We start from the raw sequence: 56,817 nt of genomic DNA, 5'->3' as shown, positions 1-56,817 counted from the left end.
GGCAGAAGGTGTCGTAGCCCTTGGCCCGGGTCCACTGGCCGTCCTGGGCCTGCTGGTCGCGGGCGGTCACATCGTTGGCGACGGTATAGCCGAGGATGACGTCCTTTGCCCGGGCCGCGGGAACGTCCTTGCAGGGCCGCCCGATGACCACGGCGAGTTCACCCTCGTAGTCGACGCGGGACGAACTGGGCGGCACGATGATCGGGATATCGGGGCCGATGATGGATGTATTCGGTTTCATGAAGATCACCGGTTCGGCCGGCGCCTCACCGCCCATCTCGGCGGCATGGGACGCGTAGTTCTTGCCGACGCAGATCACCTTGCTGGCCAGGATCGGAGCGAGCAGACGGATATCGGCCAGCGGCCAGCTGCGGCCGGTGAACGTCGGGGTACCGAACGGATGTTCGGCGATTTCCTTGGCGGTTTCGCCTTCGATGGCGACGAACGCGACCCCGTCGGGGCTGGCAACTCGACCTAGACGCATGACCGAAGTCTATCCAGCCGGGTTCACCAGCCCGAATGCGCCCGACCGACCGGTCTGCCCGGCGGCGGGAACCGGGCCACTACTTGCGGGATCCCGGGGCCGGAGGTGTACCGTGGCCGCGTAAGTTCAAAGATTGAGACTATATTCTCATATATTGAGATTCTCTCGTTCCGAGATGGGGAACCATGGCGCACAGTCCTTCGGCGGCCCTCCCGATCGCCGCGTCCGGCAGGCAGATATCCCCCGCGCACCGCTGGCTCATGCTCGCCTTCGGGGTCTTCGCCCAGGTGTCCAGCGCGATCTTCGTCCACGGGGTGCCGTTCCTGCTCCCCGCGCTGACCGCCGGGGGTATGCCACTGCCCACCGCCGGCCTGCTGGTGGCCATGCCCACCGTCGGCCTGTGCTGCACCCTCATCGCCTGGGGTTATCTGGTCGACCGGGTCGGCGAACGCATCGCACTGGTCGCCGGGCCGGTGATCATGTGCGCGGCCGGTGCGGCCGCCGCCTTCACCACCGGCTACCCCGCCCTGGGGGCCCTGCTGTTCCTCGGTGGGATCGGCGCCGCCAGCACCAACGGTGCCAGCGGCCGGGTGATCGTCGGCTGGTTCCCGCCCGACCGGCGCGGCCTGGCCATGGGAATCCGGCAGACCGGCCAGCCGCTCGGCGTCGGAATCGCGGCGATGTCGGTCCCCCTGGTCGCCGACCGGTTCGGCGTCGCACCCGCGCTCACCGTGCCCGCGCTATTGGCCGGACTGGCCGCGGTGTGCTGCCTGCTGGGCATCGTCGACCCGCCCCGGCCGCCCCGAGCCCAGGCGACCGGGGCGAACCCCTACCGGGGCAGCAGCACACTGTGGCGTATCCACGGCGTATCGATTCTGCTGGTGGTCCCCCAGGCCACCGTCTGGACCTTCGCGCTGCTGTGGCTGCACCGCGACCTCGGCTGGTCACTGGCGGCGGCCGGCGCGCTGGTCACCTTCACCCAGATCCTGGGCGCGCTGGGCCGGATCGGCGCCGGTGCCTGGTCGGACCGGGTCGGCAGCCGGATGGGCCCGCTGCGCCAGGTCGCGATCGCCGCGGTCGCCACCATGGCTCTGCTGGCACTGACTTCCTGGACCCACTGGTGGTGGGCCGCGGTGCCACTGCTCGTCGTCGCCTCGGTGGTCACGGTCTCCGACAACGGCCTGGCCTTCACCGCCATAGCCGAACGCGCCGGGCCGTTCTGGAGCGGTCGCGGACTGGGCATCCAGAACACCGGTCAGAACCTGACCGTCGCCGCGGTACCCCCGGTATTCGGTGCGCTCATCACCGCGACCGGTTTCCCGGCAGTCTACCTGGCGGCAGCGGTCCTGGCGGCCGTGGCGATCCCGCTGGTCCCGGTGGCGTCGGAAAAGCCCCTCGAGTAATCGGGGGCCGAATCCGTTACCGCCGACAACTCCCCGGCCGTACCGGATGCCCAAACGGATAATCGGTCAGGTCTCGACGAGCACAGGGAGTCGACCATCACATGGATAGTCGTGTCGGTGGTGCATATAGTGGCCCGGCCGGGTCGGACGAGCGGATCGCACTCGTCAGATCTCGATGAGCACCGCCGGATCGAGCGCCACGCGAATTCTCGCGTCGGCCTCGATCTCGGCGATGAACTCGGTGCCTTCCGCCACCGGCGGGTCCCAACGATAGGAGGCACCGTCAAGGGTGCCTCGATGAATCCGTATATGCGGCTGATGTTCGACGATCCAGTACTCCGCAATTCCCAGCGCCGCATACTCGCGGACCTTGCGCACTCGGTCGGTGCGTTCGCTACCGCTGCCCGGTGACACCACCTCGACGGCCAGCAGGATGTCGGTACCCGGGATCAGTTTCGGCGATTCGTCGACAATCGCGGCTCGCGCCACTGCTTTCGGGACGACGAACACATCGGGCTTACGGACACCCGACGGCGTGCTGACCTCCCACTCGCCGCCGTCACAGACGAATACGTCGGCGCTTTCCGCAGCTGTCCGGATTCGGCCGGCCAGCGACCACCCGATGAAGTTGTGCCGCGCCCCCGCTGCCACCTCGACCAACCACCCGTCTTCGAGTTCGAAACCCTTGCCGTCCTCCGGCAGATCGTAGAGATCCAGCACTGTGTACGGGCCGAAGCCGACATCACTGGTGGCGTGCCACGCGGTCATGCTGCCTCCAAGTGCTCGGGCCGTCCATCGGGGATACGCCCAGGTATCCCCGATGGTATCGGACACGCAACCCGATTTCGCGCACGGAAATCCGGGGCCCTCGAGGTCAGAGAGCGGTGGCGATCCGATCGCCGATCTCGGTGGTCGACGCGGTGCCGGTGCGGCCGGACAGATCCTTGGCGACCGCGTCCTGGATACGGGCGGCAGCGGCGGTCTCGCCTTTGTGCTCGAGCAGCAGCGAGACCGAGAGGATGGCCGCGGTCGGGTCGGCCTTGGACTGGCCGGCGATATCGGGCGCGCTGCCGTGCACCGGTTCGAACATGCTCGGATTGGTGCCGGTGGCGTCGATATTGCCGCTGGCCGCCAGGCCGATACCGCCGCTGACGGCGGCGGCGAGGTCGGTGATGATATCGCCGAACAGGTTGTCGGTGACGATCACGTCGAAGCGGCCCGGATCGTTGACCATATGGATGGTGGCGGCGTCGATGTGCTGGTAGGCCACCTCGACATCACCGAATTCCGCGCCGACCTCGTCCACCGTGCGCTGCCACAGCGAGCCGGCGAAGGCGAGCACGTTGGTCTTGTGCACCAGGGTGAGATGCTTGCGCCGCGCCTGCGCCTTGGCGAAGGCGTAGCGGACCACGCGTTCGACACCGAACCGGGTGTTGGTGCTGACCTCGGTGGCGACCTCGTGCGGCGTATCCACCCGGATCGCGCCGCCGGTGCCGGTGTACGGGCCCTCGGTACCTTCCCGGACCACCACGAAGTCGATATCCGGGGTGCCCGCCAGCGGGCTGCCGACGCCCGGATACAGCTTGGAGGGGCGCAGGTTCACGTGGTGATCGAGGGCGAAACGGGTGCGCAGCAGCAGACCGCGTTCCAGGATGCCGCTGGGCACCGAGGGGTCGCCGATCGCGCCGAGCAGGATCGCGTCGTGCTGTTTCAGTTCCGGCAGCACCGATTCGGGCAGGATCTCCCCGGTGGCGTGGTAACGCTTGGCGCCCAGGTCGTAGTGGGTGCGTTCGACCCCGGGCAGTACCACATCGAGCACTTTGAGCGCCTCGGTGACGACTTCCGGTCCGATACCGTCACCGGGAATCACGGCGAGTTTCATGACAACCACGCTTTCTACGAACGAGGCCGCGAACGCCAGCGGGACGCGGCTGCCGGGCCGGGTAGGTCTGTCACCGGGAACGGTGGCCGGGTACCGGTCCGCCCCGGACCGTAGGGCCCGGGGCGGGTGCGTACCCGGCGGCGCACGCCGCCCACCGGCCCGGGGCGGCAGCGTGCACGGAACAGCTCAGAACAGGTCGACCAGGGCGACCTTGGCGGCACCGACCGCGGCGGCGATCTCGGAACGCACCGCTTCGGGCACCTCCTTGTTGACCCGCAGCACGACGGTGGCGCCTTCCTTGTTGGCGTCCTGGGTGAGCTGCGCGGCGAGGATATCGATCTCGGCGACGCCCAGCGCGGTGCCGACCTTGCCCAGCGCGCCCGGCTTGTCCTCGTAATTGAGGACGGCAAGGTTGATGCCCTCGGCGCGCATATCGTAGTTGCGCCCGTTGATGTTGACGATCTTCTCGACCTGCTGCGGCTCGGTCAGCGTGCCCGCGACATTGAGGGTGCGGCCGTCGCCGAACACCGCACGCAGATCCACCAGGCTGCGGTGGCTGGGGCTCTCGGTCGCGGTGGTCACCTCGGCGCTGATCCCGCGGGCCTCGGCCAGCGCCGGGGCGTTGACGAAGGTGACCTGATCGTCGACATGGGCGGAGAACACTCCGCGCAGCGCCGCGAGCTGCAGTACCTCTACCTCCGAGGCGGCCAGTTCGCCACGCACCTGTACCTCGAGGCTCACCGGCAGTTCGTCGGCGAGCGCACCGAGCAGGGCGCCCTGCTTGCGGACCAGATCCAGCCACGGCGCGACCTCGTCACCGACCACGCCGCCGGTGACGTTGACCGCGCCCGGCACGAACTCACCGGCCAGGGCCAGCAGCACGGACTTGGCGACATCGGTACCGGCCCGGTCCTGGGCCTCGCTGGTGGAGGCGCCCAGATGCGGGGTGACCACGACCTGGGGCAGGTCGAACAGCGGGCTGTCGGTGCAGGGCTCGGTCTCATAGACGTCGATACCCGCGGCCCGGACATGTCCGGAGGTGATCGCCTCGGCGAGCGCGGCCTCGTCCACCAGGCCGCCGCGCGCGGCGTTGACGATGATGACGCCCTTCTTGGTCTTGGCGAGCGCGTCCTTGCCGAGCAGGCCCTTGGTCTCCGGGGTCTTCGGCAGGTGGATGGAGATGAGGTCGGCCCGTTCGAGCACCTCGTCGAGGCTCAGCAGTTCGATGCCGAGCTGAGCGGCGCGGGCCGGGGAGACGTAGGGGTCGTAGGCGACGATCTTGGTCTCGAACGCGGCGAGGCGCGCGGCGAAAAGCTGCCCGATCCGGCCCAGGCCGATCACACCGACGGTTTTGCCGAAGATCTCCACGCCGTTGAAGCTGCTGCGCTTCCAGGTGCGCTCGCGCAAGGTGGCGTCGGCGGCCGGAATCTGGCGGGCCGCGCTCAACAGCAGGGTGACAGCGTGCTCGGCAGCGGTGTGGATATTGGAGGTGGGCGCGTTGACGACCATCACGCCGCGTTCGGTGGCGGCGGGGACATCGACATTGTCCAGGCCGACTCCGGCCCGGGCGACGATCTGCAGATTCTTGCCGGCTTCGAGGACTTCGGCGTCGACGGTGGTCGCGGAACGGACGAGCAGCGCATCGGCCTCGGGCACCGCGGCCAGCAGCGCGGGCCGATCCGGGCCGTCGACCCAGCGGACCTCGACACCGTCACCGAGCGCATCGACGGTCGACTGGGCGAGCTTGTCGGCGATCAGAACTACAGGACGGCCTGCTTGGCTCACAGTGGGGTACTCCTGGATGTGGGGACGGCCAGTTGACGGGGCCAAGCTTAGTTCGGATCGATCCGGCCATGTCCCGCCCCCTGCTATCGGTACGAGTCGAGCTGCGCGGACCCCGTCGACGGGTGGGCCGGATCACGCGCCGATGCGTCCCGTATGCGGTTCGGTGCCGTGCCGGTAGCGCCGCCCGGGCCACACCGATCCGGAATGCCGCGGCCCCGGGCACAGCCGTCCGCGTCGCCGGAAACCGTCGGCTCGGGCCGAGTTCGGCGCGTTGCGCAAATCGGCTCGGACGCCCGGCGCCGAAGTGGCACAGAAGCGGTTCACAGCAGCGCGGAACCGAAATGCGCACCGCCGGCTTTTCGGTCCCCGGAACGCCGCGATTTGAATTATCGGATTTTTACACCGGATGCTTCCGGCGCACACTCGACAATTCTCCGATCGGCACGTGTCGACCTCCCGGCAAAACAGCAGCCATCGATCCGAGCGCGGCTTTGCGCACCTCGCGGATTTCCCTGCCGGGACGGCTGCGCGACCCCGGATACGCAGCAGGGCCCCGCACCGGAAGGTGCGGGGCCCTGCTGGTTTCGTCACATCACTCAGATGGCGCGGACGTCCTGAGCCTGCGGACCCTTCTGGCCCTGCCCGATCTCGAACTCCACGCGCTGACCCTCTTCGAGGGTACGGAAACCGCTGCCGGCGACTGCCGAGTAATGCACGAAGACGTCAGGTCCGCCCCCGTCTTGCGCGATAAAGCCGAAGCCCTTCTCGCTGTTGAACCACTTCACGCTGCCTTGAGCCATGTTACTTACTTCATACTTTCTGTTGCGAGCCAGACAGACCACGGTCGATCCGCCTGATCTCTCTGACAACGATGCCATGTCCGGGAAAGTTCCTCCACTTCGAAAACCCCCACCAGTGAGGGATAACTCCGCCCCGGGGAGACCGGCATCACGCCACGGTGGGTGCGATCCACCTGGCGGATGACCCGCTCATGGCCCGGTCGGCGCACGGACCGGGGAATCCCCGTAGTACCCCGGGATGATTTCTCGATCGAATCCGCGGAAGGTCTGTGACTTTCGTGACCATTGCGGAAGGGTGAAGGTTCAACGTCTTCCGGCCCGGCCACTTCCGCTGTGCCGGAGGTCACAGCACGAAAGGATTCGAAGTGTTCCGCACGAACCGAGTATCCGCGACCCGCCGGGCCACCGCCCGGATCGCCGTCGCGGGTGCCATCATCCTGGTCCCGCTGGCCGGCCTCGCGGCTCCCGCGGTGGCCGACCCGGCGGCCCCGGCTCCGGGTTACACCCAGGTGGATCGCGACCGCCACGGTGATCGCGACCGCCACTGGGACCGCGACCGCGACCGCCACTGGAACCACGATCGCGACGACCACTGGAACCACGATCGCCACTGGGACCGCGGTCGGCAGGATCCGGCCGGCTGGGCCCGCCATCTGCTGCGTGGTCTCTTCGGCAGCAGCTGACCGATATGCGGGCCCGTGCACGCGGGCCCGCATCTCCGGCCGAACCCGGCAGGATTACCGCATACGCTGCCGGCACGGCGACCGCGAACCGGAGACACCGGCGTCCGCGCGGGATCCGCTTCTCCGGAAGCATGATCGCCGCTGTCGACCACCTCGGAGCCGGTCCGGATGTACGCCCATAGCGTAATCCGCCCGTACCGGCGGATCCGGGTTCTAGGCTCTGTCCATGACCGAGCCCCGCAGACTCCAGGCGATTCCCGGTGGACGCGCCGAGCGGTCGCCCCGGCAACCGGTGGACCATCCCGAGCCACTGTGGCGCGAGGTCCTCGGCGGGCGACTCCGTATGCTGCGCAACGAGAAACGCGAAACGCTCGCGGAGACCGCTGAGCGCGCGGGTATTTCACCGCAGTACCTGTCCGAGGTGGAACGCGGCCGCAAAGAACCCTCCAGCGAGATGATCGCCGCACTGGCCGGTGCTCTCGGCACCTCTCTCGGCACGCTCACCGAACAGGTGGCCGATGAACTCCGGTCCCGGCGTCATCCCGTGGCGACCCGTCGCCCGGGCACCGCACCGACAGCGTTGCTCCGGGCGGCCTGACCCGGCCGGTGTCCGCGCCCGCCGCGGTCCCGATCATCGGGCGGCGGCCGGGCTCCGCGGCGTCAGCACCGAATCGACCAGCCCGTATTCCACCGCGGCCGCCGCGGTGAACACCCGGTCGCGGTCGGTGTCGTGCCGCAGCTGCTCCGGGGTCCGCCCGGTGTGCCGGGACAGGATCGTTTCGATCTCCGCTCGCATCCGCACGAGTTCGTCGGCCTGCAGGATGAGATCGGGAATGGCTCCCTGGCCGCGGGCCGCGGGCTGGTGCAGGACCACCCGGGCGTGCGGGAGCATCGCCCGGTGGCCGGGTGTGCCACCGGCGAGCAGCACGGCACCGACCGCGATGGCCTGACCGACACAGGTGGTGTGCACCGGGGCGCCGATGTGCTGGATGGTGTCGTAGACCGCGAGCATCGATGACAGATCACCGCCTTCGCAGTTGATGTAGAAGTCGATCTCCTGTCCCGGACTCTCCGATTCCAGGTGCAGCAGCTGCGCGATGAGCGCGTTGGCGACTCCGGAGTCGATGGGGGTGCCGAGGTAGACGATGCGTTCGGCGAGTAGATGCGAATAGATATCGGTGATCCGCTCACCCTGTGGATGCCGGGCGATCACATTGGGGATCGTGTAGGTACTCATGCGGAGATCCCAACCCGTTGGCGCTGCGGGACGACCTGCGCGAAATCGCCGACGATATGGTCGATGAAGCCGTATTCCTTCGCCTGGGGCGCGCTGAACCAGCGATCGTGCAGGGAGTCCTCGTAGATCCGTTCGTAGGGCTGCCCGGTATCCGCGGAGATCAGGCCCAGCACGGTTTCCACCGTGTAACGCAGATCATCGGCCTGCACCTCCACATCCACCGCGGAGCCACCGATACCGGCCGACCCCTGGTGCATGAGGATCCGGGCGTGCGGTAGCGCGAAACGTTTGCCGGGGGTTCCCGAGGAGAGCAGGAACTGGCCGGCGCTACAGGCCAATCCGAGGGCGAGGGTGGATACCGGGCTCGGCACCAGCCGCATGACATCGCGGATGGCCAGCATCGCCGGTACCGAACCGCCGGGCGAATGGATCCACAGCGAGATTCCGGCCTCGCCGTCTTCGGCGGCGAGGGTGAGGAGCTGGGTCGCCAACAAGGTGCCGTTGTCGTCGTCGAGCGGGCCGTCGAGAACCAGGATGCGGCGGGACAGGAGCTGTTCGCGGGCACGCCAGCCGAACAGCGGGGATTTGTCGTCGTGAGCCATGCTCACCACGCTGCCGGAGCAGGCGGGGAAGCGGGAGCCCACGCTGCTCTCGGCAGATCTGCTCTCGGCAGCGGCGCCGGGATCCTCGGCCGATAGATACTCGAGCTTCACGCTGCGATACGTGGGCGAAACACAGCCTCCCTACCGTGATTCCTCGTATACGTCGCTGTATACAACGCCGAATACAAGCAAGTCAGCGGGCTGACCTTTCCTGAGTGGAGGCCGAACGGTCATGAATGCAGCCAGAACCGAAGCACCCGGACAACCCAGGAAAGTCGCGGTATCCCGCGGCACCCGCAACCGCCGGCGGGCACGGACCCTTCTCGCTCTGCCGGCCGCGGTGTGCGCGACCGCGGTGGCGGTCACCGCCTGCGGTAGCTCCGCCTCCGATCAGGCCGGCGCGAACACGACCTCCTGTGTCGACACCACGGGCCCGAGTATCAAGGTCGGCTCGCTGAACTCGTTGTCGGGCACCATGGCGATCTCCGAGGTCACCGTCCGGGATTCGATCAGGCTGGCCGTCGACGAGATCAATGCCGCCGGCGGGGTCCTGGGCAAGCAGATCCAGCTGGTCGGCGAGGACGGCGCCTCCGAGCCCACGGTGTTCGCGGAGAAGGCGGAGAAACTGATCAGCAGCGACTGCGTGGCCGCGGTATTCGGCGGCTGGACCTCGTCGAGCCGCAAGGCCATGCTGCCGGTGTTCGAGGACCGCAACGCGCTGCTGTACTACCCGGTCCAGTACGAGGGCCTGGAATCGTCGAAGAACATCTTCTACACCGGCGCCACCACCAACCAGCAGATCGTGCCCGCCCTGGACTATCTGAAGGGCCGCGGGGTGAAATCGCTCTACCTGGTGGGTAGCGACTACGTCTTCCCGCAGACCGCAAACCGCATCATCAAGGCCTACGCCGAGGCCAACGGCATCGAGATCAAGGGCGAGGACTACACCCCGCTCGGCTCCACCGATTTCTCCACCATCGTCAACAAGGTCCGCTCGGCCGACGCCGACGCCGTGTTCAACACCCTCAACGGCGATTCCAATGTGGCGTTCTTCCGCGAGTACAGGAACGTCGGCCTGACCGCGCAGGACATGCCGGTGGTCTCGGTGTCCATCGCCGAGGAGGAGGTCGGCGGTATCGGCGTGCAGCACATCGCCGGCCAGCTGACCGCCTGGAACTACTACCAGACCGTCGACAACCCGCAGAACACCGCGTTCGTCAAGGCGTACAAGGCGAAGTACGGAGCGAACAAGCCGACCTCCGATCCCATGGAGGCCGCCTACGTCTCGGTGTACCTGTGGAAGAACACCGTCGAGAAGGCTCAGTCCTTCGCGGTCGCGGATGTGCAGCAGGCCGCGGGCGGGGTCACCTTCGAAGGACCCGAGGGCCTGGTGACCATCGACGGCGAGAACAACCACATCACCAAAACCGCCCGGATCGGCGAGATCCGTCCCGACGGCCTGATCTACAGCGTGTGGGATTCCGGCGAGGCCGTCGAACCGGATCCGTACCTGGCGGGCTACTCGTGGGCCGAGGGACTCGGGGGCTGATCTCGTGGAAGCACTGGTCGGGCAGCTGTTCACCGGCTTGAGCCTGGGTTCCATCCTGCTGCTGGCGGCCCTGGGGCTGTCGCTGACCTTCGGTCAGATGGGCGTGATCAATATGGCCCACGGCGCGTTCATCATGGCCGGCTCCTACACCGCCTACACGGTGCAGGAGTACCTGGTCGCCGACGCCGAGGTCTCGCTGATCGTCTCGCTGCTGATCGGATTCGTGGTCGGCGGACTCATGGGTGTCGCCCTGGAGGTGACGCTGATCAAGCGGATGTACGACAGACCACTGGACACCCTGCTGGTGACCTTCGGCGTCGGTTTGATCCTGCAGCAGGCGGCCCGGGACATCTTCGGCGCGCCCGCGGTCCGCGTGGTGACCCCGGAATGGCTCGGTGGCGGGGTGGAGATCCTGGGCGCGGTGGTGCCCAGGACGCGGATCTTCATCATGCTGCTCGCGGTGCTGTGCGTGACGGCTGTCGCGGTGACGATGAAGTACACCGCGATGGGCCGGCGCATCCGGGCCGTGGTGCAGCATCGTGATCTCGCCGAAACCAGCGGGATCTCCAGCCGCGGCACCGATATCACGACGTTCTTCATCGGGTCCGGGCTCGCCGGGGTGGCGGGTGTGGCGCTGACGCTGATCGGCTCCACCAGTTCCAATACCGGCACCACCTATCTGGTGGACGCCTTCCTGGTGGTCGTCATCGGCGGGCTCGGGCAGATCCGCGGCGCGGTCCTGGCCGCGGTGGCGCTCGGACTGTTGAACTCGTTCATCGAATACAGCACCACGGCCTCGGTCGCGAAGGTGATCGTATTCGTCGTCATCGTGGTCTTCCTGCAGGTACGCCCGCAGGGATTGTTCACGATCCGGTCGAGGAGTCTGGTATGAGGGAATTCCTGACCACCCGCTGGAAGGTCTATTCGGGTTTCGCGATCGCCGCAGTGCTGCTGTTCGCGGTGGCGCCCGCGGTGCTCTCGGACTTCCGGCTCAACCTGCTCGGCAAGTTCCTGTGCTTCGGCATCGTCGCGGTGGGTATCGGATTGGCGTGGGGCCGGGGCGGCATGCTCACCCTCGGACAGGGTGTGTTCTTCGGCCTCGGCGCCTACATCATGGCGATGCATCTCAAGATCTCCGACGCGCAGCTGCGTGGTGACGACGTCCCGGATTTCATGCAGATCGCCGGTATTCGTGAGCTGCCCGGCTATTGGGTCCCGTTCACCTCGCCGGTGCTGACGATCCTGGGCATCGTGATCGTGCCGCCGCTGGTGGCGGTGCTGCTCGGGCTGGGTGTGTTCAAACGCAAGGTCAAGGGCGCCTATTTCGCGATCCTGTCGCAGGCGCTGGCCGCGGCCTTCGCCATCCTGCTGGTGGGTCAGCAGTCCACCGGCGGGAGTAACGGCCTCAACCGGTTCCGCAGTTTCTTCGGACTGGCCCTCAACGACCCGGTGAACCGGCGGCTGCTGTTCTTCATCGCGGCCGCGACCCTGCTGGTGATCGTCGCGACGACCCGGCAGCTGATGTACAGCCGGTACGGCGAACTGCTGGTCGCGGTACGCGATCAGGAGGAGCGTGTGCGCTTCCTCGGCTACGACCCCGCGAATGTGAAGGTCGTCGCCTATGCGGTGGCGGCGTTGTTCGCCGGTATCGCCGGCGCGCTGTTCGTGCCGATCGTCGGAATCGTCTCCCCCGCCGATATCGGGATCGTTCCCTCCATCGCCTTCCTGACCGGTGTCGCCATCGGCGGACGCACCACCCTGCTCGGTCCGGTGCTCGGCGCGATCGCGGTGGCCTGGGCGCAGACCGGCCTGTCGGAGAACTTCCCCTCCGGCTGGGTGTACGCGCAGGGCGTCCTCTTCATCATCGTGGTCGGCTTCTTCCCGGCCGGTCTGGCGGGCCTGGTGACCCTGGTGCGGCGGAAACGCCGTACCGGCGAGAAAAAGAATCCGCCGCCCGCCCGGACACCGGACCCCGCACCCGCTACCCCGGTAGGAGTGTCATGACCGAGACAGCCACGGTAAGAGCTCCGGTGACCGGCGGTAACGCCGGTATGCACAGCGATTACCTCGAGGTCCGTGGGCTCAGCGTCGAATTCGACGGCTTCACGGCGGTGTCGAATGTGGACCTGACGCTCTTCCAGGGTGATCTGCGGTTCCTCATCGGCCCCAACGGCGCCGGGAAGACGACCATGATCGACGCGATCACCGGTCTGGTCCCGGCGACCGGGTCGGTGCAGAAATCCGGGGTCGAACTGCTCGGCAAGAAAGTGCACCAGATCGCCCGCCTGGGCGTGGGCCGCACCTTCCAGACCGCGAGCGTGTTCGAGGAACTGTCGGTACTGCAGAACCTCGATATCGCCGCGGGGGCGGGTCGTTCGGTCCGGACCATGCTGCGGCGCCGGCCGGCCGCGGTCTCCGCGTCGATCGAACAAGCCCTGGAGACGATCGGTCTCACCGCGCTGCGCGACAAACCCGCCGGAACGCTGGCCCACGGCCAGAAACAGTGGCTCGAGATCGGCATGCTGCTCGTCCAGGATGCCTCGGTCCTGCTGCTGGACGAACCGGTCGCCGGGATGAGCCAGGAGGAACGCGAGGAAACGGGGAACCTGTTGCGCCGCATCGGTGGCGAACGCACGGTCGTGGTGGTCGAACACGATATGGACTTCATGCGCAGTTTCGCCACCTCGGTGACGGTGCTGGCCCGCGGCGCGGTCCTTGCCGAGGGAACGGTGGCGCAGGTACAGGCGGATCCGGCCGTGCAAGAGGCGTACCTGGGGACCGCGGCGGCCGCCGGGCAGGAAGGCGTGAGCGAACCCGATCCGGCGGAGGTGCCACGACGTGACCACGCCGGGGAGACACCCGCGTCGAACGGTCACCGCGGGTCGACCACACCCCGGGACCGCGCGAGCTCCCGGCGGACCGCCGACGACAACGAAGGGTGACCGCGATGCTGGAACTCATCGACATCCACACCGGTTACGGTCGCACCGAGGTCGTGCACGGGGCCGGGATAGAGGTACCGGCCGACGGCGTAGCGGCGATCATGGGCCACAACGGCGCCGGGAAGACCACCCTGCTGCGCGCGGCGGTCGGCCTGGTGCGGGCCCACCGCGGCACCATCCGTTTCGACGGGGCCGATATCACCGGGCTGCGGCCCAGCGCCCGGGTCAGGCGCGGATTGGCCTATGTCCCGCAGGGACAGCAGTGCTTCGGTCATCTCACCACCGCCGAGAACCTGCGGGTGGTGGCCGACGGCCGCAAACGCGGCCGGGCACTGATCGACGAACAGCTGGATCTGTTCCCCGCGTTGAAGGAGCTGCTCGACCGCCGGGCCGGGTTGCTCTCCGGGGGACAGCGCCAGCAGCTGGCGATCGCCCGGGCGCTGATCACCGAGCCGCGCATGCTGATCCTCGACGAACCCACCGAGGGCATCCAGCCGTCGGTGGTGGCCGAGATCGAGAACACCATCACCGAGCTGGTGAAACGCGGTGGGCTCGGGGTGCTGCTGGTGGAACAGCACATCGGTTTCGCTCTGCGGGCCGCGAGCCGGTACTACGTGCTGGAGAGCGGCCGGGTCACCTCTACCGGGGAGGGCGGCGCCGGGGCGGTGGAAACCGTTCGCGCCGCCATGACTCTCTAGGCTGCGCGTCGTGACCGAACCACGAAGCAAACGCGAATCACGCAGCGACACCGTGTACAAGTCGCTGCGCGACGAACTCATGACCGGTGCGCTGGCGCCGGAGGAGCGGCTCGGCGAGGAACGGCTGGCCGAACGCTACGGTGTCTCGCGGACCCCGGTCCGCGAGGCGCTGGCCCGGTTGCAGGCCGATGGCCTGGTGGAACGCCACGACGCCGGACTGTTCCCCTACCGGCCGCGCCTGGACACCCTGGGCGACTACTACGAACTGCGGATCACCCTGGAAGCGCAGGGCATCGCCCGCGTCCTCGACGATCCGGAACTCGGCCACGACCGCGCCGTCCTCGGACCCGAGATCGACCGCTGGCGCGCCTTCCGCACCGCGCCCCCGGCCCCGGACGCCGGTTTCGTGGTCGCCGACGAACAGTTCCACACCGTCCTGCTCGATTCCTCCGGCAACCACGCCCTCACCGACGCCCTGAAAACGGTGAACGCCCGGATACGCCCCGTCCGGATGTTCGACTACCTGACCCCCGACCGCATGCTCGCGACCATCGAGGAACACATCGCCATCGGCGAGGCCGTCCTCGACCGTGATCTCACCGGCGCCCGCGAGCAACTCCTCGCCCATATCGACCAGTCCCGCCGCGTGGTGGCCGACCGCGCCGGTCAGGTACTCCAGCTGACCCGCATGGCCCGCGCGACCAAGACCTGAAATCCCCGGCTGCTCCGGTAGCCGCACTGTCCACGCCGAGAGGATCGACCGTGACCGAGACCGCCCCGCAGTTGTATACACCGCTGCATACGCCGCTCCCCGAATGCCTGCTGATCGCCAACCGCGGTGAGGTCGCCTGCCGCATCCTGCGTACCGCCCGGCGGCTGGGGATCGAGACGGTCGCGGTGTTCTCCGATGCCGACGAGGGTGCGCGGCATGTGCGGATGGCCGATCGCGCGGTCCGGCTCGGCCCCGCCCCGGCCGCCGAGTCGTATCTGCGCGCGGACGCGGTGATCGAGGCGGCGCTGTCCACCGGCGCCACCGCCGTCCACCCCGGCTACGGGTTCCTCTCCGAGAACGCGGACTTCGCGGCGGAGGTGGAGGCCGCGGGGATCGCGTTCGTGGGACCGGCCGCCGACCATCTGCGGCTCTTCGGGGACAAACACAGTGCCCGCCGGGCCGCCGCAGCGGCGGGTGTGCCGCTGGTCGACGGGAGCGGTCTGCTCACCGGGCTCGACGAAGCGCTGGCGGAGGCCGAGCGGATCGGATACCCGGTGATGCTCAAGGCGGCCGGGGGTGGCGGCGGTATCGGAATGGCCGCGTGCGCCGGTCCCGGCGAACTCACCGACGCCTACCAGCGGGTGATCCGGCTGGCGCAGAACAATTTCGGCTCCACCGCGGTGTACCTGGAGCGGTTCGTCGCCCGGGCGCGCCATGTGGAGGTGCAGATCTTCGGCGACGGCCGCGGTCGCGCCCTATCCCTGGGCACCCGCGACTGCAGTCTGCAGCGGCGCAACCAGAAGGTCATCGAAGAGGCGCCCGCGCCCGGTCTGCCCTACACCGTGAGCGAACAACTCCTCGAATCGAGCCGGAAGCTGCTCGGTGACGTCGGTTACCGTTCCGCGGGGACGGTCGAGTTCCTCTACGACGTCGACCGCGGGGAGGCCTCGTTCCTCGAGGTGAACACCCGCTTGCAGGTGGAGCATCCGGTCACCGAGGCCGTCACCGGCGTGGACATCGTCGAATGGATGCTGCGCCTGGCCGGTGGCGACTCCGCGTTCCTCGACGAGATCCCCGACGCCGGCCCGCCGATCACCGGCTACGCGGTGGAGGCCCGCGTCTATGCCGAGGACCCCGGCAACGACTACCGGCCCGGCGCGGGCACCCTCACCGGTGTCGAGATCCCCGCCGCGGCGGCCCGGGTGGAAACCTGGGTCGAGACCGGTACCGAGATCAGCCCCTATTACGACCCGCTGATCGCCAAGATCATCACCTCCGGGGAGAGCCGGACCGAGGCCCTGCACCGCCTGCGCGCCGCGCTCGACGCGACCCGCATGTTCGGTATCACCACCAACCTGCCCCAATTGCGCGCCGCCGCCACCAGCTCCCCCATGCTCGACGCCCGGCACACCACTTCGACCCTCGGCAGCCTGGCCACCATCCGCCCCCGCCTGGAGATCCTGCGCGCCGGTGTTTCCACCACCATCCAGGATTTCCCCGGCCGCCTGGGACTCTGGAACGTCGGTATCCCGCCGTCGGGCGCCTTCGACGATCTGTCCTTCCGGCTCGCCAACCAGGCGGTCGGGAACTCGCTGGGTGAGAACGGTCTCGAGGCCACACTGCTGGGTCCGCGGATCCGCTGCACCGACACCACCATCGTCTGCGTCACGGGGGCCCAAGCACCTGTCACCGTGGACGATCGGCCGGTGCCGATGTGGGAGCCGGTCACCGTCCCCGCCGGTTCGGTCCTCGATATCGGCGCGCCCCACGACACCGGACTGCGCACCTATCTCGCCGTTCGCGGCGGCATCCTCGCCCCCGACTACCACGGCAGCGCCGCGACTTTCACCCTCGGCGCATTCGGTGGTATCACCGGCCGCGCCGTGGCGACCGGCGATATCCTCGGCCTCAAACCCGACGCCGGTGGTCTGCTGGAGCCCGCGCCGATCCCGGCCGACGAACGCCCCGAATTCGGCCACACCTGGTATGTCGGCGTCGGGGAGGGCCCGCAGCCCGCGCCGGACTATTTCACATCCGCCGATATAGCACAGTTCTACGACGCCACGTGGCAGGTGCAGGCCCATGCCAACCGCACCGGCCTGCGTCTGGCCGGCCCGAACCCGACCTGGTCGCGTACCGACGGCGGCGACGCCGGCCTGCACCCGTCCAACCTGCACGACTGCCCGTACAGCGTCGGCGCGCTCAACCTCTCCGGCGACACCCCGATCCTGCTCGGCCCCGACGGCCCCAGCCTGGGCGGTTTCGCCTGCCCGCTCACCGTGATCTCCGCGCACCGCTGGAAACTCGGCCAGATGCGCCCCGGTGACCAGGTGCGTTTCGTCCCGGTCGGCGACGACCGCACCGGCGCGCTCCGCTCCTCGTCCGCTCTGCGCGGCCGCGGCCTGCCCACTCCCGAACTCCTCGGGTCCCGGGAGCAGGACAACGGTGTCCTGGGCCGCCGCGACGCCGGAAGCGGTACCCCCGAGGTGAAATACCTGCGTGGCGGCGACGACAACGTGCTGATCGAATACGGCCCGAGGGAACTCGATCTGGGTCTGCGGATGCGCGTACACGCCTTGAGCGACCGCCTCGAACAGGCGTCCATCCCCGGCCTGGTCGATATCACCCCCGGGGTGCGCTCGCTGCACCTGCACTTCGACCCCGACGTCATCGACCAGCGCACCGTGGTCCGGCTGCTCGGCGAACTCGAGGACGATATCCCCGATACCGCCGATCTGCGGGTCCCGAGCCGCCATATCGAACTCCCGCTGTCCTTCGACGACCCCACCATCGGGCAGGCCATCGAACGCTACGGTCGCGGTGTCCGCCCCGAAGCCCCCTGGTTGCCGTCGAATATCGAGTTCATCCGCCGGATCAACGGGCTGGACAGTATCGACGAAGTGCGCGATATCGTCTTCGCCGCCCAGTACATGGTGCTCGGTCTCGGCGACGTCTACCTCGGCGCACCGCTGGCCGTCCCGCTCGACCCCCGCCACCGCCTGGTGACCACCAAGTACAACCCCGCCCGCACCTGGACCCCGTCCGACGCGGTGGGTATCGGTGGCAAGTACCTCTGCGTCTACGGGATGGAATCCCCGGGTGGCTACCAGCTCGTCGGCCGCACCGTCCCGATCTGGTCGGGTTACCGCCAGCGCGCGCCTTTCGAGGCCGGCAAGCCGTGGCTGTTCCGTTTCTTCGACCGCATCAGCTGGTATCCGGTCGCGGCCGAGGAACTGCCGGCCCTGCGCGCCGATATGGCCGCGGGCCGTTACGAGATGCGCACGAGTGTCGGCGAATTCGCCATGGCCGAGCACCTCGGGTTCCTGCGGGACAACGCGACCGATATCGCCGCCACCGAAGAACGCCGGCAGGCCGCGTTCACCGCCGAACGACAGCGCTGGGAGGCCAGTGGTGAACTGAGCGCCCAGGCCGATCTCGTCGCCGAACCCGAATGCGTCGAGGATCTCGACCTGCCCGCGGGCGCCCATCTCGTGGCGGCGCCCATGATGGCCAATGTCTGGCGGGTCGAGGTCACCCCTGGCGAGCACGTCGAGGCCGGCACCACCTTGCTCGTGCTGGAGGCCATGAAGATGGAGCTGCCGGTGGTCGCCGAGGTTTCCGGCACCGTGCACACGATCACCGTCGCGGCAGGCGACCAAGTCACCACCGGCGCGCCCTTGGTCGCCATCGAAGAAAAAGGAGCGGCATGACAATGGAGCAACTACCGCTGGCGGAGCCGGTGACGAATACGACGGTGAGCATCGCCGACAAGGTCGCCCGCGCCTACCGGACCATCCGCGAGCACGATCGCCCCGAAATCTGGATCACCTTGCGCGCCGAGGTGGAGGTCGCGGCCGAGGCCGCCGCGCTCGACACCCGGCTCGCGCGGGGTGAGCGGCTACCGCTGGCCGGGGTGCTCCTCGCGGTGAAGGACAATATCGACGTCGCCGGTATCCCCACCACTTGCGCCTGCCCGGGTTTCGGCACGACGCCGCAGCACACTGCTCCCGCTGTGGCCCGGCTGATCGATCAAGGCGCGCTCGTTCTCGGTAAGACCAATCTCGACCAGTTCGCCACCGGTCTGGTGGGCACCCGCAGCCCCTACGGCGCGGTCCGCAACGCCCTGTTCCCCGACCGTGTCTCCGGCGGCAGCAGCTCCGGCTCGGCCGTCGCCGTCGCACTCGGCATGGTCGACGCGGCGCTGGGCACCGATACCGCGGGGTCCGGCCGGGTACCGGCCGCGCTGAACGGGGTCGTGGGCGTCAAACCGACCCTCGGCCTGGTCTCCACCACCGGTGTCGCCCCCGCCTGCCCCGACTACGACGCGGTCACCGTTTTCGCCCGCGATCTGGCCCTCGCCACCGAGGTGACCGCCGCCATGATCGGCCCCGACCCCGCCGACCCCCGTTCCCGCGCCTGGCCCGCCGACCTCCCGCTGGGTGCCCCTGCCCGGGCCACCCTCGCGGTCCCCGCCGACCACAATCTGTCCGCCCTCTCCCCCGCCTACCGTGCCGCCTTCGACGCCACCGTCGCGCGCTGGCGGGCCGGCGGCGGCGAGGTCGCCACGGTCGATATCGGCGAACTGCTCGACGCCGCCACACTCCTCTACGACGGTGCCATCGTGGCCCAGCGCTACGCCGCGATGGGCGAATTCCTGGCCGGCGAACCGGAGGGCGCCGATCCGGTGGTCGCGCGGATCGTCGCGGGCGCGGCGCGGCCCGCCGCCCACGAATACGTCACCGACCTCGGTCGTCTCGCCGTCGCGGCCGCCGCCGCGCGCCGGCTGTTCGCCGAGTATCCCGCCCTGCTCCTGCCCACCACCACCGAGCATCCGACCATCGCCGCGGTCACCGCCGAACCCGTGGCGATCAACAGCCGGATGGGTACCTTCACCAACTTCTGCAACCTCCTCGATCTGGCCGCGGTCGCGGTCCCGGGCGAGAAGACCACGGCGGGCGACCCCTTCGGCGTCATGCTGCTCACCCCGGCGTTCGCCGACCAGGTCGGTATCGATCTGGCCGCCCGGCTGCTGGATTCGCCCGCCCCGCTGCTGACCGGGGCCGGCACCGACCTCCTGGTCGTCGGCGCACATCTGCGCGGCCTGCCCCTGCATCACCAGTTGGAGCAGGCGCAGGCCCGATTCCTCGGTGAGGTCACCACCTCGGCGGCGTACCGCATGGTCGCACTGCCCGCCGAACCACCCAAACCCGGCATGCTCCGGGTCGGCGCGGACTCCGGCCGCGCGCTGCCCGGCGAACTGTACCGGCTCTCCCCGGCGGCGCTCGGGACCTTCCTGAGCAACCTACCGGCGCCGATGACCCTGGGAAAGGTGGAACTGGATTCCGGGCGCTGGGTCACCGGCTTCGCCTGCGACTACGAATCCGCCCGCGACGCAATAGATATCACCGAGTATGGAGGGTGGCGCAACTATCTGAACACCGGTCGTTGACACCCGACCCGAGACCCCGTGTGGCCCGTCCAACCGCACGGCGCCACCCGGCCGTTCCCGATGAGGGTTGCAGGGCAGCCTGCGAAGCAGGAACGGCCGGGTGGCCATCGGCCCCCTGCGATGCGCGTGATCCGAACCCCCGATCTAACACTTAGGATTGACTAACCTAAGACCGGTCGCTAGCGTTTCGCATTACCCGAGTGGGTTTCGCCCTGCGTTCACCCACCCGGCGGCGCCGGGCGGACGAGGTACGCACCACCGCGGACACCGCCCCCGTCGCCTCGCTTCGCAGGTTGGTCTTAGAAGGGGCCGTCATGTCCAAATTCATCAGAATCGCCGCTGTCTGTATTCTCACCGCGCTCATGGGATTCGGCCTGACGCAGCCGGCGTCGGCCGATTTCTCCATCCGGGCCTCCCAGGCCTCGGATCTCTACGTCCGAGACGAGGTCCCGAGCCTGGCGCAGATCGAGAAGCAGTTCGCCGCGTTCTGGAACCCGAATATCGGCATGGAGCCCAAGATCGAAGTGAGCTACAACGGGCCGTCCGCCCGCCCCGCCCTCGAACAGGTCATGGAGGGCAGTAAGACCATGGATTTCTTCTCCATCCAGGGTCGCGCCATCGCCCCGGTCAACGTCTCCGGTAACACCATGTCCGTCACCGTGCACGGTGTGATGGCCGGCTTCCCCGCCCAGAGCGTCCTGTACCACTACATCCGCGAGGGCGGCCTGTGGAAGTTCGACTGGAAGGCCACCTGCCAGGAGATGCAGTGCCAGGGTAACCCCTCCTTCGGCTACTGAGTTCGAACACACTCGGGCGGAGCGACCGCGGATCATTCGATCCAGGACCGCTCCGCCCGGGTGTACGCACGCACTTTTGAAATGACCTCCGGAACTTCATTCCCGGCGGTATCCGGCACCAGTCACCCAGGATTTCCCATGATCAGCGTTCGTGGCGTTTCCAAACGCTTCGGTGAGAAACTCGCCGTCGACGACGTCACCTTCGAGGCCGAGCCGGGCTCGATAACCTATCTGCTCGGGCCGAACGGTGCCGGGAAAACCACCGTGATGCGCATGATCGCCGGCCTGACACGCACCAGTTCCGGCACGATATCGGTGAACGGCAGCGGATTACGCGATTTCCGCAAGGCCATCACCGAAATCGGATTCGGTCTGGGCGCTTTCGCGCGCAACCCCGGCCACACCGCCGCACAACATCTCCGCTGGCAATCCCGCCTCGGTGGCCTGCCCACCTCGAATGTCGGCCCGGTCCTGGACCGAGTCGGCCTGGACCGGGTCGCGAATCGACCCGTCGGCGAATTCTCCTACGGCATGCTGCAACGCCTGGGCATCGCCGCGGCCCTGCTCGGCGACCCGAAAACACTGGTCCTCGACGAACCGGCCAACGGCCTGGACATCGAAGGCATCATCTGGTTGCGCGAACTACTCCTCGGCCTGGCCACCGAAGGCAAATGCCTGCTCGTGGCCTCCCACAACCTCACCGAAGTCGAGATCACCGGCACCCGCGTGGTCATCATGGGCAAGGGCAAAGTGCTTTCCGATACGAGTAAGGACGAACTGGTGGCGGCAGGGTCGGGACCACGCCCCTTGGAATCGGCGTATGTCGAAATCACCGCGGACAGTGTGGAATACGCCGCCACCGGAGGCGCCCGATGATCGCCGCCTACCTCGTTCGGTCCGTCCGCAGCGAACTCGCGAAACTCTCCTGGCGCAGCCCGATCTGGTACGCCGTCGTCCCCCTCGCCGTGGTGATCCCACTGGGCCTGAATTTCGGTATCGCCAAGGCTACCGAAGCGAACAAACTGAACGGTGCCGGCGGTATGGACACCGACAACGCCGCCTACTGGATTCTCGTGTTCTCGTCCTTCATCCTCATGGCAGGCGGGGTGTCCTCGCTGTGCGCGGAATTCAAGGACAACACGATCGAGACGGTTTTCGGCATCCAAACCCGCCGCTGGATCCTCCCGGTCGCGAAACTCATCGTCTTCGGCGCCATCGCCGCGATCACCGCCGCCGTCGTCACGTTTCTGGTCCTGTGGGCATTTCCGCAGCTGTTCCCCGAGATCTGGGGCAAGGTCGAAGTGTTCTCGGGTGACGGAATCCAGCTGCTGATCGGAGTCCCGGTCTACACGCTGCTGATCTCCGCACTCGGATTGGGAGTGGCGGCGCTGGTCCCGAAGCCGGGGCTGGTGGTCATGATCGTGCTGCTGTGGAAGTTCGGGGTGGAGGTTTTCGTGACCTTCGTCCCCGGGGACCTGGGTATGGCGCTTCAACAACTGTCGCCGTTCAAGAACGGTGAACTGGGGGTGGGGCAGCTGGCGACGATCGAGAGCATGTTCGGCGGGGAAAGCGGGTCGCTGATCTATTTCGCGGTGGTCTGTGTGGCGATCTTCGCGGCCGGCACGGTACGGCTTTCCCTCAGGGACACACAAGGCCACTGACCGGCGGCGAAGGTCGACGGGTCGCGACCGGCGCACGGCTCGGCCTGCCGTCGAGCAACGGTCCCTCGGAGTAAGCCGTCGACCCACTGTCGTCAGACCGTGTGGGCCTCGGCTTCGGTCGTGAAATCGGGAGTCACAAGTGCGAAGGTATCCGGCGGTGTCGGAATGCGCGACTACAACGGCCGGTGCGGAGATTCACGATCCAGCGGTCTACCCGAGGGTTGTAGCGACCTTCCACGCGGTATGAATGGCCCCTTCGATGTAGTCGACCGCGGCCGCGTCGCCCACCACATGCACCTCGGGCACCACACCCGCCAGTGCATCGGCCAGCGGCGCCTGTGCCGACACACCCGAAGCCATGACAACGATATCGGCCGGTGCGGTCGAGGTCTTGTCGCCGACGCGGAACTCGACATACTCCGCGGTGATCCGCTGCACCGTGGCGTTGCGATACACGGTCACCCCCTTCGCACCCGCGCGACGAACGGCCGTCCAACGTCGCGGCATCGCCATCGGCACGCCGAGCTGCCGACCTTCCTCCAGCAACGTCACATCACGTCCACGCTCGGCCAGGAACTCCGCGAGCTCCAGCCCGACGAGGGAACCACCGATCACGACGACATCCCTGCCCATCGGCAGGAACCTACGTGTCACACCGCGGATCGCCGCAGGACTCCTGGTGATACCGGAGAGCTTGCCCAGCTTGGCTATGGCCCGAAGCGACAGCGGCACCCGGGAGACGTCCCCGGCCCCGGTCAGCAGCGCACGCAACGTATCGCCGGTGTGCACATGCGGCAGATCGCCGCCGGGAACAGCGGGGCGCTCGCGCACCGCACCGGTGGCCACCACGACCGCATCCGCACCCAGCGCCTCGATCACCGGCACCGTGGCCTCGGTATTCAAGCGGATATCGACCCCCAGGCGCTCGACCTGGGTCTTCAGCCATTCCAGCAAGCGCTGATTGTCCGGCGTCGTGAGGCTGGAGAACCACAGTGTGCCGCCGATCCGATCGGATCTGTCCAGCAGCGTCACCCGGTGTCCGCGCTCGCCGGCTATCCGAGCGACCTCGAGTCCCCCGGGGCCCGCCCCAACGACGACAACGTGCTTCGGGGCAGCAGTGCGCACCAGCGGAAGCACCGTTTCATTGCCCAGAGCGGGATTCACCGCACACACCGGGGTGTCGTCCCAGAAGTTCTCCTGGACGCACACATAACAATTGATGCAGGGACGGATCTGTTCCGGCGCCCCCGCTTCAAGCTTGTTCACCAGCTCCGGATCGGCGAGCAGCTGCCGTCCCATTGCCGCGAAATCGGCCTTGCCTTCGGCGATCGCTTTCTCCCCGACCTCCGGTAGCACTCGGCCGACAGTGATCACCGGGATGGAGACAGCCTTCTTCACCACCCCGGCAAGCTCCGTATACGCACCGACCTCATCGGGCAGTGGACCGTCGGTGAAATCGGAGAACGGGTTACGCCCCCATCCGGTGACGTGGATGGCATCCGCTCCCGCCGCCTCGAACAGCGCCGCGGCCGCAGCGGCTTCCTCGGGGGTCAGCGCGTCGTCCTCGCCGAACTCACGTCCCGCTACCCGGACCAGGATCGCCAATGCTTCACCGACCTCCGCCTTCACCGCACGGATGACCTCTACAGCCAACCGCGCCCGGTTCGCCAGAGAGCCGCCGTATCCATCGGTGCGTTTGTTGTCGGCCCGGCTCAAGAAGGCCCCGAGAACGTAGCCGTGCGCACAATGGATCTCGACAGCATCGCCACCGGCAGCCTTCACCCGCCCGGCAGCTTCGGCGAAGCAGCGCACCAGCCAGTCGATATCGTCCTGCGTGGCCTCGCGATAGGTGGCCTGCTTACCACCCGTGACGGCTCCCATCTTCGCCAACTCTTCGCCCGTGTTGTCCGCCAGCGCGGACAGGTCGGCGGCATCGCCCGGCTTCGACGGAACCAGCAGCGGGCGACCCTCCATGGTGTCGATCCGAGCCACCTTCCCGTGGTGCGTCATCTGCACACACAGCTTGCTGCCCGCGGCGTGAACCGCGTCCACCAGCGCCTTCAGGCCTGGTATGAACCGGTCTTCGGACAGACCGGGTTCCTTGGTGCTCGCGCACCCGACCGGGTAGGCGACAGCGCAGCAACCGGTGATGATCAGCCCGGTCCCACCGGCGGCACGGGCGACGAAATGCTCGATATCGCCCTGCTCGATCTCACCGTCTTCGCACAGGTTCATATCCATCGCGGGCATGACAACGCGGTTGGGCAGGGTGACGGGACCGATGGTTCCGGGAGCGAGCAGGTGCGGAAAGGCCTGGTTGCGGGTCACGGGTTGGAACCCTAGATCTCCGCGCACCTCGTCACGTCGCAAAGCTTCCGGTCACCGAGACGAACAGGTTGGCCGGACCGTCGAAATCCGTGGTAGCGCGTACGCGACCATGAAACGGTCCCGTTCACCACCGACTTCCCGCGGCAGCCGCTCTGTAATGAGGGCATGACAACAGCGTTGACCGATCGGGAGCCGCTCGGGTCCGGCACCTGGACACGGCACCAGGGCATTCTCTGGTTCCTCATACTCGCCTTCGCGGGAGCGTGGATTCCGTGGGGAATCGCCGGATCGGTCGGATACTCCCTCGACAATCCGGTGGTTCAGCTGCTGACCGGGGCTTTCGTTCCCGCTCTCGCCGCGATCTGCACCCGGCGGTGGATCACTCGCGAGGGTTTCGCCGATGCCGGTTTGCGGCTGCGGCTCGACCGCCAGTGGCGCTCGTACCTGATCGCCGCACTGCTCCCGATCGGTGTTCTCGCCCTCGCGCTCGGGCTCGCGGTGGTGCTGGGCATATGGCGTCCCGCGGCCGGAGATTTCGATTCCGGTCATGTGCTGTTCCTGGCGCTCGCGCCGATCATCCCGGTCGTGGCCGCGCCGATCTTCTTCGGTGAGGAATTCGGCTGGACCACCTATCTGCGCGACCGTCTCGTGCCCGGACGCCCTGTGCTCACCACGTTCGCGACGGGCGCGATCTGGGGCGTGTGGCATTGGCCGCTGCCCTGGGTGGGGTATCTCGGCGCGGGTGGTTCCGCCGCCGACGCGTTCCTCGCCATGGTGCTGTGGTTGCCGCTGTCGATCGAACTCGAGTTCGTGATCGGCTGGTTGTGGACGCGCAGCGGTTCGGTATGGCCGCCGGCCCTGCTGCACGGCGGGAGCAACCTCGTGCTGGCGCTGGGACTGGAACTGTTCGCCGATACCACCGACCCCTCCGGCGCCGCCACTACTCTGCTGATGTGCGCATCATATTCGCCCGTGGTCGCGTGGATCATCGTAGCGACGAAGCGCGGCGGCCCACAGCGCACGCAACCGGCGACAACGGCAGGAGCCCGGCGGTGACCGCGGTGGGGTCCGCGCTCCGGACCGGCCCACGCTTCCTCATTTCCCGATGGCCGTGGCGCGCGCTGCTCTCCGTACTCTGCGGTGGCATCCTCACAGCGGCCACGGCGGTCGGTTTCGTGCCGGTAGTGCTGCTCGGACTGACCCGCGATCTGCGGGCGGCCCTGTGGGAGCCCATGCTGCGACTCCAGTGCGCTCGGCTCCGACTCGTCGACCCCGACACCGCGGACCACGCCGCGGCCCGGGTGCGGGCCGCCGCGGCCGAGCGCCGGTTGCCCACTGCCCGGCACGCCATCTACCTCGTCGCCACCACTGTGTTCGGCGGTGCGGTGTGCTGCCTGGCAGGGTTCGGTTTCATCCTCGCCGCGGTCCTGCTCGCCGCGCCGCGCCTGGTCCGGAGTGATTACTTCGACCTCGGCCCCTGGGTGGTCGACGAGCCGACGGAAGCATGGATCTGCGCAGGCGCGGGGTTCATCGCCGCGATCTTGCTGTTGGTACTCCTCAGCGCCTGGTCGGCGCTCGAAACGCTGGTGGCCCGGACACTGCTGACCCCCGACGCCGACCGTTGGCAGCGCGAAGCCGCCCGGATCGAGAACTCCCGTTCCGCGCTGCTGGAAGCAGAAGGGTTCGAGCGCGAACTTCTCGAATCCGAACTGCACGACCGTGTCCAGCATCGGCTCGTCGCCCTGTCGATGACCCTGGGCCTCGCCGAATCCCAGGACGCGCACGGACCCACAGGCCGCGTCGCCGCCGAAGCCCACCGGCAGGTCGACGAAACCCTGAGCGAACTGCGGGCCGTCCTGCGCGGCTTCTCGCCCCGGGTCCTGACCGAACGCGGATTGGGTCCGGCGCTGATCGATCTCGCGGCGGACCTACCACTCGATATCCGCATCGACCTCGACGACGCGTCCGGCCCGGGAAACCGGCTACCACCGGCCGTCGAGCACATGTCCTACGTCTTCGCCGCCGAATCCCTCACCAACGTCGCCAGGCACACCGACGCCACCCGGGTCGACCTCCACGGCACCCACACCGGTACACAGTGGATTGTGAGCATCACCGACGACGGGCCGGGCGGCGCCCACATTGTGGGCGGCCACGGCCTCGACCGCCTGCAACGCCGCCTCGCGGCCCTGGACGGACAACTGACGGTATCCAGCCCGCCCGGCGGACCGACGACCATCCGGATGGAGTGCACAGTGTGACAGCCCCACCCTCTCGACTACGGATCGTGCTGGCCGAGGACAGCCCGCTGCTACGCGCCGGGCTGGAGAGTGTGCTCACCTCGGCCGGGCACGAGGTGAGCGCGGCAGTCGGCGACGCACCGGGTCTCCTCCATGCGTATGCGGCATACACGCCGGACCTGGTGATCACCGACGTACGGATGCCACCACAGGGCACCGACGACGGCCTCCGCGCCGCCGCCGAACTACGCCGTCGCGATCCACGCCTACCGATAGTGGTTCTGTCACAGTACGTTTCAGTCGCCTATCTCGACGACCTACTCGGCGACGATTCGACTGCCGGTGTGGGGTACCTCCTGAAAGAGCGCGTCGGACACGTCCGGCAGTTCCTCGACACCGTCTCCCGGGTCGCCGCGGGCGAAACGATCGTCGACCCAGAGGTCGTCCGAGCCCTCGTCAAGTCGAGCCGGCACCGCACTCCCCTGGCCGATCTCACCGCTCGCGAAAGGGAAGTGCTCGCCTTGGTGGCGGAGGGCAAGACGAATTCCGGCATAGCGGAGGTCCTTACCGTCTCGGAAGCCGCCGTGCGCAAACACATCGGCGCCATCTTCGCGAAACTTCCTCTACTCGACGGTGATCGACGAGTCCAGGCAACGCTCATCTACCTACGTTCGCTCGGCCAACCCCAGGCCCACTGACCACGAGAGCAGTGGGCCTGGATGCGCTCAGGCCGAGTACATGGTGAACTCGACGGTGAATTGGACGTTGCCAGGGGCGGTGGTGTGCCCGTTCGTGGCCGTGAAGTCGCACTTCGCGTACAACGTGTAGGTCTTATCCAGAGCCAGCCCTGTCACGACCGAATGCCACCAGTAGTCAGCCGGGATCGACGGATGAGAGTCGTGGTAGCCGGACTTGCCGTGCACCGAGGCACCGCATGACATCGGACCTTGGATGAGGCTTTGCACCTTGGGAGACAGACGCAGCGACCAGATGAGCCGGTTACCGCCATCGGGGTGTTGGCTGGCATAGATCACATCGCCGGTGAACGAACCATGCTCACCGTCGTAGCGGTAGCGAGTGTCGTTGGGGTGGAAATCGTAATGGCCGGGCTGCGCCGCGGCAGTCGCGGGCCATCCCAGCAGGGCCGTGACAATCGCCGCGACAAAGGAAACAACAGTTACTGCGCGTGGCGTCGCACTGATACAGCGCGACTGGCGTACTCCCCTTGGGGTACGTTCTCGATCTCGGCGTCGACCACGTCGCCCTGCTGCAGAGTCAGCACATCGGACTGTGCGACGCTGGACATGTGGAACCACGCCAGTGAACCATCGGGCCGCGACAGCACCCCGGTCCCGTTGCGGATGTTCCAGCGGTACACGGTGGCCTGTTCCATGGGCCGAACCCTCTCTCTCCCTGGCTCCCTCGTCCTGGTTCATCCTCGCACGGAGGTCGGATAGCCGGGCGGTTCGGGTGCTTCCCGCAGGCAAACCGTTCCGGGCGCATCGGCCACCCACCTGGTGTGCGGCTCGATCAATCGACATGGCGCGTCCTCCCCTTCTGTCCAGCCGGCCGGTGTACCGGGCCGACTCGGTCGGCCCGCTGGGGTCCGAACTGGATACAAGGTTGGACGGCGGGACCCTTGGATCGGTTCCCTCGAGCTCCAGTAGTTCCTGATGGACGACATCGCCTCCATCGCCAACGGTTGGCAGTTCGCGTCCGGCATAGCATCCCGATAGTCGCCGCGCCGCCTCCATCGGGCCCCTGGGACCGACCAACCACAGTCACACGCGGTGCGCAGACCGACTCGTGGTTCGTTGTCTACTAAAGCCTTTGGCGTCGATGTCGGGCACGAGCCGATCGGGCCTGACAGAATCCACTGGTGGACATCAGTGCTGAAACCATTCTGCGACAGGCGATTTTCGACCACCTCGAGGAGATGGCCCGCGATACCGGAGTTGTCACTCGGGAGCAACTTTCGAGGTTCACTGTCGATGGAGAGGTGCATCGACTGATTGACCACAGTCGCGGCATCCGGAACCCCGCTGACATGCACGGGACGTTGTCGATCCTGTCGGACCCGCAGGGTAGATACGCGGACGAGGACGTGACCGAATCACTGTTTGCGTACGCGTACCGCGAGGGCAGCACTGCCGGAGACAACAAGAAGCTTCGCCGAGCTTATGAACTCCGACTGCCGTTCATTCTGCTTCGGAAGATCAAGCCGGGGCTGTTTGTACCGATCTTCCCTGTCTATGCGGTGGCCGACGATCCAGCGAACAGACGGTTCCTCATCGCGCTCGACGAAACACTGCTCTCCGTGGACGACCCTCTCCATCTTCATCCGCTGGAGAAGAAGTACGCAGAGAGGATCACCAAGCAGCGGCTACATCAGCCTGAGTTCCGCGGGAGAGTCCTGCACGCATACAGCGGTCAGTGCACGGTGTGCAATCTGAAGCACGGTCCCCTTCTCGACGCAGCACACATCATCTCTGACGCGAAACCGCATGGGAACGCTGAAGTCAGCAACGGCCTGAGTCTCTGCAAAATCCATCATGCAGCCTACGATCGCAACTACCTGGGAATCACTCCGAACTATCAGGTCGAAATCAACCGAGATCTTCTCGAAGAAGAAGACGGCCCGATGTTGAAACACGGGCTACAAGAGATGCACGGCAGGGCGATTTCCCTTCCGCATAGGTCCGTCGACAAGCCCTCGCGAGATAGATTGGCGGAGAGGTACGCGGAGTTCGCAAACTCGGTGTAGCCGTCGGCCGAATTGAACACTTTGCCCCCCTGCCACGACGGACGCGAGAGCCGCGCCCGGGTTCGCCCTTGGTTGCTCGGGTCAACACAGGGGAAGGGTGGCCGGAGGTCACCAGCGTTGGGCGTGGAGGCTTCAGCGGTCCAGGTAGAGGCGTTCACACGGGAGACGTGGGAGGTCGGCCGGATCTTCACAGAGGACGGCAGCCGTGTGGGCGCCGTGGTGTGCGGTCCACTCCTGGAGGAAGCGTTCCGCGGCGGTGGGGTGGGCTCGGTAGTCGAGGCGGAGGCCGTCGAGGAAGACTGTGAGGTGTACATCGGCGCCGACCTGTTGGATTGCGTGGGTGTTCATGGCCGCGCCCGCGTGAGAACAGTCAGTAGCCGTTGCAGCATCGCGAGGGATGGGCACGTGCTCGGGGTGGGCGGCCCAACCAGCGGATAGGTGAGGCCGCGAGAGACGGCGCGGGGGCTGCGGGTGGCGGGGACGAGTTTGCCGGCCTCTACCAGGAGGGCGAAAGCGGCGGCTTTACGGGGGCAGTCCAAGGGAGTGCAATCCAGGTGGGTCTGCATGATGTGGTGCGCGTCTGCGATTTGCAGCCGGGTGTCGGGCTCGCTGTGCCAGACCTCTGGCAACCAGACGGGTTCGTGGGGAACGTCATGTGGATTCGTACCAATTTTCATCCAGAGCTGCCCCGGACACACCGTCATGAGGTCGCAGGTCTCGCAGACTCGGCCGGGGTGGTTTTCGAGATGCGCGAGGTCGGGAGTGATCAGCGTTGTTGTGCCGGTCGCGCGAACGATCTCGAGGACGTGACCGATGGCGTCCGGGACGGAGTCGGGGCCGAGTCGGACTACGTAGACCAGCGTGTGACGCTGCCATCGGGCGAGTCGACGGATAGCTTCCATGTCGCGGGCCTCATAGGGCGAGAGGTCGGTTCGAAGATAACCGATCGCGCGGGGTCGATGCGGGTGCTGTATTTCGTTCACCGGACGTAACGTCATCTGTTCTATCCCTTTTTCGGAGATGGCGATTTGGCCGGTGACCGCGCATGGCAATTCATGCCGGCACGGCAATGCGATTCCGGCAGCTTTCTGAATATGCGCAATGAAAGTATTTGCGCTCGGGGTTTATCCGAGTTTGCGGTCATCGGGTGGATACAGTAGACACCGAAAGCTGGTCGCTGAAAAGGCTATTCGGGACCATCCGGCCAGGTCACCAGGCGTCCAGTATGGGTAGGTCCAGAAAACATAGGTCCGTACTGGACCACGATGAGATAGCGAGGGTGGGCATGGCTATTGGTTCGACTCTTCCACGGCGCGCTTTGGGGCGGCGACTTCGGGAACTGCGGGTCCAATCCAAGAAGAGTCAGTTGGCCGCAGGCTTGGCGATCGAAGTGTCCAAGCAAGGGATCGGGAGGTTGGAAGAGGGGCAACCGGTTCGGATCAGTACCGCGCAGTTCCGGGATCTACTGGAGTTCTATGGGGCCGACGACGAAGTAACGGATGAGGTTCTGGGCCTTGTCCAAGAAGTGAAGGTGGCGAAGGGCGATCCGTCGCGTGGGTGGTGGCGCACCTACGCCGATGTGGTGAACCCACACTTCGACCACTTCATGAGCCTCGAGCAGGCGTGCTCCCGGATGACCGCATTCCAGCTGACGCTCCTGCCCGGGTTGGTGCAGACTGCCGAGTATCGCCGGTGGCTGGTTCGGACGGCCGACCCCGAAATGCCGGCGGTAGACGTCGACCGGCGACTCGAGCTGATGGAGAGGCGGCAACGCAGACTTGTTGCGAATCAGCAGTTCACAATCGATGTACTGCTTTCGGAAGCAGCATTGCGACACCAGGTGGGGGGACGCCATGTGATGGCCGGTCAGGCTCAGCACCTCGTCGATCTGGGAAGGATGCCGAATGTTTCCATCCGGGTGATTCCATTCGGTGTCGGCGGGCACTCTGGATTGATCGTCCAGTCGTTCACCCTCTTCGAGTTCCCAACCCTGCGTACAGCTCGCGCCCCGGAACCGCCGGTCGTGTTCGTGGAGGGCTTTACGGGAGCGCTGTTCTTGGAGGAAGACAGCGCGATCGAACGCCACAGGCAAGCCTTGGCAGATCTTCACGCGGTAGCGTTGAGTGCCGACGACAGTAGGCGCCTGATACAGGAGATCGCAGAGGAGTTTGGCGCGTGACCAGGGATCTAACCGGCGTTAGCTGGTTCAAGAGTAGCTATAGCCAACCGAGCGGAGATTGCGTGGAGGTCGCGCATGCGACCGATGCGGTCGGTGTCCGGGATTCGAAGAACCCCGCTGGACCCATGCTCGTCTTCGCCCCGGCCGAGTGGGATGCGTTCATACGGGAGATCTCGTCCAGTATCTGAGTGCCACGACTACATGGCGACTGAATCCGCCGCGATGATCCGCAGCAGTAACATCCGTACGCCGAACAATGCGGAAACGTCAGTTCCTCTGCGACACGATCTCAGATGATCAACATACGCGCGGAGACGAACGCGAGCGCGAAGACGACGGTGACTCGTTCACCGGTGCGACAACGCTTATCGCTACCGCACCGGTTGGTGCGGTAGCGACAAGCGGCCGTCGGAATTACCAAAACTATGTGTCGATGACCTGGGTCCCACCCGCCGCGTTGTCGTGCCAACCCTGCTTCGTCGGACTCGAGCTGATCGTGAACGCGATGGCGATCGCCGCGACGAACCACAGCAACCCGCCCACCCACGGGATCAGGTTGAGCAGCATGTAGGCGTTGCGGACCGCGGAGTCCTTGAGGCTGGGTTTCGGTGCTGTACCCGAACCATTGACATGCAGGCTGAGGAGTTTTTTGCCGGGTGTCGAGCCGGAGGACACTTCGAAGAGAACGAAGTACAGCCAGCCGAAGCCGGCGCCGGGGAGGACCGAGACCCAGTCGGGGAGGTCCCAGACCGTGCCGAGGAGCCAGAAGAAGATGGCGCCGATGATGCCGGCGATGATCCAGTCGACGAACCTGGCTACCGCGCGTTTGCCCAGGCCGGCGGGTTTGATGCTGCCGGCGGGGCTTGCTGTGGGGCTGTATGTGGGGTCGAATCCACCTGCGGTCATCACGCCTCCTAGCGAACGCTGTGTGGCTCCGGGTGCCTGTCACGTGCTCACGGCATGTCGATCTTCGAGGATTCCACGCTGGGGGCGGCAGCGGCGGTCTCGACACTGTTTCGTGTCCATCTCGCAGTACGGCCTCAATACGGTTGATGGCGGAAAGCGACCGGTAGGACGCATGCGGCGGGTAGGAGGAAGCGGGCCGACGGGCGGTTCACCGCGTCGGCGGCGAGGTCTGCGACTCCCTTGTCGTGCGCCGCGGCGCCACCGCGACCACGGGGTCGGGGGCGCTGCGGGCAATCGACGACTGTTATTTCTTGCGGCCTACGGCCGCGTAGCCGGCGGCCGGGGGGCGGGGGGCACCGGTCGGCAGCTCGGTGACCTCGGCCGCCGGCGACTGCGCCCCTTCGGGATACCAGTTCTCGATCGCGACGATGCCGGGCTCCAGCAACTCCAGGTCACGGAAGAAGCGCGAGACTCCGGCGTAGTCGCGGGCCTCCATCTCGATCCCGCTCTGCCGGTATGCCTGCACGGTGCCCTCGACCATGGCGGGGGCGAAATCGGTGGTCAGATGGGTCATCACCAGGTACGAACCGGACGGCAGCGGCGCGAGGAGGGTATCGACGATGTCGTAGATGCGGTCGCCGGGAACGAAATGGCACAGGGCGATGAGGCTCAAGGCCACCGGTCGGTCGAAATCCAAGGTTTCCCGCACCGCGGCCGCGGACAGGATCCGGTCGGGGGCGGTCAGATCGGATTGCACGTACTGGGTTACACCGTCGGGTGTTCCGACCAGCAGGGCCCGCGCGTGGGCGAGCACGATCGGATCGTTGTCCACGTAGACCACCCGGGCGTCGGGTGTCCTCTCCTGCGCCACCTGGTGCAGGTTCGGTTCGGTGGGGATTCCGGTGCCGATATCGAGAAACTGGCGGATCCCCAGCTCACTGAGGTGACGCACGGCGCGCACCATGAACGCGCGGTTGTCCCGCGCCACGCCGCGCACCGACGGGATGGCCTGCTCGATCTTCGCCGCGGCTTCCCGGTCGGCGGGATAGTTGTCCTTGCCGCCCAGGAAGTAGTCGTAGATGCGGGCGCTGTGTGCCCGGTCCTGCCGAAGGTCCGTCGAACCCTTGTGGTCTGCCACGATCTACTCCTCGCTCCGGCGCCGCTGTCCGCCGCAACGAGTTAACCACCTCGGGACACACCGCCGCATATGGACCTTTGTAAACACTTGTGCCACAGCGATTTCGGCCGACCGGTCGATCATCACGTCACGGAGAAGCGGGCGGGGCAAGGGCCCGCACCCCGTCGACACCGCGGCCGTGCGAAGACTCGCGGAGATCGCGACCGTCGGCGATATCGCGGATCAGGCGGGCGAAGCGTTGCGGTTCGGCCAGGGGCAGGTAATGCCCGGCCCCGGGCACCACGAGCAGCCTCGTCCGGGGCACGGCCGCGGCGAAACGCTGCTCGTGACCGCGGAAATGGTCGCGGCTCCCGTTGATCAGCCAGACGGGGCCGGCGTATCGACGGAGTTCGCCGAGCGGATCGAAAGTTGCAGTGGCCCTGGCGATATCGGGAATAACTTCGGTGGCGATACCGCCCGCCGCCACAGCAGCGGCGACCTGCGCGGGGAGGACGGCGTCGAAGAGGCGGCGGCTGAGCCGCTCGCCTCCGTCGCGCTGGGCCGACAGGAGCAGATGAGCGATCCGGAAGGGAATCGTCAGGGCGGCGTTCGGAATACGCGTCGACCCGGCGACCACCAGACCGGCCACGCGGTCGCCGAGTTCGGCGGCCGCCGCGATGGCGACGTAGCCGCCCAGCGAATGCCCGACGACCAGGGCCCGGCCGCCGACGCTGTCGATTGCCGCGCGGACGGTGTCGATCGCCGCGGGCATGGTGAAACGTTCGCCGCGACGTGCACCGTGCCCGGGAAGGTCGGGGGTCACCACGGATCGCTCGGTGCCGATATCGGCCTCGACGGCAACCCAGCAGCGGCCACTGAGCCGGATGCCGTGCACCAGAACCACGGGAAGAGCCATAACACCTCCAAATGCAACGCAACGTTGCGTTGCACTGTATCGAGCTCGGCTATGCAACGCAACGTTGCGTTGTATTGTCGCCATATGGATCAGGCAGCCGATACGAGCACGACCGCCCGGCCCCGCCGGGCCGAGGCGATCTTCGCGGCCACCCTCGAACTACTCGCCACCGCGGGGTACGAGGGGTTGACCATGGAGTCGGTCGCGCTGCGGGCCGGTGTCAACAAGACGACCCTCTACCGGTGGTGGAAATCCAAGGACGAGGTGCTCGCCGCCGCGCTGACCGGGTCGGATCTGCTCACTTTCCCGGTGCCCGACACGGGCAGCCTCCGCGGCGATCTCGTCGAGACGGCCCGGAGCATTCACCGCCTGCTCACCGATGCTGCGACCGCCCCCATCGCGGCCGCTGTCCTGGCGGCCTCCCCCGGTCGGCCGTCGCTGGCGGCGATCGGCCGCATGTTCTTCGCCGACCGCGCCGCCCGCGAACACCCGATCTTCCGCCGGGCGGTCGAACGCGGCGAACTCGATAACGGGGCCGATCCCCGCCTGATCATGGATATGCTCGCCGGGGCGATCTGGTTCCGCCTGTTCCTACGCACCGAACCGGTCGAGGCGGCCGATATCGAAGCAGCCGTCGATATGTTGCTCGGCGGCGTGGCGCCTCAACAGCACGAAGCTTCCGGCGGACGACCGTAATCCGCCGGTAACCGGGTTCGCCCGGTCCGCCGGGCGGCACAGCTCCACCCCGACGACCCGGCTCGGCTACCCCCGCAGAGTGCGGTCGAACAGGGCCAGCAGTTCACGGTAGTGCCGTTCGGCGAACTCGGCATCGTAGGCGGCGGTATCCGCCTGGGTGTAGCCGTGTTTCGCACCCTCGTAGACCTCGGTGCGGTGGCGCTCACCGGCCGCCGCGACCGCCTTGTCGAACCGATCGAAATGATCGGGCGCCTTCTCCACGTCTTCGCCGGCGTGGCCGAAATACAGCTCCCCCGTGATGTTCTCGACGAGCAGATGCGGGCTGTCCGCACTCTCGGTGATCAGCGGTCCGCCGTGGAATCCGGCCACCGCCGCGACCCGATCGGGGAACGCGGCCGCGACCAGCACCGCGAGTCGCGCACCCATGCAATAACCGGTGACACCGACCTTCCCCGCGGCGACCTGTGGCGCCGCGGCCAGCCAGGCGAGATAGGCTCCGGCATCGGAGCGCAGCAGCTCGGGTGTCAGCTCGCGGATCATCGGGAAGAGCTGCTGGAAGATCTCCGGCCGCGCCTCCGGGTCGATGAAATCCGGTAGCTCGATCACCGGCGCGGGACCGTGCCGGTAGAAGGCGTTCGGCAGCAGAACGGTGTAGCCGTGCGCGGCGATACGGTCGGCCATGGCACGCAGGCTGGGCCGCAGGCCGAAACCGTCCTGGATCAGCAGCACTCCCGGGTGGGCGGCCCCGTCGTCGGGGTGGGTGACGTACGCGTCGGCGACACCGTCGGGGGTCCGGATGTCGACCGACATACCGTGGACTTCATTCATCGTGAATCCTCCTGTGGTGTCGAGCGATCTCGAACATACCGGGTTCGCATCGGTCGATCCGATACGGGCGTCGAGCCTACTGATCGTGGTTCGGCGCGGACACTGTCGGTCCGCGCCGCCGGGGCCGCACGGTTCGTCGACTCCCCCGCGTCACTTCAGCTCGTACGTGGGGAGGCCTGTCCGGCTTCCACCTGCTGGTCGAACCGGGTGCGGGCACGTTCGACCTCGGGCAGGGTGCCGGTGGCCCAGCGCAGGAGCGCGTCGATGAGGTCCTGTAGCGACCGGCCGAGCGGCGTCAGCCGATACTCGACGGCGACCGGCCGGGTGTTTGTGACGACCCGGTCGACCATCCCATTGCGTTCGAGCCGCCGCAGCGCGGTGGTGAGTGATTTCTGTGTCACCACCGGGATGGCCCGGCGCAAGTCGTTGAAGCGCAGCGGGCCGTGCTCACACAGCGCGTCGAGCACCTGGAGCGACCATTTGTCGAGGACCTGATCGAGCAGTTCGCGGTGGGCCTGCGTGAGTTGCGGGCCCGGGGGCGGTGGCGCGGTTTCCGGCATGACACCTAGTCTCGTTGAAGTTCCCTTCGGACACCAGGTAGATATCGGATACCTGGTTGGATCAATGAAAGGGTCCCTCATGGCAGTGCAGTTGCTCACCCCCGAAGGCATGTTCGCCCCCGTGCCGTATCACCATGTCGCGATCGGCTCGGGCGCCCGGCAGGTACACGTGGCCGGCCAGATCGCGCGCGACGCCGCCGGCAATCCCGTGGCCACCGGCGATCTCGCCGGTCAGGTCGCCCATGCCCTGCGCAATACGGCACGCGGGCTGGCGGGGGCGGGAGCGACCTTCGCCGATGTCGTCCGGCTGCGCTTCTTCGTCACGCACTGGACCCCGGACAAGTACAGCGACTTCGTCGCGGGTATCGAGCGCGTCGTCGAGGAGCTCGGAATACCCCAGCCGTTGCCGCCCTTGTCGGCGATAGGTGTCGACTACCTGTTCGAGCCCGATGTGCTGGTCGAGGTTGAGGCATACGCCGTGCTGGACTGAGTGGTAGCGGGAGCGCGCGAGAAGCGCCGCCCGAACGTTACACGTGCAGGGTGGGACGGTAGATGAGCTCTTGGATATCGCCGTCGAGCGTCCGGCTCTCGATCAGCTCCAGATCGAAGTCGGCCGCGCCGCCGAAGATCGGGTCCGTGCCGGTCCGCCCGGTGATCACCGGGAAGATCGTCACCTGTACCCGGTCGACCAGGCCGGCGGCCAATAGCGCCCAGTTCATCGACAGGCTGCCGTGTGACCGCAATGGCAACTCGGACTCCGCCTTGAGCCGGGCGACGATATCGACGGCGTCTCCGCTCGCGATGGTCGCGTCCGGCCAGTCGAGTGACCCCGCCAAAGTACTCGACACCACCGTCGTGGGCAGGTTCCGCATCCGGGTGACCCAGGGGTCACCCACCCCGGACTCTTCGGTGCTCGCGCCCAGCATCTCCACGAACTGCCGAAAGGTGTTGGCGCCGAATATCATCCGCTGCTCGGTGCCGAACAGTTCGAATCGGCGGTCGAGCAGTTCGGGACCCTGCTTCCCCCAGTAGCCGCCCCAGTCGCCGCCTTCTCCGTAGGAGCCGTAGCCGTCGAGGCTGGAGAAAACGTCGAAGGTGTAGGTGGCGGTCATGGCGCTCTCCTCGGATGCGGTGATCGGGCACGTACAGGTACAGACCCGGGAGCACGGCGAAACTCATCGGGCGGGTGCCGGCGTCGATGACCCGCGGGCCCGGCAGGTAGCCACCACGCCGTTCGAGTCGGCGGCGCATTACGCGGTCGAGCGGGTTCTCCACTCGGAACGCACCAACTTCCGGTACGGGCCGGTCACGTGGGTGGCATCATCGGTCCGTGTCCTTGGGGTGACGCGGCGATGCGTAGACGAGCCATACCGTACGGCTGCCGTCGTCGATCACATATCGAATCCGGCCGCCGCTCGTCACCTCGTACTCCCACTGCTCGAGGTCGGCTCCATTGTGCCGATGTGTGCCGAGGTCGCCACGCAGTCGGTGCTGACGATCGGGGTTCGTACGCGAGCGCGGGTCGGCACGAAGCACCTCGAAACAGCGGCGAGTATTCGGCAGCGCCAGCCGACAGAGCTCCTCCCAACCACGAACTGCATCGGTGGTACCGAAGCGGACTTCCCACTCGCCATCCGGCGCGGGCACTGTAACCCGGTCGCCACGCTTCGGGCTCATATGGTGAGGTCCACAGGGCCGAAATCACCGCTGGTCGGAGTTTGCGCTGCGCGATACCCGTCCGGGTCGGCCTTGATGCGCGCAGTTGCCCGCCATCCCGCAATGGCCTCTCGGACAGCGGGGTCGGCATCCAATTCGGCTGCGTCCGAGAGCACTTCGGCCAGTTCGACCGTGAATTCCCGGATTTCCTCTTCGGAGAGGTGCCGCACCCAGGGAAATACATCCGGGATAGCCAAGCGCAGCGTCGCGGCGGCCGCGTCGTGTTTCAGTAGGGCCAGAAAGAGCCGGGAAGCGGCCGATAGCGACTCGTCCCGTAAGTCTTGCCGGTCGGCGGCCGTGAGATAGAAATCCACCGCATCGCGGTGCGTGATGCGCACCCGGCCGAGCCGGGTGGCTCGCTCGGCAACCTCTTTGGGATGCCGCGACAGGTCGGAAAAGGTGACGTGGTCATCGGCAGTCAGGCTCACGATGACATCGTATATCAGAATATGATCTGAATACAGGGCTCGGTTACGGCAGGGGCCCTCCCGCAAGCTGCGGAAGGGCCCCTTTCAGCGCTCGTCGGCGAACCGCTCAGGCGGTTTCGGTGATCGGCCGGTCCACCCAGCTCATCAGGTCGCGCAGCTTCTTACCGGTGACCTCGATCGGGTGCTCGGCGTTCTGCTTGCGCAGGCCCTCGAGCTCCTTGTTGCCGCCCTCGACATTGGCGACCAGCCGCTTGACGAAGGTGCCGTCCTGGATGTCCTTGAGGATGTCCTGCATCCGCTTCTTGGTGTCGGCGTCGATGACCCGCGGGCCCGACAGGTAGCCACCGAATTCGGCGGTGTCGGAGACCGAGTAGTTCATGCGGGCGATACCGCCCTCGTACATCAGGTCGACGATCAGCTTCAGCTCGTGCAGCACCTCGAAGTAGGCCATCTCCGGGGCGTAACCGGCCTCGACCATGACCTCGAAACCGGTCTTGACCAGTTCCTCGGTGCCACCGCACAGCACGGCCTGCTCACCGAAGAGGTCGGTTTCGGTCTCTTCCTTGAAGGTGGTCTTGATGACGCCGGCGCGGGTGCCGCCGATGCCCTTGGCGTAGGACAGCGCCAGGGCCTGGCCCTCGCGCTTCGGGTCCTGGTCGATGGCGATCAGGGCGGGGACACCCTTGCCGTCGACGAACTGGCGGCGCACCAGATGGCCGGGGCCCTTGGGGGCGACCATGCCGACGGTGATCTCGGCGGCCGGCTTGATCAGGCCGAAGTGGATATTGAGGCCGTGGCCGAAGAACAGGGCGTCGCCGTCCTTCAGATTGGGCTCGATGTCATTGGTGAAGATCGAGGCCTGCGCGGTGTCGGGGGCGAGCAGCATGATGACGTCGGCCCACTCCGAGACCTCGGCGGGGGTGCCCACGGTCAGCCCGGCCTCTTCGGCCTTGGCCCGCGACTTGGAGCCTTCCTTGAGGCCGATGCGGACCTCGACGCCGGAATCGCGCAGGCTCAGCGAATGCGCGTGCCCCTGGCTGCCGTAACCGATCACCGCGACCTTACGGCCCTGGATGATCGACAGGTCGGCATCGTCGTCGTAGAACATCTCGACTGCCACTTGGTGGTATCCCTTCTGACTTATTCGAACCCGCGAAACGCGGGAAACGGTAAACGAGGCACGTAATGCGGCCGGGCGCGGGGTGCGCCCGGCCACGGATCAGCGGGTGGCGGTGATGGACTTCGGTCCGCGGCCCACGGCCACCACCCCGGATTGCACGATCTCCCGGATGCCGTACGGCTCGAGCATGCGCAGCAGCGCGTCGAGCTTGGACCGGGTGCCGGTCGCCTCGACGGTGAGGGCGTCGGGCGAGACGTCGATGACCTTGGCGCGGAACAGGTTGACCGATTCGATCACCTGGGTGCGCACGCTGGCGTCGGCGCGGACCTTCACCAGGATCAGTTCGCGGGCCACGGAGGTCTCCGGGTCCTGCTCGACGATCTTGATCACATTCACCAGCTTGTTGAGCTGTTTGGTGACCTGCTCCAGCGGAAGATCGTCCACGGTGACCACGATGGTCATCCGGGAGATCTCCTTGACCTCGGTGGCGCCGACGGCCAGGGATTCGATATTGAATCCGCGCCGGGAGAACAGGCTGGCGACCCGGGCCAGCACGCCGGGCTTGTCCTCGACCAGGACGCTGAGGGTGTGGGTGGTGCTCATGACGGGTTCCCCTCGGTCTCGGCCTGCTCGCGGTTCATGGCCTCGTGGATGACGGCGGGTTCGGCGGCCTGCTCGTCCTCGTCGAACAGCGGGCGGATACCGCGCGCGGCCATGATCTCGTCGTTACTGGTGCCGGCGGCGACCATCGGCCACACCTGGGCGTCCTTACCGACGATGAAATCGATCACCACGGGACGGTCGTTGATCGACTGCGCCTCGCGGATCGCGGCCTCGACGTCCTCTTCCTTCTCCACCCGGATACCGTGGCAGCCCAGGGCCTCGGCCAGCTTCACGAAATCGGGGATCCGCAGACCGTGGGTCTTGAGATCGGTATTGGAGTAACGCTGGTCGTAGAACAGGGTCTGCCACTGGCGGACCATACCCAGGTTGCCGTTGTTGATCAGCGCGACCTTGATCGGCACACCCTCCACCGCGCAGGTGGCGAGTTCCTGATTGGTCATCTGGAAGCAGCCGTCACCGTCGACCGCCCACACCTCGCGATCGGGCTGACCCATCTTGGCGCCCATCGCGGCGGGAACCGCGTACCCCATGGTCCCGGCGCCGCCGGAGTTCAGCCAGGTCCGCGGCTTCTCGTACTTGATGAACTGGGCGGCCCACATCTGGTGCTGGCCGACACCCGCGCAGTAGATGGCGTCGGGGCCGGCCAGGCGGCCCAGGGTCTCGATGACGAACTCCGGCGACACCGACCCGTCCGACGGCTTGCTCCAGCCGAGCGGGTAGGCGTCGCGGATGCCGTCGAGGTAGGTCCGCCAGGCGGTCAGGTCGAGTTCGAAACCGGCCGGGTCGGCGCGCAGCGTCTCGATGAGTTCGGTGATCACCTCACGGCAGTCGCCGACGATCGGCACATCCGCGTGCCGGTTCTTACCGATCTCGGCCGGGTCGATATCGGCGTGGATGACCAACGCGTCGGGCGCGAAGGAATCCAGCTGCCCGGTGACGCGGTCGTCGAAGCGGGCGCCGAGGGTGACGAGCAGATCGGATTTCTGCAGGGCGGCCACCGCGGCCACGGTGCCGTGCATACCCGGCATACCCATATTGAGTTCATGGCTGTCGGGGAACGCGCCGCGCGCCATCAGGGTGGTGACCACCGGGATACCGGTGAGCTCGGCGAGCTCGAGCAGTTCGGCCGACGCCTCGGATTTGATCACCCCGCCGCCGACGTAGAGCACGGGCTGGCTGGACTCGGCGATCAACCGGGCGGCCTCGCGCACCTGCTTACCGTGCGGTTTGGTGACCGGACGGTAGCCGGGCAGCCGCATCTCCGGCGGCCAGCTGAAGGTGGTCTGTTCCTGCAGCACATCCTTGGGGATGTCCACCAGCACCACCCCGGGCCGGCCGCTCGACGCCAGGTAGAAGGCCTCGGCGAGGATGCGCGGGATATCGACGCCCTCTTTGATCAGGAAGTTGTGCTTGGTGATCGGCATGGTGATGCCGGAGATATCGGCTTCCTGGAAGGCGTCGGTACCGATGAGGCTGCGGCCGACCTGACCGGTGATCGCGACCATCGGCACCGAGTCCATCTGGGCGTCCGCGATCGGGGTCACCAGATTGGTCGCGCCGGGACCGGAGGTCGCCATACACACACCGACCTTGCCGGTGGCCTGGGCGTATCCGGTGGCCGCGTGGCCCGCGCCCTGCTCGTGCCGCACGAGCACATGGCGCACCTTGGTCGAATCGAAGAGCGGATCGTAAACAGGAAGGACAGCACCGCCCGGAATACCGAATACGGTATCGACGCCGAGCTCCTCGAGGGAGCGGACGACGGACTGCGCGCCGGTGACCCGCTCGGGCGGGACCTGGCGGCGGTTGGCCTGGGTGGTCGGAGCGCCGGCCGGAGCCGACGGGTTCGAAGGCGCGGGCCTGCGGGCCGCGGGCCCGGGCCGGGTAGTTGGTGCGCTCACCGTCTTGGTTCCTTACTGCTTGTCGTTCACTGGTCCCGACATAAAAAAGCCCTCGACAGCCGGCGGCTGTTCGAGGGTGGCGCGTCGCAGTGCGAGCTGACGTATTCGACTCCGGATCGTCTGGCTCAGCGCTGGACGCGCCGGCCGATTACGAGCAACTCGTTTCGATTCACGCGCATGACGGTATGTGTGCGTGTGGTGCGGAGTCAAACAGCTGACCGCCGACTTCCCATTATGTGGGAAGGTAGCGGGTGCTCACGCCGGTCCACCATGATGCGAGGATGGTGAGGTGTCATCACCGCATCAGTCCGTGCCACCTCCTGAATCGTCCCACAACCCCGCTGCCGCGGAGGTAACGGGTGGGGATACGGCACCGCCCGAACCCAAGCGTGTGATCCGCACGACACGTCTGTCCTTCCTCGGGGTGTTCCTCCTCGCGATGTGCGTGTTCTTCCCCATCGTCGGCTGGCCGGCCGGGTTGTTCTGGCTCGCGTTGATCCCCCTTGCCGTGCTCGTCTGGATCGTGCGGACACAGACGACGGTCTCGCCGGCCGGACTCGATCTGCGCTCGGTCTTCTCTTCCCGGCATATCGACTGGGCGCAGCTGAAGGGTCTGAGCATCCCAAAACGCGGATTCGTCCGCGCCCATCTCGACGACGACAGCGAGGTGCCGCTGCCGGCGGTGAGCTACGACCGGCTGCGTGATCTGGTGGACGCCTCCGGCGGGCGCATCCCGGACCCGTTCGCGGTCCCCGACCCGGCCCCGGCCGCCTCCGACACCGGCACCACCGACATCACCGCGTCCGAGGACGCCACCCCCGGCACCGACGACGCCACCCCCGGCACCGACGACGCAACACCCGGCACCGACGACGCGACACCCGGCACCGAAGCCGGCAGTCCCGCGCCCGTCGGCGCGTCCGATGACTCGGTACCCGCCGCCGCAGCCGATGACGCGGCACGACACGACGCGGGTTCCCACGACACGGCGCCCGGTCCCGCGACTTCCGACGACACGGCGCCCGGTCCCGCGACTTCCGACGACACGGCGCCGGGCGACGCGACTTCCGACCGGCCCACAGCCGGTGGCTCCGGAAAGACGCGCGCCGACTCCGACGACTCCTGACCCCCTCCAGGGCTGCCGATACCGGCCCCGAGCCCGCTTCCGAACGGGAGTAGCCTGGAAAATCGCCGATCGCACCCGACCGCGGTCCCCGCGCCGGGCGGTACGGCGCTGTCGCAACTTTCAGCCCCGCGACCCGACCGAGGACACTCATGCCACCGCTTCGCTCCCGAACGACCACCATCGGCCGCAATGCCGCCGGCGCCCGCGCCCTGTGGCGGGCCACCGGTATGACCGATTCCGATTTCGGCAAGCCGATCGTCGCCATCGCCAACTCCTACACCCAGTTCGTGCCCGGGCACGTGCATCTCAAGGACGTCGGTGAGATCGTGGCCGACGCGGTGCGGGAAGCGGGCGGGGTACCGCGGGAATTCCACACCATCGCGGTGGACGACGGAATCGCCATGGGCCACGGCGGCATGCTCTATTCGCTGCCCAGCCGGGAGATCATCGCCGATTCGGTGGAGTACATGGTGAACGCGCACACCGCCGACGCGCTGGTGTGCATCTCCAACTGCGACAAGATCACCCCGGGCATGCTGAACGCCGCCATGCGGTTGAACATCCCCGCGGTTTTCGTCTCCGGCGGGCCGATGGAAGCCGGTAAGGCCGTGGTCGTGGGCGGGGTCGCGCAGGCCCCGACCGACCTGATCACCGCCATCTCGGCCAGCGCGAATTCCGCGGTGACCGATGACGGATTGAGCGAGGTCGAGCGCAGCGCCTGCCCGACCTGCGGTTCCTGCTCCGGCATGTTCACCGCCAACTCGATGAACTGCCTCACCGAGGCCCTGGGTCTGGCGCTGCCGGGCAACGGGTCGACACTGGCCACCCACGCAGCCCGCCGCGCCCTGTTCGAGCGCGCCGGCACGATCGTCGTCGATATCGCGACCCGCTGGTACCGCGACGACGACGCCTCGGTGCTGCCGCGCAATGTCGCGAACGAGAAAGCCTTCCGCAACGCCATGGCTCTGGACGTGGCGATGGGCGGGTCCACCAACACCGTCCTGCACACGCTGGCCGCGGCGCAGGAGGGCGAGATCGATTTCGATCTGCACACCATCGAGACCATCAGCCGCAAGGTGCCGACACTGTCGAAGGTTTCACCGAACTCGGACTACCACATGGAAGACGTGCACCGGGCCGGCGGTATCCCAGCGATCCTCGGCGAGCTGCGCCGGGCCGGGCTGCTGGAAACCGATGTCACGACCGTGCACAGCGCCTCGGTGGACGAATGGCTCGACACCTGGGACATCCGTTCCGGCAGGGCGTCCGAGGAAGCGCTGGAACTCTTCCACGCGGCCCCGGGCGGGGTGCGCACCACCGAACCCTTCTCGACCGAGAACCGCTGGTCGTCGCTGGACACCGATGCCGCGGGCGGCTGCATCCGCGATATCGAACACGCCTACACCGCCGAGGGCGGACTGGTCGTGTTGCGCGGCAATCTCGCCGTCGACGGCGCGGTGCTCAAAACCGCCGGTATCGACGAGGAACTGTTCTCCTTCGAGGGCCCGGCCGTAGTGGTCGAATCCCAGGAGGAAGCGGTCTCGGTGATCCTGGGCAAGAAGATCCGGCCCGGTGATGTGCTCGTGGTGCGGTACGAGGGCCCGGCCGGCGGCCCGGGGATGCAGGAGATGCTGCACCCGACCGCGTTCCTCAAGGGCGCGGGCCTGGGCAAACAGTGCGCCCTGATCACCGACGGCCGGTTCTCCGGCGGCACCTCGGGCCTGTCGATCGGCCATATCTCGCCGGAGGCGGCCAGCGGCGGGGTGATCGGCCTGGTGGAGAACGGCGACCGGATCCGCATCGATGTCGCGACCCGCACCCTGGAGGTCGTCGTCGACGAAGCGGTTCTGGCCGAACGCCGGGCCAAGATGGAGGCCCGCGAGCGGCCGTGGCAGCCGCAGAACCGGGAACGGCCGGTCACCACCGCGCTGCGTGCCTATGCCGCGATGGCGACCTCGGCCGACAAGGGCGCGGTCCGGCACGTCCCCTGATCCCGGCGAAGACGGATAAGGCCGCCCCCTCACCAGAACGACACGGTCGCCGCAACCTCCAGGAACGGAGTGTTGCGACGACCGCGTGAACCTACGGAACCGAGGGGGCGCCTTCGCGTCTGCCGGGTCAGTCGAAGGGACCGATACCGGTCAGCGGGTTGCCGTCCTGGAGCCACCAGTAGGTGAGCACCGCGGCGGCGACCGCCAAGACGAAGACCCCGAACGATCCCGCGCCCGGCCGGACCGCCCAGCCCCGCCCGCGATCGAGCGACCAGCGTCCGGGCCCGGTGAAGAGGACAGCGACCGCGGTACCGAGGAGAATGCTCTCCATCTCCACCGCGCCCGGCCCGGCCTTGTACTGGAATCCGGGATGCATTCCCTGCTTCCAGAACCAGGCGTCCAGGATCACCGCCAGCACCGCGCCCGCGGCCAGCGGCGTGGCCAGGCCCAGGATCAGCAGCGCCCCACCGCCCACCTCACCGGCGGTGACCATGGCGGCGGCCAGCGAGGGATGTTTCCAGCCGCTGCTCTCCATCATGGTTCTGGTGCCGTCCAGGCCGGGACCGTGGAACCAGCCCGTCAGCTTCTGCAGGCCGTGATAGAGGAAGGTGGCTCCCACGACCAGCCGCAGGATGAAGAGCCCGAAGTCGAGGGTGCCGCGGCGGAAATCGCCGTTGCGGCGGCGCAGGCCCCCGTTGGGCTGATTACCGGCCGGCGGGATGCTCGCATAGTCGTAGGTGTCGTCCCGGTTTCCGGGGGCGCCGGGGCCACCGGGGCCGGGCGTGTCGGCCGGTGTGCCACCGGTGGTCGCCGATGCGTTCACCGGAATCTCCTTCGTCATGGCCACCGGGGGGAACTGGCCGGTCGGAGAATCGTAGGGACTTCCGACCCCGCCCGCGGTGGTCGACACCGCGCGCTGCTCCCCGGTAGACAGATTCCCGGGCCCCGCGGCCTCGGAGGACGCGGACCCGTTTCTCGCCTTGGCACTCACTCCTCAACAGTAAGCCGACGAACTGCCCGGCACCGGCTGAATCGGCGGCGTGTCCGTGCCACGTGCCGGCTGCGTGGCGCAGAGCGGACGTACCCGTGCCGAATGGACGCTTCCCGCCGCGGCAGGGGCTTCGAGGCACGGTCGGCGTCGTTTCCACTACGTTGGGAGATTATGAGGTCGGTTGGCGCGCGGCGCGTGACGGTGGGGCTGGTACTCGGAGCGTTGGTGCTGAGCGGCTGCGCCCGATTCGACGATTCCGCATCCAGTCCGTTCACCCCGGAACCGACGCTGGACGGTGCGGAACTCGAGCCCAAGAAACCCCAGCAGTCCGAGAGTTCCACCACCCGGCCCAGCGGTCCGTGTATCGACCCGGACCCGGCCGTGGTGGTGAGCTGCCTCGACACCACCGGCGGACTGGTCGAGATGGGCGGGTACGCGCTGGTGGCCGAACGCCGTACCGGCCGGATCCTGCAGGTGGCGCCGGAACAGCAGCCGATCGAAGTGGCCCGGGTCGACGTCGACCCCGCGGGCGACGGCGGTTTGAGCGATATCGCGATCTCCCCCACCTACGCCGAGGACGGGCTGATCTACGCCTATATCACCACACCCAGCGACAATCGGGTGGTGCGCTTCGCCGAGGGCGGCCCGGCGAAACCGGTTCTGACCGGAATCCCCAAGGGCGCCAACGGTAATCGCGGCGCGATCGAATGGTCGAAACCCGATCAGATGCTGGTGCTCACCGGCGACACCGGCAATCCCGCCGCAGCCGCCGATCCCGGGAGCACGGCCGGAAAGCTACTGCGGGTGAACAATCCGAGCTCCAACGGGAACGCGCCCACCGAGGTCGCGGTCGCCGGGATCGGCTCGGCCGGCGATATCTGCCTCGGCGGTGACCAGATCTGGATCACCGACCGCATCCCTGCCATGGACCGGCTCCAGCGGATCGGCCCCGACGGCGTGGTCACCACCGCCTGGACCTGGCCCGACCGGCCGGGCGTGGCGGGGTGCGCGGTAACTCCCGAGGGCGTGGCGATTTCGCTGACCGACGCGAAAGCGCTCGCGATGGCCACGCCGGACCCCAAGACCTACGCGGTCACCGCACCGCCGAGCGTTTTCGTCGCCAACAAATACGGCCGCCTGCTCGGCGCGTCTCCGGCGATGGACGGGACCATCTGGGTGTCTACGGCCAACAAATCCGACGGTGGCGAGCCGACACCGAACGACGACCGGGTGGTGCGCATCCCGCCGCCGTCCGCCGGTGGTGGCGGACCGGACTAACGCGCCACGATCTGCCGCGGCAGCGGCACCACGACTCGCATGCCCAACTCCACCACGGGTTTCACCGGGCCACTGGGCGGACGAGTTTCGAGTTCGGGGATCGGGCCACCGGGCTCGAGCACTCGGCGCTCTTCACGCAGCACTGTCGCCTACGTCGAGCGCAGACCGCGTATAGTGGGCCGCCTGTCCGGTTACGGAGTGGTGGTGTGTCGCGGCGGCCGCCGCACAGCGGTTTGAACACACCCCGCGGTTGCGCACCCCGAGCAGGAGGGCTTCTCTGACATCGCGCGAATGGCAGCAGGCCGCCAAACGCCTCATCGACGTGGCCGAATCGTTCACCGGTTTCACCGGCGAGGGAGTAATCCGGCCCATTTCGCGCACAGTTGAAGCGGCAGCGGACACATTCGTATCCAAGGACGGCGTGATCGTATCCAATAGATTCGCGTCACCACCGCACGCCTTCTTCGGGCATCCGATCTACACATCCGTCGAGGATGCTGTCGCGAGCGATCGCCTGATGCAGAACATTTACGGCGATCTGTATCACACGGATTACTCGGCGGTATCCGGGGTGCATGCCAAAGAGTTGATCGTGCGACTGCCCGCGCAATTACATCTCAAGATGAGAGATTTCATGGGGGCAACCGATCGAGCGGGTTGGCGCGATCCGGGAATATGGGTCGGGGACGCCGATACCTTGGATCTGGGACATCGGTACATGAATCGCCACAACTGGCCCGTCATGGCGTTGATGAGCTTGGGAGGAAACGAATCCAAGCGAATAGCAGGAATATACCTCGACGACCACCGAGCCCTCTTACACGGGAACGGATATACACGAAAGTACAGTAATTCGATCCTGCACGAGTTCGGACATGCCACCGACGATCTGATGTCGCGCATGTCCGCAGACAGGGACAACTACATAAAACGAGTTCACATACCCGCGATGAGAGACATCATCGAAAACGGATCTCCGCAAGCAGGCAAAGCCATCGACCGATGGATCGAAAGACCCCATGAAACCTGGGCAGAAGGCTTCGCGTGGTACTACGATGATTATGGTGATACGTTTTTCGATTCACCCAAGGCGACCAGGTTGATGTCGGAATATTTCAGCGAAGTCGACAGCGCGATCAGGTCCTAGGTGCACTGGACGGGCTGCCGGAGGATGGTGCGCAGTTTCTCGGGCGCCACCTTGCGAGCGTCACCGAGATAGATCTCATGGTGCCGGCCGACCATCCGAAACCCGTTTTCCGGTAAGAATTCATGGTGCATTCGTGCCAGTACCTCGGTCTCGTCATCGTAGGAGCCGATGTGTAGCGTCTGCACACAGCGCCCCTCGGACAGGCCGTCCAGGCGTACATCGAGCAGCCGCGCCGGTCGGTTCTTGGCCGCGACCTGTTCGACGGCGGCCGCGAACAGGCCGGGATCTATCCAGTCCGGGACCATGATCATCAACGTCCAGTCCCAGCGGGACTTGTCACGCGCGGCGGTGAAGGAATCCATATCGTCGGCCCACCACAGTCCCTCCAGCGGCATGACGACATAGTCGCGCCCGAGTTCGCGTTTACTGGCGAACTTGAGGGCGTAGGCCAGGGGGTAGAGCGCCTCGGTCGCGTGCGCGAAGGCGGGGTCGGTATTTGGATCACCGTGCCCGTCGATCATGAGGTACCGCAGATCGGGCACGTCCACCACCTGGAATCGGCCCTGCCGGGCGCGATAGGCCTCGATCTCCTTCTTGAAGTCGATCTTGTCAGCCGTTTTGTCCACCATCGGGCACCTGGACTCGCTGCGCGAGCCACGACCTCTCTGCCTCCAGGAGGCTCAGCGAATAGGAGAAGACCTCGCGCGCGGGTGGCGCGAGGGGGGATTGCGCGGACGCCGCCGCCTCGATCGCGGCGATACGTGCTCGGACCCGCTCGAGCCTGTCGGCCAATGCCTGTGTGTATTCCGGCTCGGAGAGCAGCGGAAGATTCGAGACACCCACGAGGAAGGGATTCGGTACCGGGTGCGCCTCCGCGACGAGCGCGAGCGCCACACGCGCGGCCACCTCCCGTCCCGCCGCGGTGGCATGGAAGACACGTCGGCCCTTCGCGGCGGCGGGAGCCTCGGGGACGTGCACGTACCCGCGCCTCTCGAGTTTGGCGAGCAGGTAGTAGATCGATGAGAATCCGATCTCGGTCCACTGCCGTATCCCCCTGCGCTCGACGACCTGTTCCAGGTCGTAGCCGTGCTGCGGGCGCTCGATGACGAGACCCAGCACGATCAGTTCGGACGGCGTCAGCTCCACCCGCCTATCCTAGCACTAGGATAAACCGAAACGGGCGCTTTCGCATCGCTGAAAGACGACCCCGGTACGCACTCGCGCCCTCACGCAGCAACGGCGGCATACCGTGTCGATCACGAAGAAAAGTGCCCTGAACTGCAAGAATATGACGTCTCGAGGGGCATGCTCGTCACATGTGACTCATCCAGAACCAGCCGATGGCCGGCCCCGTAACGCCGACCGACCCTCACACGCCGGACAACCACGCCGTACTACCAGTAGAAAGCGCGGAATTCACCATGGGCACCTACAAGGTCGGTTACTTCGTCGGCAGCCTCTCGTCCACATCCATCAATCGGGTGCTGGCACGGGCGCTGATAAAGCTCGCCCCCGAGAATCTCGAATTCACCGAGATCCCCATCCGAGACCTGCCGCTCTACAGCCAGGACTACGACGCGAACTATCCACCCGAAGGGATCGCACTCAAAGACGCGATCGCCGGGGTCGATGCCGTGCTGTTCGTCTCCCCCGAGTACAACCGCTCGATCCCGGGCGCGCTGAAGAACGCGATCGATTGGGCGTCACGCCCATGGGGCGAGAACTCGTTCGACCACATCCCCGCCGCCGTGATCGGCGCTTCCATCGGCGCGATCGGCACGGCCGTCGGCCAGCAGAGCCTGCGCGCGGTGCTGAGCTTCTGCAACGCGCGGCAGATGACCGCCCCCGAGGCCTACATCCACTACACACCCGAGGTCTTCGGCGACGACGGCACCGTGCGCAATGCCTCCACCGAGGAATTCCTGCGCGGGTACATGAGCGAGTTCGGCAACCATATCCATCGCGTCCACACCGTTCTGCCTCGCTGAAGACCGGGGGATCCGAGGGCGGAGCTGCCCCTGCGAGGGGCGCGGGACCGGTAGGTTCGGTCCCCGCCGCCACCCACTACCGAAAGGAGGCGGTGCCCGGATTTTCCGGACGTTGCCCGGCACCCGCGGTTGGTCCGCGCAGGCGGACCAACCGCAATGATCACGAGATCGAGGTCGCCTCAGCCCCCGCAGGCGGCGAGCACCAGTTCTCTGACCCGGGCCGCATCCGCCTGGCCCCGGGTCGCCTTCATGACATCACCGACGATCTTGCCCGCGGCCTGGACCTTGCCGGACCGGATCTTGTCGGCGATATCGGGATTGGCGGCCAGCGCCTTGTCGACCTCGGCCTGCAGCGCGCTGTCGTCGCTGACCATGCCCAGGCCCTTGCTCTCCACGATATGGGCCGGATCGCCTCCACCGTCGAGCACCAGGTCGACCACCTGTTTGGCGACTTTGTTGTTCACCGTCTTGGCCTCCACCAGGCCGATCACCTCGGCCACCTGGGCGGGGGTGATCGGCAGGTCTTCGAGGGCGACACCGCGCTCGTTGGCCTTCTCGGTGAGGTAGGCGACCCACCAGGAGCGCGCTTCCTTGGCGGGCGCGCCGGCATCGACCGTGGCGATGATCAGATCCAGCGCACCGGCGTTCACCAGATCGCGCATCACCTCGTCGGAGACACCCCAATCCGACTGGATGCGCGCGCGGCGCAGCCACGGATATTCGGGAATGGTGCCACGCAGCTCATCCACCCAGGCCGCGTCGGGCGCGACCGGTTCCAGATCGGGTTCGGGGAAGTAGCGGTAGTCCTCGGCGGTCTCCTTGCGGCGGCCCGGAGAGGTGGAACCGTCGGCCTCGTGGAAGTGCCGGGTCTCCTGGATCACCTCGCCGCCGGTCGCCAGGACCGCGCCCTGGCGGCGCATCTCGAACCGGACCGCGACCTCGACGCTCTTGAGCGAGTTCACATTCTTGGTCTCGGTGCGGGTGCCGAAGACCTCGGCGCCGACCGGCATGAGCGAGACATTGGCGTCGCAGCGCAGCGATCCGTGTTCCATCCGGACATCGGAGACATCCAAGGACTTCAGCAGATCGCGCAGGGCGGTCACGTAGGCGCGCGCGACCTCGGGCGCGCGCTCGCCCGCGCCGGTGACCGGTTTGGTGACGATCTCGATGAGCGGTACCCCGGCCCGGTTGTAATCGAGCAGGGAGTGGCTCGCCCCGTGGATACGACCGGTCGCGCCGCCGACGTGCACCGACTTGCCGGTGTCCTCTTCCATATGCGCGCGTTCGATCTCCACCCGGAAGGTGGTGCCGTCGTCGAGCGGGACGTCGAGGTATCCGTCGGTGGCGATGGGTTCGTCGTACTGGCTGATCTGGTAGTTCTTCGGCTGGTCGGGGTAGAAGTAGTTCTTGCGCGCGAACCGGCCCCACGGGGTGATCGAACAGTTGAGCGCCAGGCCGATCCGCACCGCCGACTCCACGGCCTGCTGGTTGACCACCGGCAGCGAACCGGGCAGGCCCAGGCAGACCGGGCAGACCTGGGTGTTGGGATCGGCGCCGAAGGTGGTGGGGCAACCGCAGAACATCTTGGTCGCGGTGTTCAGCTCGACATGGACCTCCATGCCGAGCACCGGCTCGTACCGGGTGAGGACCTCGGCGTAATCCATGAGTTCGACGGTGGGTGCGCTCATGGCCCACAGTCTAAGCGTGCAGGTGTGCCCCTTCGGTGGGCGGTCAGTCCCCTCGAACCCGCGCGCCCAGCCAGCCGGTGACCGTCTCGAGGGCCGCCGGATCGATGGTCGTCTCGATGGACGCGTACTCGCCGGGCAGACCGGATCCGGCGGGCTGCATCAAATGGTTGAGCCCGTCCAGCACAGTGACGGTGGCGTCCGGCCCGGCGCCCAGCAGATCACGCATGGGTTGTGCGTTCTGCGCCGGCGGAACCTGCACATCCGCGGATCCGAAGAACGCCAGCACCGGCATCCGTAACGCGGACAGCGCGGGGGCCGGATCGTAGGAGACCAGCGCGGCCATATACGGGGTGTTCTCGCCGGTGAGTATTTCGGAGATGGTGCGCAGGTGTGCCGGCAGCGTGCGGTTGTAGGTCTCCGACAGCCGCGCGGCCTTGGTGAGCCGGCCGGCCCGCAGCGCCGCGGTCCAGTCCCGCAGGAAGGCGAGATGGGTGTCCACTTGTTCAGGGGTGGCACCGGCCTCGGTGAAGGTCCGGCGGCCCTGGGCCGAGACGATATCGGTGCCGGGGACGGCGGGTGCGGCCATGAGGACGGTGAAAGCGATCCCGTTCTCGGGCCGCGCGGCCACCAGCGGTGCCAGATAACCGCCCTCGGAGTGCCCGAGCAGGCCGATACGACCGGAGTCGATCTCTGGGCGCTCGTGCAGGAAACGCACCCCGGACTCGACATCACCGGCCAGGTCGGTGTAGTTCGCCTGGTTCAGGTTGCCGCCGGTACCGCCGACCCCGCGATCATCGGTGCGCAGCACCGCGTACCCGGCGCGGGTCAGGGTATCGGCCAGCAGCAGGAAGGGCCGATGCCCGGCTATCTCCTCGTCGCGGTCCTGTGGTCCGCTGCCACCGATGAGGACGACCGCCGGCACCGGATCGGTGGCCTCGGCGGGACGGGTCAGCGTGCCCGCGACGGTGATACTGCCGCTCGGGTACGAAACGTCCTCGGAAATATAGGGGTACGGCGGCACGGGCTGCTGCGGGCGGGCCGGGGGACCGACCGGCCGACGGCTCAGGCGCAGCCCGTAACTGTGCCCGGACCGGCGGAAATCACCCACGATGGCATCCGCCGATTCGTCGAGCCGGCCCGCGAACCGCGCATCGCCCGCGATATCCGGCACGCCGAACTCCACCCGCTCGGGTTCGGCCACCACGTCGGTCAGGGCGCGGTCGGTGACCCGTTCGGCGGGTATATCGATCCGTCCGCTGTGCCGGCCGGTGAAATCCACCGCGACCACGACCGGCGCGCCGGGAACCTCGATCGCCCCGTGCCATTGCCCGCGCACCCGGTCGTCGACGGTGCTGCCCGGGCAACCGGCGAACAGCGGGACGAGCATCGAGACAACCGCAACCAGCAACACTGCCCTGCGATGGCGCATGGCCCGACTGTATCCCCGCGCCACGGCCGGACCCGGGCGAAGCACCGAGGTCGCACCGAGGTTTCGGCCGAACCGCGATTCCGGTCCGCCGGGTGGCGCTCAGCCGAAGAAGGCCCGGGCTTCGTCGTAGCGGTCGGCCGGAACACGTTTGAGCTGTTTGGTCGCCTCGTGCAACGGCACCAGCCCGATCTCGGTACCCCGCAGGGCCACCATCTGACCGAAGTGCCCGGCGTGTACGGCTTCGGCCGCGTGCAGGCCGAACCGGGTCGCCAGCACCCTGTCGTACGGGGAGGGGCTGCCGCCGCGCTGCACATGACCCAGCACCGTGGTCCGGACCTCTTTACCGATCCGGCGCTCGATCTCCACCCCCAACTGCTGAGCGACCCCGGTGAACCGTTCGTGCCCGAACTCGTCGATACCGCCCTCTCGCAGGGTGAACCCGGAATCGGGAGCGGGATGCGAGCCCTCGGCGACCACACAGATGAAATGTTTGTCCCCACGCTGGAAGCGCCTCTTGATGAGCGCGCAGACCTCGGTCACGTCGAAGGGTTGTTCGGGGACCAGGGTCAGGTGGGCACCCGCCGCCATACCGGCGTGCACGGCGATCCAGCCCGCGTGCCGACCCATGACCTCGACCAGCATCACCCGCTGATGGGATTCCGCGGTGGTGTGCAGCCGGTCGATGGCCTCGGTGGCGATGGACAGGGCGGTGTCGTGGCCGAAGGTGACATCGGTGCAGTCGATATCGTTGTCGATCGTCTTCGGGACGCCGACGACCGGAACGCCCTCCTCGGACAGCCAGCTCGCGGCGGTCAGCGTGCCCTCTCCGCCGATCGGGATGAGCGCTTCGATGCCGTTGTCGTCGAGGGTCCGGCGGATCTGTCCCAGGCCGGCGCGCAGGATATCGGGGTTGGTACGCGCTGTACCGAGCATGGTGCCGCCCTTGGCGAGCAGGCGGTCGGTGCGATCGTCGTTCTGGATCCGGATCTTGCGGTCCTCCAGTAATCCGCGCCATCCGTCCTCGAAGCCCACGATCGCGTCACCGTAGCGGCCGTTCGCGGTGCGAACGACAGCGCGGATCACCGCGTTCAGTCCCGGGCAGTCCCCACCTCCGGTCAGGATTCCGATGCGCATGGCGCCCATCTTGCCCGCTGCGCGACACCTTTGCCGCTTCGGGCCCGTGAATGTCCGGTAACACCCGCGCACCGGGCGGGCCCGCCTCTCACCGGGCCGGGCAGGAACCGCCGGTGAACTCGCCCAGATGCTGTGAGATCAAGCCCGCCATTTCGTCGAGAAGATTCATCCCGTCGGAGAAGGTGCCCGAATCCGGCTGCGCGGCAAGGGCTATCGCCACCGAACCACCGCTGGCCGGTACCAGGCCGAACTGACGCACCAGATAGGCACCGTCGGCATCGGGACCCCAGCCGCCTTTGAACTCCGCCGCCTCGAACACCGACCCGAGACCCCACTGCTGATTCGCGCTGACCGAACCCATCAGCTGTACGACCTTGTCCGACCCCGGGAGACAGGGCAATTTGGAGGCGAACCGTACCTGGTCGGCGAGCGACCATTCGGACTGGCCGAACGACGAGTACTCCGCGCGCTTCGGCTTCTCCGCGACGACGGTGACGCTGTCCCCGGCCTCGCGTAGCACGGCCTGCACCGATTGGGCGGCCTCCCGCGGCGTACCCAGCGCGGACCACAGGCTGTCGGCGGCGGAGTTGTCCGAGGCGGTGATGGCGGCCGAGACGGCATAGGACTGGCCGCCCGGGTTCTTTCGTTCAGCGGCCACCACCAGCGGAACCTTCATCGTCGACCAAGCGGGACCGGTGGTCCACTTCCCCAGACCGACCAGCCGTTCGCCGCCGACCGGCATGATCGCCAGGCCCAGTTTCCCCTTCGCCGACTGTTCGAGCACCGTGAAATCGGCCGCCAGCGTGCCCGGAATGGTGATCAATACATTGTCGCCCGGCGCTTCGGCCGCCGCCTGGGTGATCGAGGTGGCGGGCGCACGCTTGTCGGGCTCGGATCCGCAGGCCGCCGCGGTGGTCGCGACGAGCAGGCAGGCGGTGATCGTGAGCAGGCGACGAACCAGTGGGAGTTCCCGCTTCTTTTCGGCCGACACTTCTCTCCCCATGGCTCTTGTGTTCTCCCACAGTCCCGATAATTCGT

General features: G+C 67.1%; 57 protein-coding genes (1 of these 57 running past the window's edge). 27 read left to right on the top strand and 30 right to left on the bottom strand.

The features are described 5' to 3' along the window. On the bottom strand, positions 1–484 hold the 5' portion of the coding sequence (locus NS4_RS12150; protein WP_030521839.1) for a fumarylacetoacetate hydrolase family protein. The gene continues 278 nt to the left of window position 1, outside the view; only the first 484 of its 762 coding nucleotides appear in the window; it begins with the start codon at positions 482–484; the stop codon falls past the left edge of the window. 185 nt (positions 485–669) lie between these two features. Here NS4_RS12150 and NS4_RS12145 point away from each other — a divergent pair, with 185 nt between their 5' ends. Further along, positions 670–1,887, top strand: a complete 1,218-nt coding sequence (locus tag NS4_RS12145; protein WP_218020337.1) for an MFS transporter — start codon at positions 670–672, stop codon at positions 1,885–1,887. Between the two features lie 165 nt (positions 1,888–2,052). Here NS4_RS12145 and NS4_RS12140 read toward each other — a convergent pair whose 3' ends face one another. The 4 genes from NS4_RS12140 to NS4_RS12120 form a co-directional block, all read right to left on the bottom strand. Further along, positions 2,053–2,655 carry a Uma2 family endonuclease gene (locus NS4_RS12140; RefSeq protein WP_218020336.1) on the bottom strand — a complete coding sequence of 201 codons (603 nt, stop codon included), beginning with the start codon at positions 2,653–2,655 and terminating at the stop codon, positions 2,053–2,055. 106 nt (positions 2,656–2,761) lie between these two features. Then, positions 2,762–3,769 carry a 3-isopropylmalate dehydrogenase gene (locus tag NS4_RS12135; protein ID WP_063059618.1) on the bottom strand — a complete coding sequence of 336 codons (1,008 nt, stop codon included), beginning with the start codon at positions 3,767–3,769 and terminating at the stop codon, positions 2,762–2,764. A 186-nt stretch (positions 3,770–3,955) separates the two neighbouring features. After that, complete coding sequence (serA, locus tag NS4_RS12130) at positions 3,956–5,554, bottom strand: phosphoglycerate dehydrogenase (protein WP_063059617.1); 1,599 nt, start codon at positions 5,552–5,554, stop codon at positions 3,956–3,958. Positions 5,555–6,150: 596 nt separating this feature from the next. Beyond that, positions 6,151–6,354 (bottom strand): cold-shock protein, encoded by a 204-nt coding sequence (locus NS4_RS12120; protein ID WP_063059615.1) that lies wholly within the window; start codon positions 6,352–6,354, stop codon positions 6,151–6,153. 365 nt (positions 6,355–6,719) lie between these two features. Here NS4_RS12120 and NS4_RS12115 point away from each other — a divergent pair, with 365 nt between their 5' ends. Both NS4_RS12115 and NS4_RS12110 read left to right on the top strand, forming a co-directional pair. Beyond that, a complete protein-coding gene (locus tag NS4_RS12115; RefSeq protein WP_063059614.1) occupies positions 6,720–7,037 on the top strand; it encodes a hypothetical protein in 318 nt (105 codons plus the stop codon). A 226-nt stretch (positions 7,038–7,263) separates the two neighbouring features. Next, positions 7,264–7,635, top strand: a complete 372-nt coding sequence (locus tag NS4_RS12110) for a helix-turn-helix domain-containing protein (RefSeq protein WP_063059613.1) — start codon at positions 7,264–7,266, stop codon at positions 7,633–7,635. Between the two features lie 33 nt (positions 7,636–7,668). Here NS4_RS12110 and NS4_RS12105 read toward each other — a convergent pair whose 3' ends face one another. Further along, positions 7,669–8,274, bottom strand: coding sequence for a ClpP family protease (locus NS4_RS12105; protein ID WP_063059612.1), 606 nt, complete (start codon positions 8,272–8,274; stop codon positions 7,669–7,671). After that, positions 8,271–8,876 carry a ClpP family protease gene (locus NS4_RS12100; protein WP_063059696.1) on the bottom strand — a complete coding sequence of 202 codons (606 nt, stop codon included), beginning with the start codon at positions 8,874–8,876 and terminating at the stop codon, positions 8,271–8,273. The genes NS4_RS12105 and NS4_RS12100 overlap by 4 nt, the downstream gene beginning before the upstream one ends. Before the next feature lie 232 nt (positions 8,877–9,108). Between NS4_RS12100 and urtA the strand changes: the two genes are divergently transcribed. The 11 genes from urtA (at position 9,109) to NS4_RS12045 (ending at position 22,684) form a co-directional block, all read left to right on the top strand. Further along, positions 9,109–10,425, top strand: a complete 1,317-nt coding sequence (gene urtA, locus NS4_RS12095; protein ID WP_084487141.1) for an urea ABC transporter substrate-binding protein — start codon at positions 9,109–9,111, stop codon at positions 10,423–10,425. A 4-nt stretch (positions 10,426–10,429) separates the two neighbouring features. Then, a complete protein-coding gene (urtB, locus tag NS4_RS12090) occupies positions 10,430–11,317 on the top strand; it encodes an urea ABC transporter permease subunit UrtB (protein ID WP_063059611.1) in 888 nt (295 codons plus the stop codon). Next, positions 11,314–12,429: an urea ABC transporter permease subunit UrtC gene (gene urtC / locus NS4_RS12085; RefSeq protein WP_063059610.1), complete on the top strand. Its 1,116-nt coding sequence runs from the start codon at positions 11,314–11,316 to the stop codon at positions 12,427–12,429. Before urtB ends, urtC begins: the two co-directional genes overlap by 4 nt. After that, entirely contained in the window at positions 12,426–13,367 is a 942-nt protein-coding gene (urtD, locus tag NS4_RS12080) for an urea ABC transporter ATP-binding protein UrtD (protein ID WP_084487140.1), read from the top strand. Before urtC ends, urtD begins: the two co-directional genes overlap by 4 nt. Positions 13,368–13,372: 5 nt before the next feature. Next, a complete protein-coding gene (gene urtE, locus NS4_RS12075; protein ID WP_063059694.1) occupies positions 13,373–14,065 on the top strand; it encodes an urea ABC transporter ATP-binding subunit UrtE in 693 nt (230 codons plus the stop codon). Positions 14,066–14,075: 10 nt separating this feature from the next. After that, complete coding sequence (locus NS4_RS12070) at positions 14,076–14,777, top strand: GntR family transcriptional regulator (RefSeq protein ID WP_281218952.1); 702 nt, start codon at positions 14,076–14,078, stop codon at positions 14,775–14,777. Positions 14,778–14,827: 50 nt separating this feature from the next. After that, the gene (gene uca, locus NS4_RS12065; protein WP_245665308.1) at positions 14,828–18,487 is read left to right on the top strand and encodes an urea carboxylase; all 3,660 of its coding nucleotides are present in this window, start codon (positions 14,828–14,830) and stop codon (positions 18,485–18,487) included. Beyond that, positions 18,484–20,226: an allophanate hydrolase gene (atzF, locus tag NS4_RS12060; RefSeq protein WP_063059609.1), complete on the top strand. Its 1,743-nt coding sequence runs from the start codon at positions 18,484–18,486 to the stop codon at positions 20,224–20,226. The genes uca and atzF overlap by 4 nt, the downstream gene beginning before the upstream one ends. 314 nt (positions 20,227–20,540) lie before the next feature. Beyond that, positions 20,541–21,023 carry an MTB12 C-terminal domain-containing protein gene (locus NS4_RS12055; protein WP_063059691.1) on the top strand — a complete coding sequence of 161 codons (483 nt, stop codon included), beginning with the start codon at positions 20,541–20,543 and terminating at the stop codon, positions 21,021–21,023. Positions 21,024–21,161: 138 nt separating this feature from the next. Then, positions 21,162–21,899: an ABC transporter ATP-binding protein gene (locus tag NS4_RS12050; RefSeq protein ID WP_063059608.1), complete on the top strand. Its 738-nt coding sequence runs from the start codon at positions 21,162–21,164 to the stop codon at positions 21,897–21,899. After that, positions 21,896–22,684 (top strand): ABC transporter permease, encoded by a 789-nt coding sequence (locus NS4_RS12045; RefSeq protein WP_063059607.1) that lies wholly within the window; start codon positions 21,896–21,898, stop codon positions 22,682–22,684. Before NS4_RS12050 ends, NS4_RS12045 begins: the two co-directional genes overlap by 4 nt. 210 nt (positions 22,685–22,894) lie before the next feature. Here the strand turns inward: NS4_RS12045 and NS4_RS12040 are convergent, their stop codons facing one another. Continuing rightward, complete coding sequence (locus NS4_RS12040; protein WP_063059690.1) at positions 22,895–25,012, bottom strand: oxidoreductase; 2,118 nt, start codon at positions 25,010–25,012, stop codon at positions 22,895–22,897. Between the two features lie 165 nt (positions 25,013–25,177). On the opposite strand from NS4_RS12040, the gene NS4_RS12035 reads away from it, so the two are divergent. From NS4_RS12035 to NS4_RS12025, 3 genes are read left to right on the top strand one after another with little or no spacing between them, the layout of a single operon-like run. Beyond that, positions 25,178–26,068, top strand: coding sequence for a CPBP family intramembrane glutamic endopeptidase (locus tag NS4_RS12035; protein WP_063059606.1), 891 nt, complete (start codon positions 25,178–25,180; stop codon positions 26,066–26,068). Further along, entirely contained in the window at positions 26,065–27,273 is a 1,209-nt protein-coding gene (locus NS4_RS12030) for a sensor histidine kinase (RefSeq protein ID WP_063059605.1), read from the top strand. Before NS4_RS12035 ends, NS4_RS12030 begins: the two co-directional genes overlap by 4 nt. Continuing rightward, positions 27,270–27,950, top strand: a complete 681-nt coding sequence (locus NS4_RS12025; RefSeq protein ID WP_063059604.1) for a response regulator transcription factor — start codon at positions 27,270–27,272, stop codon at positions 27,948–27,950. The genes NS4_RS12030 and NS4_RS12025 overlap by 4 nt, the downstream gene beginning before the upstream one ends. A gap of 27 nt (positions 27,951–27,977) precedes the next feature. On the opposite strand, the gene NS4_RS12020 is transcribed toward NS4_RS12025, so the two are convergent. Both NS4_RS12020 and NS4_RS12015 read right to left on the bottom strand, forming a co-directional pair. Then, positions 27,978–28,286, bottom strand: coding sequence for a hypothetical protein (locus NS4_RS12020; RefSeq protein WP_063059603.1), 309 nt, complete (start codon positions 28,284–28,286; stop codon positions 27,978–27,980). 143 nt (positions 28,287–28,429) lie between these two features. Further along, positions 28,430–28,645: a cold shock domain-containing protein gene (locus tag NS4_RS12015; RefSeq protein WP_063059602.1), complete on the bottom strand. Its 216-nt coding sequence runs from the start codon at positions 28,643–28,645 to the stop codon at positions 28,430–28,432. 486 nt (positions 28,646–29,131) lie between these two features. Here NS4_RS12015 and NS4_RS12010 point away from each other — a divergent pair, with 486 nt between their 5' ends. Then, positions 29,132–30,016, top strand: a complete 885-nt coding sequence (locus NS4_RS12010) for an HNH endonuclease (protein ID WP_245665306.1) — start codon at positions 29,132–29,134, stop codon at positions 30,014–30,016. Between the two features lie 132 nt (positions 30,017–30,148). On the opposite strand, the gene NS4_RS31465 is transcribed toward NS4_RS12010, so the two are convergent. Next, on the bottom strand, positions 30,149–30,364 hold the full coding sequence (locus tag NS4_RS31465; protein ID WP_084487139.1) for a hypothetical protein: 216 nt from the start codon (positions 30,362–30,364) through the stop codon (positions 30,149–30,151). Then, positions 30,361–31,014 (bottom strand): hypothetical protein, encoded by a 654-nt coding sequence (locus NS4_RS32175; protein ID WP_157106015.1) that lies wholly within the window; start codon positions 31,012–31,014, stop codon positions 30,361–30,363. Before NS4_RS32175 ends, NS4_RS31465 begins: the two co-directional genes overlap by 4 nt. 227 nt (positions 31,015–31,241) lie before the next feature. On the opposite strand from NS4_RS32175, the gene NS4_RS11995 reads away from it, so the two are divergent. Beyond that, a complete protein-coding gene (locus NS4_RS11995) occupies positions 31,242–32,195 on the top strand; it encodes a helix-turn-helix domain-containing protein (RefSeq protein ID WP_369690209.1) in 954 nt (317 codons plus the stop codon). Continuing rightward, complete coding sequence (locus NS4_RS11990) at positions 32,192–32,383, top strand: DUF397 domain-containing protein (protein WP_063059598.1); 192 nt, start codon at positions 32,192–32,194, stop codon at positions 32,381–32,383. The genes NS4_RS11995 and NS4_RS11990 overlap by 4 nt, the downstream gene beginning before the upstream one ends. 235 nt (positions 32,384–32,618) lie before the next feature. Here NS4_RS11990 and NS4_RS11985 read toward each other — a convergent pair whose 3' ends face one another. From NS4_RS11985 to NS4_RS11975, 3 genes are all read right to left on the bottom strand, one after another. Then, the gene (locus NS4_RS11985) at positions 32,619–33,101 is read right to left on the bottom strand and encodes an RDD family protein (protein WP_063059597.1); all 483 of its coding nucleotides are present in this window, start codon (positions 33,099–33,101) and stop codon (positions 32,619–32,621) included. Positions 33,102–33,405: 304 nt separating this feature from the next. Then, positions 33,406–34,239, bottom strand: a complete 834-nt coding sequence (locus tag NS4_RS11980) for an SAM-dependent methyltransferase (protein ID WP_063059596.1) — start codon at positions 34,237–34,239, stop codon at positions 33,406–33,408. Positions 34,240–34,366: 127 nt separating this feature from the next. Further along, complete coding sequence (locus NS4_RS11975; RefSeq protein WP_063059595.1) at positions 34,367–35,134, bottom strand: alpha/beta fold hydrolase; 768 nt, start codon at positions 35,132–35,134, stop codon at positions 34,367–34,369. An 84-nt stretch (positions 35,135–35,218) separates the two neighbouring features. Here NS4_RS11975 and NS4_RS11970 point away from each other — a divergent pair, with 84 nt between their 5' ends. Then, positions 35,219–35,830 (top strand): TetR/AcrR family transcriptional regulator, encoded by a 612-nt coding sequence (locus NS4_RS11970; protein WP_063059594.1) that lies wholly within the window; start codon positions 35,219–35,221, stop codon positions 35,828–35,830. 66 nt (positions 35,831–35,896) lie between these two features. Here the strand turns inward: NS4_RS11970 and NS4_RS11965 are convergent, their stop codons facing one another. Beyond that, entirely contained in the window at positions 35,897–36,658 is a 762-nt protein-coding gene (locus NS4_RS11965; protein ID WP_063059593.1) for a dienelactone hydrolase family protein, read from the bottom strand. A gap of 155 nt (positions 36,659–36,813) precedes the next feature. After that, the gene (locus NS4_RS11960) at positions 36,814–37,218 is read right to left on the bottom strand and encodes a winged helix-turn-helix transcriptional regulator (protein WP_063059592.1); all 405 of its coding nucleotides are present in this window, start codon (positions 37,216–37,218) and stop codon (positions 36,814–36,816) included. Positions 37,219–37,297: 79 nt separating this feature from the next. Between NS4_RS11960 and NS4_RS11955 the strand changes: the two genes are divergently transcribed. Then, complete coding sequence (locus NS4_RS11955; protein ID WP_063059591.1) at positions 37,298–37,708, top strand: RidA family protein; 411 nt, start codon at positions 37,298–37,300, stop codon at positions 37,706–37,708. A 37-nt stretch (positions 37,709–37,745) separates the two neighbouring features. Here the strand turns inward: NS4_RS11955 and NS4_RS11950 are convergent, their stop codons facing one another. The 5 genes from NS4_RS11950 to NS4_RS11925 form a co-directional block, all read right to left on the bottom strand. Next, complete coding sequence (locus NS4_RS11950) at positions 37,746–38,330, bottom strand: dihydrofolate reductase family protein (RefSeq protein ID WP_063059590.1); 585 nt, start codon at positions 38,328–38,330, stop codon at positions 37,746–37,748. 561 nt (positions 38,331–38,891) lie between these two features. Continuing rightward, positions 38,892–39,362, bottom strand: a complete 471-nt coding sequence (locus NS4_RS11940; protein WP_063059588.1) for a hypothetical protein — start codon at positions 39,360–39,362, stop codon at positions 38,892–38,894. Positions 39,363–39,468: 106 nt separating this feature from the next. Then, complete coding sequence (gene ilvC, locus NS4_RS11935; RefSeq protein ID WP_174552090.1) at positions 39,469–40,470, bottom strand: ketol-acid reductoisomerase; 1,002 nt, start codon at positions 40,468–40,470, stop codon at positions 39,469–39,471. A 111-nt stretch (positions 40,471–40,581) separates the two neighbouring features. Beyond that, positions 40,582–41,085 carry an acetolactate synthase small subunit gene (gene ilvN / locus NS4_RS11930; RefSeq protein WP_030521893.1) on the bottom strand — a complete coding sequence of 168 codons (504 nt, stop codon included), beginning with the start codon at positions 41,083–41,085 and terminating at the stop codon, positions 40,582–40,584. Beyond that, positions 41,082–43,007 carry an acetolactate synthase large subunit gene (locus NS4_RS11925; RefSeq protein ID WP_063059586.1) on the bottom strand — a complete coding sequence of 642 codons (1,926 nt, stop codon included), beginning with the start codon at positions 43,005–43,007 and terminating at the stop codon, positions 41,082–41,084. The genes ilvN and NS4_RS11925 overlap by 4 nt, the downstream gene beginning before the upstream one ends. Positions 43,008–43,296: 289 nt before the next feature. Between NS4_RS11925 and NS4_RS11920 the strand changes: the two genes are divergently transcribed. Both NS4_RS11920 and ilvD read left to right on the top strand, forming a co-directional pair. Further along, positions 43,297–44,133 carry a PH domain-containing protein gene (locus NS4_RS11920; protein WP_245665302.1) on the top strand — a complete coding sequence of 279 codons (837 nt, stop codon included), beginning with the start codon at positions 43,297–43,299 and terminating at the stop codon, positions 44,131–44,133. Between the two features lie 149 nt (positions 44,134–44,282). Continuing rightward, entirely contained in the window at positions 44,283–46,124 is a 1,842-nt protein-coding gene (gene ilvD / locus NS4_RS11915; RefSeq protein ID WP_063059585.1) for a dihydroxy-acid dehydratase, read from the top strand. 127 nt (positions 46,125–46,251) lie between these two features. Here ilvD and NS4_RS11910 read toward each other — a convergent pair whose 3' ends face one another. Further along, positions 46,252–46,947, bottom strand: a complete 696-nt coding sequence (locus NS4_RS11910) for a DoxX family protein (protein WP_245665300.1) — start codon at positions 46,945–46,947, stop codon at positions 46,252–46,254. 339 nt (positions 46,948–47,286) lie between these two features. Between NS4_RS11910 and NS4_RS11905 the strand changes: the two genes are divergently transcribed. Next, positions 47,287–48,393, top strand: a complete 1,107-nt coding sequence (locus NS4_RS11905; protein ID WP_063059583.1) for a PQQ-dependent sugar dehydrogenase — start codon at positions 47,287–47,289, stop codon at positions 48,391–48,393. Here NS4_RS11905 and NS4_RS33645 read toward each other — a convergent pair. Beyond that, positions 48,390–48,515 (bottom strand): hypothetical protein, encoded by a 126-nt coding sequence (locus tag NS4_RS33645; RefSeq protein WP_281218944.1) that lies wholly within the window; start codon positions 48,513–48,515, stop codon positions 48,390–48,392. The genes NS4_RS11905 and NS4_RS33645 overlap by 4 nt on opposite strands. Before the next feature lie 128 nt (positions 48,516–48,643). Here NS4_RS33645 and NS4_RS11900 point away from each other — a divergent pair, with 128 nt between their 5' ends. Further along, positions 48,644–49,540, top strand: a complete 897-nt coding sequence (locus NS4_RS11900) for a hypothetical protein (protein ID WP_157106013.1) — start codon at positions 48,644–48,646, stop codon at positions 49,538–49,540. On the opposite strand, the gene NS4_RS11895 is transcribed toward NS4_RS11900, so the two are convergent. Then, positions 49,537–50,166: a GyrI-like domain-containing protein gene (locus NS4_RS11895; RefSeq protein WP_245665298.1), complete on the bottom strand. Its 630-nt coding sequence runs from the start codon at positions 50,164–50,166 to the stop codon at positions 49,537–49,539. The two genes, NS4_RS11900 and NS4_RS11895, sit on opposite strands and share 4 nt — an antisense overlap. Continuing rightward, on the bottom strand, positions 50,150–50,686 hold the full coding sequence (locus NS4_RS11890; protein WP_063059580.1) for a PadR family transcriptional regulator: 537 nt from the start codon (positions 50,684–50,686) through the stop codon (positions 50,150–50,152). The genes NS4_RS11895 and NS4_RS11890 overlap by 17 nt, the downstream gene beginning before the upstream one ends. Before the next feature lie 275 nt (positions 50,687–50,961). On the opposite strand from NS4_RS11890, the gene NS4_RS11885 reads away from it, so the two are divergent. Continuing rightward, on the top strand, positions 50,962–51,528 hold the full coding sequence (locus NS4_RS11885; RefSeq protein WP_063059579.1) for an NADPH-dependent FMN reductase: 567 nt from the start codon (positions 50,962–50,964) through the stop codon (positions 51,526–51,528). A 179-nt stretch (positions 51,529–51,707) separates the two neighbouring features. Here NS4_RS11885 and gatB read toward each other — a convergent pair whose 3' ends face one another. The 4 genes from gatB to NS4_RS11865 all read right to left on the bottom strand — a co-directional run bounded on the left by gatB (position 51,708) and on the right by NS4_RS11865 (position 56,782). Next, positions 51,708–53,216: an Asp-tRNA(Asn)/Glu-tRNA(Gln) amidotransferase subunit GatB gene (gene gatB, locus NS4_RS11880; protein ID WP_063059578.1), complete on the bottom strand. Its 1,509-nt coding sequence runs from the start codon at positions 53,214–53,216 to the stop codon at positions 51,708–51,710. Positions 53,217–53,259: 43 nt separating this feature from the next. Next, complete coding sequence (locus tag NS4_RS11875) at positions 53,260–54,645, bottom strand: alpha/beta hydrolase family protein (RefSeq protein ID WP_063059577.1); 1,386 nt, start codon at positions 54,643–54,645, stop codon at positions 53,260–53,262. A gap of 99 nt (positions 54,646–54,744) precedes the next feature. Further along, positions 54,745–55,779 (bottom strand): ATP-dependent 6-phosphofructokinase, encoded by a 1,035-nt coding sequence (locus NS4_RS11870; protein ID WP_063059688.1) that lies wholly within the window; start codon positions 55,777–55,779, stop codon positions 54,745–54,747. An 88-nt stretch (positions 55,780–55,867) separates the two neighbouring features. Continuing rightward, the gene (locus tag NS4_RS11865; protein WP_245665296.1) at positions 55,868–56,782 is read right to left on the bottom strand and encodes a serine hydrolase; all 915 of its coding nucleotides are present in this window, start codon (positions 56,780–56,782) and stop codon (positions 55,868–55,870) included. Positions 56,783–56,817: the final 35 nt, after the last annotated feature.

Source organism: Nocardia sienata NBRC 100364, from assembly GCF_001613205.1.
Taxonomy (GTDB): domain Bacteria; phylum Actinomycetota; class Actinomycetes; order Mycobacteriales; family Mycobacteriaceae; genus Nocardia; species Nocardia sienata.
The sequence above is the reverse complement of the archived record's forward strand: the minus strand, read 5'-3'. Positions and strand labels throughout refer to the sequence as shown.

Excerpts from the sequence above, each read along its gene's own strand:
- NS4_RS12110 (WP_063059613.1), top strand. The coding sequence starts at position 7,264 with ATGACCGAGCCCCGCAGACTCCAGGCGATTCCCGGTGGACGCGCCGAG.
- NS4_RS12045 (WP_063059607.1), top strand. The coding sequence starts at position 21,896 with ATGATCGCCGCCTACCTCGTTCGGTCCGTCCGCAGCGAACTCGCGAAA.
- NS4_RS12135 (WP_063059618.1), bottom strand. The coding sequence starts at position 3,769 with ATGAAACTCGCCGTGATTCCCGGTGACGGTATCGGACCGGAAGTCGTC.
- NS4_RS11960 (WP_063059592.1), bottom strand. The coding sequence starts at position 37,218 with ATGCCGGAAACCGCGCCACCGCCCCCGGGCCCGCAACTCACGCAGGCC.
- NS4_RS11885 (WP_063059579.1), top strand. The coding sequence starts at position 50,962 with ATGGGCACCTACAAGGTCGGTTACTTCGTCGGCAGCCTCTCGTCCACA.
- ilvD (WP_063059585.1), top strand. The coding sequence starts at position 44,283 with ATGCCACCGCTTCGCTCCCGAACGACCACCATCGGCCGCAATGCCGCC.
- NS4_RS11950 (WP_063059590.1), bottom strand. The coding sequence starts at position 38,330 with ATGACCGCCACCTACACCTTCGACGTTTTCTCCAGCCTCGACGGCTAC.
- NS4_RS11975 (WP_063059595.1), bottom strand. The coding sequence starts at position 35,134 with ATGGCTCTTCCCGTGGTTCTGGTGCACGGCATCCGGCTCAGTGGCCGC.
- NS4_RS12055 (WP_063059691.1), top strand. The coding sequence starts at position 20,541 with ATGTCCAAATTCATCAGAATCGCCGCTGTCTGTATTCTCACCGCGCTC.
- NS4_RS11965 (WP_063059593.1), bottom strand. The coding sequence starts at position 36,658 with ATGAATGAAGTCCACGGTATGTCGGTCGACATCCGGACCCCCGACGGT.
- urtE (WP_063059694.1), top strand. The coding sequence starts at position 13,373 with ATGCTGGAACTCATCGACATCCACACCGGTTACGGTCGCACCGAGGTC.
- NS4_RS12015 (WP_063059602.1), bottom strand. The coding sequence starts at position 28,645 with ATGGAACAGGCCACCGTGTACCGCTGGAACATCCGCAACGGGACCGGG.
- urtD (WP_084487140.1), top strand. The coding sequence starts at position 12,426 with ATGACCGAGACAGCCACGGTAAGAGCTCCGGTGACCGGCGGTAACGCC.
- NS4_RS11995 (WP_369690209.1), top strand. The coding sequence starts at position 31,242 with ATGGGTAGGTCCAGAAAACATAGGTCCGTACTGGACCACGATGAGATA.
- ilvN (WP_030521893.1), bottom strand. The coding sequence starts at position 41,085 with ATGAGCACCACCCACACCCTCAGCGTCCTGGTCGAGGACAAGCCCGGC.
- NS4_RS12050 (WP_063059608.1), top strand. The coding sequence starts at position 21,162 with ATGATCAGCGTTCGTGGCGTTTCCAAACGCTTCGGTGAGAAACTCGCC.
- NS4_RS31465 (WP_084487139.1), bottom strand. The coding sequence starts at position 30,364 with ATGAACACCCACGCAATCCAACAGGTCGGCGCCGATGTACACCTCACA.
- NS4_RS11870 (WP_063059688.1), bottom strand. The coding sequence starts at position 55,779 with ATGCGCATCGGAATCCTGACCGGAGGTGGGGACTGCCCGGGACTGAAC.
- NS4_RS11865 (WP_245665296.1), bottom strand. The coding sequence starts at position 56,782 with ATGGGGAGAGAAGTGTCGGCCGAAAAGAAGCGGGAACTCCCACTGGTT.
- NS4_RS11905 (WP_063059583.1), top strand. The coding sequence starts at position 47,287 with ATGAGGTCGGTTGGCGCGCGGCGCGTGACGGTGGGGCTGGTACTCGGA.
- ilvC (WP_174552090.1), bottom strand. The coding sequence starts at position 40,470 with ATGTTCTACGACGACGATGCCGACCTGTCGATCATCCAGGGCCGTAAG.
- NS4_RS12105 (WP_063059612.1), bottom strand. The coding sequence starts at position 8,274 with ATGAGTACCTACACGATCCCCAATGTGATCGCCCGGCATCCACAGGGT.
- NS4_RS12145 (WP_218020337.1), top strand. The coding sequence starts at position 670 with ATGGCGCACAGTCCTTCGGCGGCCCTCCCGATCGCCGCGTCCGGCAGG.
- NS4_RS11970 (WP_063059594.1), top strand. The coding sequence starts at position 35,219 with ATGGATCAGGCAGCCGATACGAGCACGACCGCCCGGCCCCGCCGGGCC.
- NS4_RS12100 (WP_063059696.1), bottom strand. The coding sequence starts at position 8,876 with ATGGCTCACGACGACAAATCCCCGCTGTTCGGCTGGCGTGCCCGCGAA.
- urtA (WP_084487141.1), top strand. The coding sequence starts at position 9,109 with ATGAATGCAGCCAGAACCGAAGCACCCGGACAACCCAGGAAAGTCGCG.
- NS4_RS11875 (WP_063059577.1), bottom strand. The coding sequence starts at position 54,645 with ATGCGCCATCGCAGGGCAGTGTTGCTGGTTGCGGTTGTCTCGATGCTC.
- NS4_RS12120 (WP_063059615.1), bottom strand. The coding sequence starts at position 6,354 with ATGGCTCAAGGCAGCGTGAAGTGGTTCAACAGCGAGAAGGGCTTCGGC.
- NS4_RS12035 (WP_063059606.1), top strand. The coding sequence starts at position 25,178 with ATGACAACAGCGTTGACCGATCGGGAGCCGCTCGGGTCCGGCACCTGG.
- NS4_RS11985 (WP_063059597.1), bottom strand. The coding sequence starts at position 33,101 with ATGACCGCAGGTGGATTCGACCCCACATACAGCCCCACAGCAAGCCCC.
- NS4_RS32175 (WP_157106015.1), bottom strand. The coding sequence starts at position 31,014 with ATGACGTTACGTCCGGTGAACGAAATACAGCACCCGCATCGACCCCGC.
- NS4_RS12140 (WP_218020336.1), bottom strand. The coding sequence starts at position 2,655 with ATGACCGCGTGGCACGCCACCAGTGATGTCGGCTTCGGCCCGTACACA.
- atzF (WP_063059609.1), top strand. The coding sequence starts at position 18,484 with ATGACAATGGAGCAACTACCGCTGGCGGAGCCGGTGACGAATACGACG.
- gatB (WP_063059578.1), bottom strand. The coding sequence starts at position 53,216 with ATGAGCGCACCCACCGTCGAACTCATGGATTACGCCGAGGTCCTCACC.
- urtC (WP_063059610.1), top strand. The coding sequence starts at position 11,314 with ATGAGGGAATTCCTGACCACCCGCTGGAAGGTCTATTCGGGTTTCGCG.
- NS4_RS11955 (WP_063059591.1), top strand. The coding sequence starts at position 37,298 with ATGGCAGTGCAGTTGCTCACCCCCGAAGGCATGTTCGCCCCCGTGCCG.